Source organism: Rhodospirillales bacterium (assembly GCA_016712595.1).
Taxonomy (GTDB): Bacteria; Pseudomonadota; Alphaproteobacteria; order Rhodospirillales; family Defluviicoccaceae; genus Defluviicoccus.
The window spans coordinates 342,804-400,474 of the sequence record JADJQT010000001.1 but is presented as its reverse complement, the minus strand read 5'-3'; the positions used below and the strand labels follow the sequence as shown (position 1 = coordinate 400,474).

The 57,671-nt window shown below is 63.0% G+C and carries 50 protein-coding genes and 1 tRNA gene (2 of these 51 cut by a window edge); 26 read left to right on the top strand and 25 right to left on the bottom strand.

What is annotated here, in order from left to right:
- From flhB to IPK66_01760, 6 genes are all read right to left on the bottom strand, one after another.
- A protein-coding gene (gene flhB, locus IPK66_01785) for a flagellar biosynthesis protein FlhB (protein MBK8174063.1) crosses the window boundary here: on the bottom strand, window positions 1-172 show its 5' end (the start). Its footprint begins 905 nt before the window's first position; only the first 172 of its 1,077 coding nucleotides appear in the window; its start codon is at window positions 170-172; its stop codon lies beyond the left edge, outside the window.
- Window positions 173-193: 21 nt separating this feature from the next.
- Window positions 194-955, bottom strand: coding sequence for a flagellar biosynthetic protein FliR (locus IPK66_01780; protein ID MBK8174062.1), 762 nt, complete (start codon window positions 953-955; stop codon window positions 194-196).
- A 5-nt stretch (window positions 956-960) separates the two neighbouring features.
- On the bottom strand, window positions 961-1,227 hold the full coding sequence (gene fliQ, locus IPK66_01775; GenBank protein ID MBK8174061.1) for a flagellar biosynthesis protein FliQ: 267 nt from the start codon (window positions 1,225-1,227) through the stop codon (window positions 961-963).
- Window positions 1,228-1,255: 28 nt separating this feature from the next.
- On the bottom strand, window positions 1,256-1,570 hold the full coding sequence (locus tag IPK66_01770) for a flagellar hook-basal body complex protein FliE (GenBank protein ID MBK8174060.1): 315 nt from the start codon (window positions 1,568-1,570) through the stop codon (window positions 1,256-1,258).
- A 188-nt stretch (window positions 1,571-1,758) separates the two neighbouring features.
- Window positions 1,759-2,169: a flagellar basal body rod protein FlgC gene (flgC, locus tag IPK66_01765; GenBank protein ID MBK8174059.1), complete on the bottom strand. Its 411-nt coding sequence runs from the start codon at window positions 2,167-2,169 to the stop codon at window positions 1,759-1,761.
- Window positions 2,170-2,207: 38 nt separating this feature from the next.
- A complete protein-coding gene (locus IPK66_01760; GenBank protein MBK8174058.1) occupies window positions 2,208-2,615 on the bottom strand; it encodes a flagellar basal body rod protein FlgB in 408 nt (135 codons plus the stop codon).
- A 188-nt stretch (window positions 2,616-2,803) separates the two neighbouring features.
- Here IPK66_01760 and scpB point away from each other — a divergent pair, with 188 nt between their 5' ends.
- A complete protein-coding gene (gene scpB / locus IPK66_01755) occupies window positions 2,804-3,583 on the top strand; it encodes a methylmalonyl-CoA decarboxylase (GenBank protein MBK8174057.1) in 780 nt (259 codons plus the stop codon).
- 185 nt (window positions 3,584-3,768) lie between these two features.
- Here the strand turns inward: scpB and IPK66_01750 are convergent, their stop codons facing one another.
- Window positions 3,769-3,975 (bottom strand): hypothetical protein, encoded by a 207-nt coding sequence (locus IPK66_01750; GenBank protein MBK8174056.1) that lies wholly within the window; start codon window positions 3,973-3,975, stop codon window positions 3,769-3,771.
- Between the two features lie 291 nt (window positions 3,976-4,266).
- On the opposite strand from IPK66_01750, the gene mtgA reads away from it, so the two are divergent.
- From mtgA to IPK66_01715, 7 genes are all read left to right on the top strand, one after another.
- Window positions 4,267-4,941, top strand: a complete 675-nt coding sequence (gene mtgA / locus IPK66_01745) for a monofunctional biosynthetic peptidoglycan transglycosylase (GenBank protein MBK8174055.1) — start codon at window positions 4,267-4,269, stop codon at window positions 4,939-4,941.
- A gap of 107 nt (window positions 4,942-5,048) precedes the next feature.
- Complete coding sequence (locus tag IPK66_01740; protein MBK8174054.1) at window positions 5,049-6,095, top strand: LysM peptidoglycan-binding domain-containing protein; 1,047 nt, start codon at window positions 5,049-5,051, stop codon at window positions 6,093-6,095.
- 85 nt (window positions 6,096-6,180) lie between these two features.
- Window positions 6,181-6,885 carry a phosphatidylserine decarboxylase gene (locus IPK66_01735; protein ID MBK8174053.1) on the top strand — a complete coding sequence of 235 codons (705 nt, stop codon included), beginning with the start codon at window positions 6,181-6,183 and terminating at the stop codon, window positions 6,883-6,885.
- A 2-nt stretch (window positions 6,886-6,887) separates the two neighbouring features.
- Entirely contained in the window at window positions 6,888-7,679 is a 792-nt protein-coding gene (locus IPK66_01730) for a phosphatidylcholine/phosphatidylserine synthase (protein MBK8174052.1), read from the top strand.
- Complete coding sequence (locus IPK66_01725; protein ID MBK8174051.1) at window positions 7,676-8,716, top strand: TAXI family TRAP transporter solute-binding subunit; 1,041 nt, start codon at window positions 7,676-7,678, stop codon at window positions 8,714-8,716. Before IPK66_01730 ends, IPK66_01725 begins: the two co-directional genes overlap by 4 nt.
- Before the next feature lies 1 nt (window position 8,717).
- The gene (locus tag IPK66_01720) at window positions 8,718-10,100 is read left to right on the top strand and encodes a leucyl aminopeptidase family protein (GenBank protein MBK8174050.1); all 1,383 of its coding nucleotides are present in this window, start codon (window positions 8,718-8,720) and stop codon (window positions 10,098-10,100) included.
- Between the two features lie 235 nt (window positions 10,101-10,335).
- Entirely contained in the window at window positions 10,336-10,740 is a 405-nt protein-coding gene (locus tag IPK66_01715; protein ID MBK8174049.1) for a hypothetical protein, read from the top strand.
- A gap of 188 nt (window positions 10,741-10,928) precedes the next feature.
- Here the strand turns inward: IPK66_01715 and IPK66_01710 are convergent, their stop codons facing one another.
- From IPK66_01710 to IPK66_01700, 3 genes are all read right to left on the bottom strand, one after another.
- Window positions 10,929-11,591 (bottom strand): carbonic anhydrase, encoded by a 663-nt coding sequence (locus IPK66_01710; protein MBK8174048.1) that lies wholly within the window; start codon window positions 11,589-11,591, stop codon window positions 10,929-10,931.
- Between the two features lie 175 nt (window positions 11,592-11,766).
- Window positions 11,767-11,843: transfer RNA gene (locus IPK66_01705), tRNA-Pro, on the bottom strand.
- A 69-nt stretch (window positions 11,844-11,912) separates the two neighbouring features.
- Entirely contained in the window at window positions 11,913-12,266 is a 354-nt protein-coding gene (locus IPK66_01700; protein MBK8174047.1) for a DUF192 domain-containing protein, read from the bottom strand.
- Between the two features lie 550 nt (window positions 12,267-12,816).
- Here IPK66_01700 and IPK66_01695 point away from each other — a divergent pair.
- The 3 genes from IPK66_01695 (at window position 12,817) to IPK66_01685 (ending at window position 17,959) form a co-directional block, all read left to right on the top strand.
- A complete protein-coding gene (locus IPK66_01695; protein MBK8174046.1) occupies window positions 12,817-14,349 on the top strand; it encodes an acyl-CoA carboxylase subunit beta in 1,533 nt (510 codons plus the stop codon).
- Window positions 14,350-14,409: 60 nt separating this feature from the next.
- Complete coding sequence (locus IPK66_01690) at window positions 14,410-16,410, top strand: acetyl/propionyl/methylcrotonyl-CoA carboxylase subunit alpha (protein ID MBK8174045.1); 2,001 nt, start codon at window positions 14,410-14,412, stop codon at window positions 16,408-16,410.
- 280 nt (window positions 16,411-16,690) lie between these two features.
- Window positions 16,691-17,959, top strand: coding sequence for a calcium-binding protein (locus tag IPK66_01685; GenBank protein ID MBK8174044.1), 1,269 nt, complete (start codon window positions 16,691-16,693; stop codon window positions 17,957-17,959).
- A gap of 68 nt (window positions 17,960-18,027) precedes the next feature.
- Here IPK66_01685 and IPK66_01680 read toward each other — a convergent pair whose 3' ends face one another.
- The 7 genes from IPK66_01680 to IPK66_01650 all read right to left on the bottom strand — a co-directional run bounded on the left by IPK66_01680 (window position 18,028) and on the right by IPK66_01650 (window position 29,030).
- On the bottom strand, window positions 18,028-19,656 hold the full coding sequence (locus tag IPK66_01680) for an electron transfer flavoprotein-ubiquinone oxidoreductase (GenBank protein ID MBK8174043.1): 1,629 nt from the start codon (window positions 19,654-19,656) through the stop codon (window positions 18,028-18,030).
- 113 nt (window positions 19,657-19,769) lie between these two features.
- Window positions 19,770-21,563 (bottom strand): acyl-CoA dehydrogenase, encoded by a 1,794-nt coding sequence (locus IPK66_01675; protein ID MBK8174042.1) that lies wholly within the window; start codon window positions 21,561-21,563, stop codon window positions 19,770-19,772.
- A gap of 139 nt (window positions 21,564-21,702) precedes the next feature.
- On the bottom strand, window positions 21,703-22,218 hold the full coding sequence (locus tag IPK66_01670; protein ID MBK8174041.1) for a YeeE/YedE family protein: 516 nt from the start codon (window positions 22,216-22,218) through the stop codon (window positions 21,703-21,705).
- On the bottom strand, window positions 22,215-22,652 hold the full coding sequence (locus IPK66_01665; GenBank protein MBK8174040.1) for a YeeE/YedE family protein: 438 nt from the start codon (window positions 22,650-22,652) through the stop codon (window positions 22,215-22,217). The genes IPK66_01670 and IPK66_01665 overlap by 4 nt, the downstream gene beginning before the upstream one ends.
- Before the next feature lie 261 nt (window positions 22,653-22,913).
- Window positions 22,914-24,227, bottom strand: a complete 1,314-nt coding sequence (hslU, locus tag IPK66_01660) for an ATP-dependent protease ATPase subunit HslU (GenBank protein ID MBK8174039.1) — start codon at window positions 24,225-24,227, stop codon at window positions 22,914-22,916.
- On the bottom strand, window positions 24,224-24,772 hold the full coding sequence (hslV, locus tag IPK66_01655) for an ATP-dependent protease subunit HslV (GenBank protein MBK8174038.1): 549 nt from the start codon (window positions 24,770-24,772) through the stop codon (window positions 24,224-24,226). The genes hslU and hslV overlap by 4 nt, the downstream gene beginning before the upstream one ends.
- Window positions 24,773-24,995: 223 nt before the next feature.
- Window positions 24,996-29,030, bottom strand: coding sequence for a TIR domain-containing protein (locus tag IPK66_01650; GenBank protein ID MBK8174037.1), 4,035 nt, complete (start codon window positions 29,028-29,030; stop codon window positions 24,996-24,998).
- 463 nt (window positions 29,031-29,493) lie between these two features.
- Between IPK66_01650 and IPK66_01645 the strand changes: the two genes are divergently transcribed.
- From IPK66_01645 to IPK66_01600, 10 genes are all read left to right on the top strand, one after another.
- Window positions 29,494-30,858: a cytochrome B6 gene (locus IPK66_01645; protein ID MBK8174036.1), complete on the top strand. Its 1,365-nt coding sequence runs from the start codon at window positions 29,494-29,496 to the stop codon at window positions 30,856-30,858.
- Window positions 30,859-31,100: 242 nt separating this feature from the next.
- The gene (locus IPK66_01640) at window positions 31,101-32,624 is read left to right on the top strand and encodes a replicative DNA helicase (GenBank protein MBK8174035.1); all 1,524 of its coding nucleotides are present in this window, start codon (window positions 31,101-31,103) and stop codon (window positions 32,622-32,624) included.
- 9 nt (window positions 32,625-32,633) lie between these two features.
- A complete protein-coding gene (gene alr, locus IPK66_01635; protein ID MBK8174034.1) occupies window positions 32,634-33,776 on the top strand; it encodes an alanine racemase in 1,143 nt (380 codons plus the stop codon).
- A 34-nt stretch (window positions 33,777-33,810) separates the two neighbouring features.
- Window positions 33,811-34,584, top strand: a complete 774-nt coding sequence (locus tag IPK66_01630) for an ABC transporter permease (protein MBK8174033.1) — start codon at window positions 33,811-33,813, stop codon at window positions 34,582-34,584.
- Window positions 34,581-35,360, top strand: coding sequence for an ATP-binding cassette domain-containing protein (locus IPK66_01625; GenBank protein MBK8174032.1), 780 nt, complete (start codon window positions 34,581-34,583; stop codon window positions 35,358-35,360). The genes IPK66_01630 and IPK66_01625 overlap by 4 nt, the downstream gene beginning before the upstream one ends.
- A gap of 40 nt (window positions 35,361-35,400) precedes the next feature.
- Window positions 35,401-36,798, top strand: a complete 1,398-nt coding sequence (gene radA, locus IPK66_01620; protein MBK8174031.1) for a DNA repair protein RadA — start codon at window positions 35,401-35,403, stop codon at window positions 36,796-36,798.
- Window positions 36,791-37,468, top strand: a complete 678-nt coding sequence (locus IPK66_01615) for a CvpA family protein (protein MBK8174030.1) — start codon at window positions 36,791-36,793, stop codon at window positions 37,466-37,468. The genes radA and IPK66_01615 overlap by 8 nt, the downstream gene beginning before the upstream one ends.
- Window positions 37,458-38,960 carry an amidophosphoribosyltransferase gene (locus IPK66_01610; GenBank protein MBK8174029.1) on the top strand — a complete coding sequence of 501 codons (1,503 nt, stop codon included), beginning with the start codon at window positions 37,458-37,460 and terminating at the stop codon, window positions 38,958-38,960. The genes IPK66_01615 and IPK66_01610 overlap by 11 nt, the downstream gene beginning before the upstream one ends.
- Before the next feature lie 563 nt (window positions 38,961-39,523).
- Complete coding sequence (locus IPK66_01605) at window positions 39,524-40,246, top strand: SDR family NAD(P)-dependent oxidoreductase (GenBank protein ID MBK8174028.1); 723 nt, start codon at window positions 39,524-39,526, stop codon at window positions 40,244-40,246.
- Between the two features lie 144 nt (window positions 40,247-40,390).
- Window positions 40,391-42,778: an EAL domain-containing protein gene (locus IPK66_01600; GenBank protein ID MBK8174027.1), complete on the top strand. Its 2,388-nt coding sequence runs from the start codon at window positions 40,391-40,393 to the stop codon at window positions 42,776-42,778.
- A 25-nt stretch (window positions 42,779-42,803) separates the two neighbouring features.
- Here IPK66_01600 and IPK66_01595 read toward each other — a convergent pair whose 3' ends face one another.
- From IPK66_01595 to IPK66_01580, 4 genes are all read right to left on the bottom strand, one after another.
- Entirely contained in the window at window positions 42,804-43,532 is a 729-nt protein-coding gene (locus tag IPK66_01595) for an N-acetylmuramoyl-L-alanine amidase (GenBank protein ID MBK8174026.1), read from the bottom strand.
- A 72-nt stretch (window positions 43,533-43,604) separates the two neighbouring features.
- Entirely contained in the window at window positions 43,605-43,790 is a 186-nt protein-coding gene (locus tag IPK66_01590; protein ID MBK8174025.1) for a hypothetical protein, read from the bottom strand.
- 187 nt (window positions 43,791-43,977) lie between these two features.
- Window positions 43,978-44,859 carry a lipid kinase gene (locus IPK66_01585; GenBank protein ID MBK8174024.1) on the bottom strand — a complete coding sequence of 294 codons (882 nt, stop codon included), beginning with the start codon at window positions 44,857-44,859 and terminating at the stop codon, window positions 43,978-43,980.
- A gap of 17 nt (window positions 44,860-44,876) precedes the next feature.
- Entirely contained in the window at window positions 44,877-45,920 is a 1,044-nt protein-coding gene (locus IPK66_01580) for a DegT/DnrJ/EryC1/StrS family aminotransferase (GenBank protein MBK8174023.1), read from the bottom strand.
- A gap of 474 nt (window positions 45,921-46,394) precedes the next feature.
- On the opposite strand from IPK66_01580, the gene IPK66_01575 reads away from it, so the two are divergent.
- From IPK66_01575 to IPK66_01565, 3 genes are all read left to right on the top strand, one after another.
- Window positions 46,395-48,182 carry an SLC13 family permease gene (locus IPK66_01575; protein ID MBK8174022.1) on the top strand — a complete coding sequence of 596 codons (1,788 nt, stop codon included), beginning with the start codon at window positions 46,395-46,397 and terminating at the stop codon, window positions 48,180-48,182.
- A gap of 297 nt (window positions 48,183-48,479) precedes the next feature.
- Entirely contained in the window at window positions 48,480-48,971 is a 492-nt protein-coding gene (locus IPK66_01570; GenBank protein ID MBK8174021.1) for a hypothetical protein, read from the top strand.
- Between the two features lie 162 nt (window positions 48,972-49,133).
- Window positions 49,134-49,364, top strand: coding sequence for a hypothetical protein (locus tag IPK66_01565; GenBank protein ID MBK8174020.1), 231 nt, complete (start codon window positions 49,134-49,136; stop codon window positions 49,362-49,364).
- Between the two features lie 89 nt (window positions 49,365-49,453).
- On the opposite strand, the gene IPK66_01560 is transcribed toward IPK66_01565, so the two are convergent.
- From IPK66_01560 to pdxY, 3 genes are all read right to left on the bottom strand, one after another.
- A complete protein-coding gene (locus IPK66_01560; GenBank protein ID MBK8174019.1) occupies window positions 49,454-51,769 on the bottom strand; it encodes a HAMP domain-containing protein in 2,316 nt (771 codons plus the stop codon).
- Window positions 51,770-52,154: 385 nt separating this feature from the next.
- Window positions 52,155-53,837 carry a cache domain-containing protein gene (locus IPK66_01555; protein ID MBK8174018.1) on the bottom strand — a complete coding sequence of 561 codons (1,683 nt, stop codon included), beginning with the start codon at window positions 53,835-53,837 and terminating at the stop codon, window positions 52,155-52,157.
- Between the two features lie 170 nt (window positions 53,838-54,007).
- Complete coding sequence (gene pdxY, locus IPK66_01550; GenBank protein MBK8174017.1) at window positions 54,008-54,883, bottom strand: pyridoxal kinase PdxY; 876 nt, start codon at window positions 54,881-54,883, stop codon at window positions 54,008-54,010.
- 95 nt (window positions 54,884-54,978) lie between these two features.
- On the opposite strand from pdxY, the gene IPK66_01545 reads away from it, so the two are divergent.
- On the top strand, window positions 54,979-55,848 hold the full coding sequence (locus tag IPK66_01545; GenBank protein ID MBK8174016.1) for a CoA ester lyase: 870 nt from the start codon (window positions 54,979-54,981) through the stop codon (window positions 55,846-55,848).
- Between the two features lie 620 nt (window positions 55,849-56,468).
- Here IPK66_01545 and IPK66_01540 read toward each other — a convergent pair.
- Complete coding sequence (locus IPK66_01540; protein ID MBK8174015.1) at window positions 56,469-57,500, bottom strand: aspartate-semialdehyde dehydrogenase; 1,032 nt, start codon at window positions 57,498-57,500, stop codon at window positions 56,469-56,471.
- Between the two features lie 144 nt (window positions 57,501-57,644).
- On the opposite strand from IPK66_01540, the gene IPK66_01535 reads away from it, so the two are divergent.
- Window positions 57,645-57,671, top strand: partial view of a CidA/LrgA family protein gene (locus IPK66_01535; protein MBK8174014.1) — the 5' portion only. 336 nt of this gene lie beyond the right edge of the window; 27 of the gene's 363 nt are visible here — the first part of the coding sequence; the start codon lies at window positions 57,645-57,647; the stop codon falls past the right edge of the window.

The following is a 57,671-nucleotide window of genomic DNA, read 5'->3' as shown; positions in this document are numbered from 1 at the left end:
AGCGTTCTGCGGCGCCGGGCGCGAGGAAGGCGAGCGCCATGGTCCCTGACATCAGCGCCGCCCAGGTCTGTATATCCTGCGAATGAACAACCTGGCCACGCTCGCGCGCCTGCTGCAGTTTTCGTTCGGTCGCTTCTTCCGTTTTGGAGGATTCGTCTTCGCCTTCGGCCATCCTCTCAAGTCTCCGCCGTTCTCAGCCGACCGGCCCGCCGCCGACGACCTTGGCAAAATAATCCATGAATACCAGCATAATGCCGGAGATTGTCAGCATCATAACCCAAATCTGTAACATGATCTGCATCGGCAGTCCGAAAAAGAATACCTGCAGTTGCGGCATCATGCGTCCGAGTAGTCCGAGGCCAACATTGTAAACGAGATTGATGATGATGAAGGGGGCAGAAAGCTGCACGCCAAGCGAAAAGCTGTCGGCGACATTGCGGCTGATTGCGGCACAGAAGTCGCCCATATCGAGGGGCGCCCCTGGAGAGAAAAGCCCATAGCTTGTCGCCGCCGCCTGTAGCATCAGGTGATGCAGATCGGTGACGAACACCAGGGTAATCCCTATCATGCTGAAAAATCCGGCGATTGTTGCGCTCTGCTGGTCTGCGACCGGATCTTGGACCAATGCATTGGCGAACGAGCCGAGAAAAGCGACCACCGTCCCTGCGGTCTGGAGCGCTGCCATCGCAATGCGCGCGAGGACGGCGAAAAAGAGACCAACGGCGGCCTCGCGCACCAGAAGAAGCCCAAGGACCGCGGTACTTTGCGGAATGGCCGGTATCGCCGCGCCCAGGCTCGGAGCGACCAGAGCGCTGATCGCCAGACCAAACACAAGGCGCATCCGGGGTGATACATAGCCGGCACTGAACCCGGGCAGAAAGGCGAGCGCGGTTCCGAGGCGCGCGAAGACGACGACGACGGCGAACAGGTCGGCAAGCGGAACCCGCGCGAGCATCGTCGTCAGCCGCCTGCGGCGATGTGGTCAAACAAGCGCTGGGTGAATTCGATCAGCGTCGTCATCATGAACGGGAGCAGCACGACGAGCCCAAGCATCATGGCGACGATCTTGGGCACAAACGTCAACGTCGATTCCTGCAGGCTGGTCAGCGCCTGCACGAGTGCGATCGCAACACCGACGACCATGCCGATCGCCATCACCGGCCCTGAGACCAACAGGATGACCCATGTCGTCTCACGGCCGAGTTCGAGAATGTCGACTTCGTTCATCTGGTTTTCCCCCATACCGCAGCAGGGACTACATCGGCATGCGCAGGATTTCCTTGTAAGCGTCGATAATCCGATCCCGCACGGCGACGACCGTCTGCAGGGTCGTCTCCGCCTCGGCGACCGCGGTCACCACCTGGGTGAGATCGGTCCCGGACCCGACAGCCGCGACGGAGGCGGCTTCGGCGCTCTTGCCGGACTCGGCCGCGGTTTCGAGTACGTCCTTGACCATGTTGGCAAAGCTCTGCTTGCCGTCGGCATCGTTCGCCGCCACCGGCTGATCACCACGCGCCAGCTTGGCGTATGCGCTCGCCGCCTTGCTGTAACTGTCAACCGGCATCACCATATTGTCTGTCCTTTGTGGCATCGCGCCGCCCGGGCACCGCTAAGCGACCGTGCGCGCCGACAATCGCCTTGGACCTGCTCGATGGCGAGCAGGTCCATGCGACCAGAGCGTTCAATCAATCGTCGGCGGGCCCGCGGATCTCCGCTCGGTGCCCGCGCTGTTCCTGGGTGCGATTTCCCGGCGAGAGCTCAGCGCAGGACATCGATGATCTCCTGCAGCATGCCCTTCGATGCCTGGATCACGCGCAGATTGGCATCGTAGGATCGCTCCGCCTCGCGCATATCGGCGATTTCGATCAAGGCGTTGACATTGGGCTCTTCGACATACCCGCGCGTATCAGCCGCCGGGTGATTCGGATCGAAGCGGCGCGGAAACGGCGTCTGATCCGCGGTAATGTCGCGCACACGAACCATATCGACGCCGGTTGCCCGATCGAGTTCGTTGCGAAAGGAGACCACCTGCCGACGGTAGGGAATATCGCCCGCCTGCGCCGGAAGCGAGTCGGCATTGGCAATGTTTTCCGCGATCACTTTCAGCCGCACGCCCTGCGCCCGCATGCCGGCGGCAGATATTTTCAGCGTCGATGCGATATCGTCCATGCTCGTTTCCTCGCGATCGTTCGGTTTGCAGCGCTCGTTCAGTTCTTGCTGGTTGCTGCCAGGTGAATCATGTCGAGGTACTTGCGATAGAGTTGCGTCGTTAGCCGGTGCGTGGCAGCGCTCTCATTGACCTTTGCCATCTGCTGCTCGAGATCGACAGCGTTACCCGACGGAGAGACGTCGTCAGCATCCCGCTGCACCTCGTCGCGGAAGGTCGCTTTTTGGTGGACGAGACCCGGCAGATGCGCCGGATTGGTCGCCGAGAGCGAGACCGGCGCCACTTGGTCGCGCAGCGTCTCGCGAAAGTTCAATGGCTTGAGGTCATGAGGCACGTAACCTGGCGTATCGGCGTTGGCGATGTTCCGCGCTAAAATGGTCTGACGCTGGTCCAGCCATGCGAGCCGTTCTTTGATTGCCCCAAATGGCGCGCTTTTGCTCCAATCCATCCTGCAGCTCCGAGCGATCACACCGACCTTGCGTAGCGAGGAGTATCGCAGCGGGCGTTAACATCGGGTAAACGGGGTTGCGACGCTGGCGCGCTTAGCGCGAGCGCACTACAGTGCCGCGGCTGCATTGGCCAAATCGCTTGGCGCTCGACCTAGTCTGTCGGCGTCCGCGCGCACTGGAGCTTTCCATGTCGTTGATTTTGGTCGAGTTTGAGAACGAAATCGGCACGATTGTGCTGAATAATCCCGCGCGCCGGAATGCCCTCAGCCATGCTTTGATTCTCGAAGTCATCGCGGCCCTGAACGACCTTGCGGCACGCAAGGCGCGCGCGGTCATTCTCCGCGCTCCGTCTGGCTGCAAGGTCTGGTCGGCCGGTCACGACATCGAGGAATTGCCCAATGCCGGCCGTGATCCGCTCGGCTGGGGGGATTCCCTTCGCCAGCTCGCTCGCGGAATACAGATGTTTCCTGCGCCGGTGCTGGCGTTGCTGGAAGGCGGAGTCTGGGGGGGCGCCTGTGAAGTGGTGATGTCCTGCGACCTGCTGGTCGCCACCCCGGACGCGACGTTCGCCATCACCCCGGCAAAGCTCGGGATTCCCTACAATCTCAGCGGATTATTGACCTTGATCAATGCCGTACCGCTGCCTGTTGCTCGGGAAATGCTGTTCACGGCTCAGCCGATCCCGATGTCGCAGGCGCTCAATCTCGGGATTGTCAACTACGTCATACCGGCCGACGAAATCGACGCGTTCGTTTTATCGCTGGCACAACGCATCTGTGCCAACGCGCCGCTCAGCATTTCGGTCATGAAAGAGGAAATCCGCCTGCTCGCCAGCGCGCATTCGATCACCCCGGAATTGTTCGAGCAAATCCAGGGGCTGCGCCGTATTGTTTACGATAGTGACGACTATCAGGAGGGCCTGAACGCCTTTCGCGAAAAGCGCAAGGCCAATTTCCAAGGGCGCTGAGCATGCGTAGCCGCGCGCTGCAACCGCGCCTTTTTTGACGAACAAAAGCCCCCGTTCTCGGGTCGTCACCGCAACCGGGCGCCGCGCCGCCGCCGAATACAAGCGGTGCCGCAGCGCTTTCGTCATTCAGGCAATAAGGCGGCCGTCCCGGCGCGGGCCTCGCCCAACGGCGTCCTCATCGCCAATCAGAGACGCACAGCAACCAACATCGCCGAGACTACGGTCAGCATCGCCGAGGCAACGCACAACGCGATCCCGACCCGCCGCCGGTTCTGCTCCGTATTCGCCATCGTCCAATGATCGGACGAATGGTGCCCGACGGCGCTACGCCCGCCGCGGGTTGAAATTCCCAGTTCGTGGGTGATGTCTGCTTTCTTGGACGTTATGCTCATTTTCCCACCTTCGCTGAGCTTGCCGGCTGGCGGATCAGCACGCCGCCAAACCACTCGCGGTTGATTTCGGCCACCCCCGAACGCGCCAATTAATGGCACTTTATTGCCCTCAAGCGCCGAAACCTCCATTTTCATGTAATCTAGACCGTGCTCCAAGGCATTGACAAGCGCAGTCTTGCCATTCAAGGACTGGGGCCCGGCCTCAATGGGAGCGGCGAATAAGGTGCAAACTGTCGGTTTGCCGGATAACCGGCGCAGCGCGCCCGCTCGATCGCCGGGCGCAGCGGTACCGTGAAGCTGCCACGAGGGGCGTTGCGCATCGCGCTGGTGCTGCTGGTCGTTCCCACCGCAATCATCGCCGTCTACCGCTTCGTCGATCCGCCGTTGACGCCGCTTATGGTGATTCGCGCCGCCGAGGGAGAGACGCTGCAACATCGATCTGTGCCGCTGGCAGCGATCTCACCGCATCTGCGTGCCGCGGTAATTGCCAGTGAAGACAATCTTTTCTGCCGCCACCACGGGTTCGATACGCGCGCGCTTCGCGGCCAGTTTGAGACTTGGCTTGCCGGTGAACGACCGCGCGGTGCCAGTACGATCACCATGCAGACGGCGAAGAATATCCTGTTGTGGCCCGGCCGCGATCCTGCGCGCAAGCTCATCGAGGCGGCGCTGACACCACAGATTGAAGCACTTTGGAGCAAGCAACGGATTCTCGAGGTCTATCTGAACGTCATTGAGATGGGGCCGGGGATTTATGGCGCGGAGGCAGCGGCGCAGCATTATTTCAACAAACCCGCGTCGGCGCTGAATCGGCAGGAGGCAACCCTGATCGCCGCCGTCCTGCCGAACCCACGCGCATTTTCGCCCACGCGCCCCAGCCCATTCGTCACCCGGCAAGCATCGAGGATCGTGCGGCGGATTGGTCAGCTCGGCCCTCTTCTCGACTGTATCGGCGGCACGCGGTGAGCGTGTCCGATGAGAACGGCGACGCTCGCTCTGACAGGGCCGCTGCACGCGCGGACATCGGCGCCAGCGACATTGCGCCGCCCCCAACAGCGTATTAGCTTCGTGAGATGGATCCGCGCGTCGCCGATACGGACTCCCACCGCTGGTTTGTTAGGCCTGCTCTGGTCGCCGGGGCCGGTCTCCTTGCCGTGCTGATCGCCATTGGACTTAATTTCTTGCCCCAGCGGGAGCTGGATAAGGCCGAAGCGCCCGCACCGCCAGCGTCCGTCTCGACACCCGCCACGCCCGCCGCTCCCGTTGGCGCAGACAACACTGCGCCGGTCTTCGACGTCGTGCGCATTAACCCGCAGGGCGATACCGTGATTGCCGGCCGCGCCGAACCCGGAGCATTGGTCGTCCTCAACGACGGCGGCACGTCGCTGGGAGAGGTATCCGCTGACGGGCGCGGCGAGTGGGTTTTCGTGCCGGAAACTCCACTTCCCCCGGGGGATCACCGCCTGCATCTGGAAATGCGACGACCCGATGGTCAAACGATCGGATCGCAGGACGACGTTCTCGTTCTCGTTCCGGCGCCCGGAGAAGACATTGCCGGCCGGCCGGCATCGGCGGCGCAGCCGCTTGCCCTGCGACTACCACGTGGAGACGGCCCCACCACCGTCTTGCAAAAGCCGAGCACCAACCTCGCCCGCCAGGCGCTGTCGATCGATTCGATCGATTACGACGAGCAAGGTCACATCGCGCTGAGCGGCCAGGCGCCGCCGGCGGCTCGGGTTCGGCTGAACATCGACGGCAAGACGGCCGGAGAGGCCACCGCCGACACCACGGGCGTTTGGCGCATCGTTCCGCAGCGGAGCATCGGGTCAGACTTGCACACACTGGCGATCGAACAGTTGAACGACCGCGGCGAGTCCCTCGCCAGGGTCGCCGTGCCGCTGATGCTCGCCTCGTCCGCGGAGGCGGGTCGCCCCGGCCCGCAGCAGGTTATCGTGCAGCCTGGTCAGAACCTCTGGCGCATCGCGCGCGCCCGGTACGGCAAAGGGACGTCCTATACGATTATCTTCGAGGCCAACCGCACCCAAATCGCCGATCCGGACCTTATATATCCTGGGCAGGTCTTTCACATGCCATCCAGCCGATCGCCACGAAAGAATTGACGGCGGCAAGCGCGACATTTGCCGCCGCTCCTAGCCATCCGGCCGCGGCGAGAACGGTGCCTTTATTCGGAGTAAATCGAGCGCTGTGATCGACACCGTGAGCAAGACCCTGTGCGTTTCCATCCACCGAGCCGGCTGGCCGTTTATCGGCGTGTTCGCCGCGCTGAGCCTGCTTTTGCTGACTCAGTCGACCGCGCTCGGCGCGCTCGGCCTCGTCGCCACCGCGTGGTGCACCTACTTTTTCCGCGATCCCGAGCGCGTGACGCCGAACCGCCCTGGCCTCATCGTCAGCCCGGCCGACGGCCTCGTTTCGTCGGTCTCTGCCGCAAGGCCGCCCCAAGACCTCGGGCTTGCCGACGCAGACCGGCCACGAACGCGCGTTTCGGTGTTCCTGAATGTTTTTGATGTCCACATCAACCGCCTGCCGGTCGACGGCACGATCGCCGCGATCCGCTACCGGCCGGGCAAGTTCCTCAATGCGGCGCTCGATAAGGCGAGTGACGACAACGAGCGAAATGCCGTTCGCATCGACGTCGGCGCAGCCGGTTCGATCGTCGTGGTTCAGATCGCCGGGCTTGTCGCCCGGCGGATCAGCAGTTGGATCAGTGAGGGCGAAGCGGTCCGTGCCGGGCAGCGGTTTGGCCTCATCCGGTTTGGCAGCCGCGTCGACGTCTATCTACCGGATGGTGTGGCGCCACTTGTCTGCCTCGGGCAGCGATGCATCGCGGGTGAGACCGTCATCGCCGATCTTTTTGCCGGCGAACCGGCGCGACAGGGCGAGCGTCGCTGACCATGCCAATCTCGGAACCCCGCAAGCCACGCCTGCAGGGCCTGCACATCAATCGGATGATTCCGAATGTGCTTACGCTATTCGCGCTGGCCGCGGGACTGAGCGCGTTGCGCTTCTCGTTACAGGAGCGTTGGGAGCTTTCGGTCCTTGCGATTCTCGCTGCCGCCATCCTCGATGGCCTCGACGGACGAATCGCGCGGATTCTCAAAGGCGCCACCCGTTTTGGCGCCGAGCTCGATTCGCTGTCGGATTTTCTGTGTTTCGGCGTCGCTCCAGCCTTCACCCTTTACCTGTGGGCGTTGGTCGACGCCGGCAGAATTGGCTGGTCGCTCGTCTTGCTGCTGTGCATCTGTTGCGCCCTTCGCCTCGCCCGCTTCAACACCGATTCCGACGACGAGCAGCAACCGGCGTGGAGTCGGTCGTTCTTCGTCGGCGTCCCTTCGCCGGCCGGGGCAGGAATCGCCCTGTCGCCGATGGTGCTGTGGTTCCAGACCGACGCCGAGTTTCTGCGCCACCCGCTGATCGTCGGCGGTGTGATGCTGATCACCGCGCTACTCCTGGTCAGCCGGGTGCGGACGTTCACCTTCAAGAAGGTCCGCATTCCGCAACGGCTCGTGCTGCCGGCGATGCTGGGGGTTGGTCTTTACCTCGCGCTTCTGGTCAGCACCCCGTGGATGACGCTGACCTTATCGCTGTTCGCCTACCTGTCATCGATTCCGCTCAGTCAGCGACTTTACATGCGCCATCTGCGTCGTTCGTCAGCGGAAACAGCCCCTGGATCTCCACCCGGATGAACCGCAGGCCGGGCATCCTTCTCCGCCTCGTTCTGCTCGCCGCGTGCGCCGCCCTCGGCTGGGCTGCCGCCTCGCTGCCGTCGGCCGCCGAGGAGGTGCGATTCGTGCGGATCGGTACCGGGCCGATCGGTGGCACATACTTCCCGGTCGGCGGACTGATCGCCAACGTCATTTCCGGACCGCCGGGCTCAATGGCCTGCGCGCAGGGGGGCAGTTGCGGTGTTCCTGGACTGATTGCCGCGGCGGTATCGACGCAGGGCTCGGTCGAGAACATCAACGATCTCAGCAAAGGCAAGGTCGACCTCGCGCTCTGCCAAGCCAACATCGCCCATGACGCGATAACCGGCAACGGCGCTTATGCCGGTGCACCGAAGAACGGCCTCAGGGCGATCGCCAACCTGTTTACCGAAGCAGTGCACATTGTCGTCCGTCCGGACGCCGGCATCGGTTCCATCGAACAACTGAAGCATCACCGCATCTCGCTCGGCGAACGGAATTCAGGAACGCTGGCGACGGCGCTGGTGGTGCTGAAAGCCGTCAAGGTGTCCATGAAATCGATCGATCCCGTCTACGAGAACCTCGCCCGTTCGGTCGACATGCTGATGGCGGGTGACATCGACGCGCTATTCATGGTCGGAGGCCAGCCGGTGGCCGCGATCGCGAATGGCGCTGAGCGCGGCGCGATCGCACTCCTGCCGATCACCGACGGCGACGCCGAGCAACTCATCAAACTTCAGCCGTTCTTCACCAAGATGCTCATTCCCGCCGGTGCATATCAAAACGTGCCCGAAACACCCACCATCGGCGTCGGCGCGCAGCTTCTGGTCGAAGACTCAATGAGCGACGATCTGGCCTACGACATCGCTAAAGCGCTGTGGACCCCGCAGAACCGCAAGGTACTTGATGGCGGTGCGCCGATCGCCAGGCGCATCCAGCGGACCACCGCGCTTGATGGCCTCTCGGTACCGCTGCACCCGGGCGCCAAGCGCTTCTATCAGGAAACCGAGACCCGACCGAAAGTGGAAGGACAACCATAGCATGGGGAGTTGTGACTACCTGATCGCAGAGCCGGGCGTGGCCTGCCTGCCGATCACACCCCTGCACAAGAACGAACTCGATCCGTATTTCGCCTCCGCCCCCGCCGATGCCGGATGGGCGCGCGCGGTTGGGTTTATCGCCGATCCCGGCAGCTATTGCCTCGTTCCAGCTTCGGAGGGAACTGTGGGGCGCGCCCTTTTTGGCATTGGCGATACGCCGATGTGGGACTGGGCCTGCCTGCCGGACAAACTGCCGCGAGGATTATGGCGGATCGATCCGCCGCTGGAGCCCGAGCGCGCAACCGAGGCCGCCTTCGCGTGGGCGCTGGCCACCTATCGGTTCGAGCGCTACCGCCGCAACCTCTCAAACTTCGCCTCACTCGTCTGGCCCGCGGGCGCCGATCGTCGCAGCGTCGAACGGGCGATAGAGGCTACCTTTCTTGTTCGCGACCTGATCAATACGCCCGCCGCCGACATGGGCCCGGAAGAACTCGCCGCCGTCGCCGCCGACACCGCTACCCGGTTCGCCGCCCATTGCACGATCATTGCCGGAGACGCGCTGATCGCCCGTGGCTATCCGGCGATTCATGCCGTGGGCCGGGCGAGCGACCGCGCCCCACGACTGATCGACCTGGTCTGGGGCGATGAAGCGGCGCCGAAAGTGACCCTTGTTGGCAAAGGCGTGTGTTTCGACAGCGGCGGTCTCGATCTCAAGCCGGCTTCGGCGATGAAACTGATGAAAAAGGACATGGGAGGCGCAGCGATCGTTCTTGGTCTTGCTCGTATGATCATGGCGGCTGGTCTTCGTGTCCGGCTGCGCGTGCTCATTCCAGCGGTCGAAAACAGCGTTTCCGGCAACGCCCTGCGCCCGCTCGACGTGGTGCGGACACGGCATGGCACAAGCGTCGAGATCGGCAACACCGACGCGGAAGGACGGATGATCCTCGCCGATGCGCTGAGCGAGGCAGCCTCGGAGCATCCGGCCCTGCTGATCGATTGCGCGACGTTGACCGGCGCAGCGCGCGTCGCGCTCGGCGCCGAGCTGCCGGCACTGTTCTCCAACGACGACGCGCTCGCCGCGTCCCTGCTCGCGCACGGGCAGGCGTGCGATGATCCGCTGTGGCGCCTGCCGCTGTGGCATCCTTATCGCCGCCACATCAAGGGCAAGACCGCGGACCTGACGAACGCACCCGACTTGGCGTTCGCGGGCGCGATCACCGCCGCTTTGTTCCTTGAGGAGTTCGTTGATCCACCCTGCCCGTGGGCGCATATCGATGTCATGGCGTGGAATCCCGACAACCGACCCGGCCGGCCGGAGGGCGGCGAGGCGACAGGCATGCGGGCCTTATTCGCGATGATCGCCAGCCGATACGCGAGCACGTGAACGGACCACCGGCGCGCTCTTCGCACCGCAAATTTATCCCGTGGCAGAGCGGATCCGCGTTACGACGCGGAATGCCGTTGTTTTGCCATGCGTGCGGCCTTAATGAGGTAGGGAAACCCTGGACTCATACTCGGCATGCGAGTTCGGTTCGGCTCCAATCCCCGCAGGGCGGCGAGTCGGGAAGGCGTTGCCGGGATATCCAGGTATCCGTGGGGAACAGCTCAGGAACGATATCATGTTGAAACGACGCAGGGCTTTGCTGACCTTGATGCTGGGTGCGCTCATCACCGCAGGCTGCGCCGAGTCGCACGACGAGAGCTGGACCGCCGCCAATCCGGCCAACCAAGGCTATCATTGGATCGGCGCCGGACCCGCCGGTAACTTCGCTTCGGCCTACAATTTCTGCGGCAGCACCCTCGGGCAGGAAGACGAAAGCCAGTCGCTGCTCGGCGGCGCCGGAGGCGTGGCCGGAATTCCGGGAGGCCCGTCAACGATTCCTGGGTACGACCGCAGCACGCAGACCACGCACAGCGGGCCCAGTGCCCAGCGCCAGTTTTCCGGCTGTATGGCAAGTCAAGGCTGGGCGCGTATTGAAGGAGCGATGCCGGTTGCCGCCGAGCCTCCGGTACCGCCCAAGTAGTCTTCGCGCTACCTGACGCCTCGCCCCGCCCCGTCGCGGCTGGGCGGGTAGACCGGCAGCATTGCGTGCGGTCAGATGGAACGGCGCGCGACCCGCTGTCGTTTGTCTCGTCGCGCTCAAGGTCGAGCGCTGTCAGCTCGTCAGGGGTTTGGCGTCGGTGATCGGCTGGGGAAGCGCGATGGGCGCGGTTACGACTTTTGCAACTCCTCCGCCAAGGCCATGTCCAGCGGCTCGAAGCGGTCGCGCGCCGGCACGTAGGCATGCATGTTGCCGTCGAGCAGATCGAAGTACCATCCGTGCACGCGTAGCCGACCGTCCGCCACCCGCTCGTTGATCGAAGGGAACGACAGAAGATTGGCGAGCGAGGTCTTGATCGCTTCCCGCTCAAGAATGCGAAGCTGATCCTCCATCGGCGCGTTGCGGGCAACGATCAGCATGCGCCGTCGGGCCTCGTCGACGATTTGCATCCAGGTATAGATGAACGGATGGTCCGACGTGATCGCCGGATCGGCGGACAGCAGCGCCTCGATCCCGCCACACCCCGAATGCCCCAGGACGATGATATGCTCGACCTCGAGCGAGATCACCGCGAACTCGAGCGCGGCGCTGGTGCCGTGGGCACCGACGTCGTGCGCGCAGGGCGGAACGAGATTGGCAACGTTGCGCACGGTAAAGAGCTCGCCGGCCTCGGCGTTGGTCAAGATCGCCGGATCGACGCGGGAATCCGAACACGCCACCATCATTATGCGCGGGCGCTGCTTGACAGCCAGCTTCTCGAAGTGCTCGCGTTTGGCGTGGAACGTCTTTTCCTGAAATCCGAGAAAGCCGCTCGTCAGTTTGAGCAGTGGCATGCTGTGTCCCGCCCTTGAAGGCCATTTCGCTGCGCCGTTACCACGTCGCTGCCTGTGCTGTTACCACGATGGCCGGCCGCTATCAATCGGCGGACCATCAGGCTGGAGACATTGGTGGATACAGCGCGGGCGGAACCTGCCGAGAGACGCCGGTTCCGCTCACCGGCTGGTTAGATGGTCGGGGAGACTGGATTCGAACCAGCGACCCTCTGCTCCCAAAGCAGATGCGCTACCAGACTGCGCCACTCCCCGCAGCGGACATCCTATGAATATCCGGGCCTCGAGTGCAACGACGCGTATCGGCAATCGCATGAGCCGTGGTTACGGTGTCGGTGCACCGGCACCGGCCGCAGCGAAGATCGCATGATACACATGATCGCCGGGGCGAATGCCAAGTTGCGCCACCGTGCCAGCGTTGACCTCAAGCACCGCGAGGACCGGAGCCTCGGCGCTGATAATGTCGAGCGAGAGCGGCTTGGTATTCTCTGCAACGTTGACCACCACGCCATGGTCATCGATGAACAGCATGTCGAGTGCGATGAGCGTGTCCTTCATCCACATAGTTGCCATGCGACTCTGATGGAAATTGAAAAGCATGCCGGCATTGACCGCGAGGTGGGGTCGCTTTTGCAGCCCCTGCTGCCACGTTGATGGCGTTTCCGCCATCTCGACCATGAACTGAAAGCGACCACGCGCTGTTTCTATGGTCAACGGCGCGACTGGAAAAGCCGGTTCTTCCGCACCGGCCGCCGGTCTCTCCCGGTACCCCCAGATGACCGATCCAAGCCCAACCGCCAGAAACCGAAGGACATCCCGTCGCGTTGACCTCATGTTCTTTGTCCACCGCTTCGTCCCGATCCGCGCCGCCAGCTCGTGGCGCATCCGTCGTCACCACCGACCTTTCCCCCACGCCAGCCGACGCGGCACCTTGAGGGATGACGACGGATGAATCAAGCCGCCCCTGGGGACACTGTGTAGCCCCCTCTTTCCGCCGATGACATCTCAGTAGCAATCCACGGTAGAATACCGCGGCGCAGAGGGGTAACCTTGCCCCGTTGGCGCGAACTTGGTGATTTCCGCTTCGGACTTGTTGCACGAGGCCGGCGTCATTCCGCGAACGCTGAGCGGATCTGCGGAAATATGATGCGAGTCGCCATACCGGCCGTTGATCTTTCCAGCACACTCTCTAAAATGTTGCACTTGCGAAATAAAGGGATAACGGGTTATGCGTGAGATCGTCGAAGCACTTGAAGAAAAACGTGCGCTCGCCCGGCTCGGTGGCGGCCAACACCGGATCGATGCGCAACATAAGCGAGGCAAACTCACCGCGCGCGAGCGCATCGAGGTGCTCTTCGATCCCAACTCGTTCGAAGAGTGGGACATGTTCGTCGAGCATCGGTGCATTGACTTCGGCATGGAGAAGACGCAGACGCCTGGCGACGGCGTGGTCACCGGATACGGCACGGTCAATGGCCGGCCAGTATTCGTCTTCAGCCAGGACTTTACCGTCTTCGGCGGTAGTCTTTCCGAGGCCCATGCCGAGAAAATATGCAAGATCATGGACGCGGCGATGAAGGTCGGGGCACCGGTCGTCGGTCTGAACGATTCCGGCGGAGCGCGCATCCAGGAGGGCGTCGCGTCGCTGGCTGGTTATGCCGAGGTCTTCGCCCGGAATGTCGATGCCTCGGGTGTCATTCCGCAGATCTCGGTGATCATGGGGCCGTGCGCCGGTGGTGCCGTGTATTCGCCGGCGCTCACCGACTTCATCGTCATGGTGAAGGAAGAAAGCCACATGTTCGTCACCGGACCCGACGTGGTCAAGACGGTGACTCATGAAGAGATCGATCACGAGGGTCTCGGCGGCGCCAGCGTGCACACCGCGAAGTCCGGGGTCGCCGACCTCTCATTCGACAACGATGTCGAGGCGCTGCTCTACGTCCGCCGGCTGCTCAATTTCCTGCCGTCGTCGAACCGGGTGGCGCCGCCTGTGCGCGCGAGCTTCGATTCCATCGACCGTGTCGAACCGTCGCTGGATACGCTGATCCCCGAGAACCCCAACGCGCCGTACGACATGAAGGAACTGATCCTCAAGGTCGTCGACGAGGGCCTGTTCTTCGAGATCAAGCCGGACTTCGCCGGCAACATCCTCACTGGTTTCGGGCGCATCAACGGGCAGACGATCGGCGTCGTCGCCAATCAGCCGATGGTGCTCGCCGGATGCCTCGATATTGACGCGTCGATCAAAGCCGCCCGTTTCGTGCGCTTCTGCGACTGTTTTAATATTCCGATCATCACCTTCGTCGACGTTCCCGGATTCCTGCCCGGCGTCAACCAGGAGCACAGCGGCATCATCCGCCACGGCGCCAAGCTGCTGTTCGCCTACACCGAAGCCAGCGTGCCGAAAATCACCCTGATCACCCGCAAATCGTACGGCGGCGCCTACGACGTCATGGGCTCCAAGCATATGCGCGCCGATGTCAACTTCGCCTGGCCGACCGCCGAGATCGCGGTCATGGGTCCGAAAGGCGCGGTCGAGATCATCTTCCGCAACGAACTGGGCGACACCAAGCGGATCGCCGAGCGCACCGACGACTACAAGGCCAAGTTCGCCAACCCGTTCGCCGCCGGTCGTCGCGGTTTCATCGACGACGTCATTCACCCGCATTCAACGCGGCGCCGCATCTGCAAGGCGCTAGCCATGCTGCGTAACAAACAGGTCGAACTGCCCAAGCGCAAACACCCCAACCTGCCGCTGTGATTTCGAAGATTTCGCCCGGCGCCCAAAAAGGTGCAACCCTCTGAGCGGGAAAAGAATTAGATGTTCAAGAAGATTCTAATCGCCAATCGTGGCGAAATCGCCTGCCGAATCGCGCGAACCGCGCGCAAGATGGGCATCAAGACCGTTGCCGTGTATTCGGACGCGGATAAGTACAGCCGGCACGTGCGGGCATGCGACGAGGCGGTCTATATCGGTCCCTCGGCCGCGGCTGAAAGTTACCTTGTCATTGAAAAGATTGTCTCCGCCTGCCGACGGATGGGCGCCGATGCCGTGCATCCCGGCTACGGCTTCCTGTCGGAGCGGACGGCCTTCTGCAAGGCGCTGAACGACGAGGGCATTGCCTTCATCGGCCCGAATGCCGAGGTCATCCGGCTGATGGGCGATAAGATCACCGCCAATCGGGCGGCGAAGGAAGCGGGCGTCCCTACCGTGCCGGGCCATTGGGACCAGATCGCTACGCCGGAAGAGGCGGTCGGCATTGCCGAGGGGATCGGCTTTCCCGTCATGCTCAAGGCAGCGGCCGGCGGCGGCGGCAAGGGTATCCGCACCGCACGCGACGAGGCCGAGTTGAAGGAAGCCTTCCGTCTGGCCACCTCCGAGGCGCGCTCGGCTTTCGGCGATGACCGGGTGTTCATCGAGAAATTCATCGAGCAGCCGCGCCATATCGAAATCCAGATACTCGGCGACCGCCACGGTAACGTCATCCATCTCGACGAGCGCGAATGCTCGATCCAGCGCCGCCACCAGAAAGTCATCGAGGAGGCGCCCTCGCCGTTCCTTGACGGCGCAACCCGGCGCGAGATGGGGATGCGCGCCGTAGCCCTGGCCAAGGCCTGTGGCTACGATTCCGCCGGCACCTGCGAATTCATCGTCGACCAACGGCGCAACTTCTTCTTCCTGGAGATGAACACCCGCCTGCAGGTCGAACACTCGGTAACCGAATTCACCCATTCGATCGACCTCGTCGAATGGATGATCCGCATCGCCGCCGGCGAAGAGCTGACCATCCGCCAGCAGGACGTGCAACCGCACGGCTGGTCGATCGAGTCCCGCGTCTACGCCGAGGATCCGAACCGCAAGTTCATGCCCTCGACCGGCCGGTTGGTCCGCTACCGCGAGCCGGTGGAAAGCGATGAAGTCCGGGTTGATTCCGGCGTCTATGAAGGCGGCGAGATCAGCATGTTCTACGATCCGATGATCTCCAAGGTGACCACCTGGGGACGGGATCGTGACAGTGCCATCGCGCTGATGCGGCGCGCGCTCGACGAGTTTTATATCAAGGGCGTCCATCACAACATCGCCTTCCTGACCGCGCTGATGGCCAATCCGCGCTTCCTGCAGGGACGGCTGAGCACCGCCTTCATCGCCGAGGAGTATCCCGAAGGCTTCTCGCCAGCGCCGCTCGAGCCGGGCGATATCGACAGCATCATCGCCGTCTCGATGCTCATGCACCTGCGCTACATGTACCGGGCCAAGGATGTTAGCGGGCAGATGCCCGGCTACGGCCGCAAACTGCATTCGGACTGGGTGGCGTGCATTGCCAAGACCTACTTCCCGGTTTCGGTCGAAGAACACGCCGGGCGCGGCTCGGAGGAAGGCTTCGATATTCTTCGTGACGGCCACACGCTGTCGATCCGCAGCGACTGGGTGGTCGGCGATCCGGTGCTCCGCTGCACCATCAACGCCGTGCCGCACTCGTTCAAGGTCGAGCGGGTGGGTATCGGCTATCGCCTCTACCACCTCGGCGCCGAGGTCGACGTTCTCGTCTACACCAAGGCGGTTGCCGAGCTGGCGAAAATGATGCCGGAACGCCTGCCGCCGGATATGTCGAAGTACCTTGTCTCGCCGATGCCGGGACTGTTGCATTCGCTGGCCGTCGAAGCGGGCGAACGGGTCGATTCCGGCGACGAACTCGCCGTCGTCCAGGCGATGAAGATGGAAAACATCCTTCGCGCCGCCCAGGCCGGAAAGGTCAGTAAGCTGCACGCCAAGGCGGGCGATACGCTGTCCGTCGGCCAGATCATCATCGAGTTCGAATAGGCCTCGATTAAAGCGTGATCCAACCGTTCCCTCTTCCTCCCCGGAAGAGGGAACGGTGCTTCGGCACCATCGCGAACGAACCCGTTCGTCCCCAAGCGCGATCCTTCGTCACAGACTACCCTCCTTTCGCAGGCCATCCGCGCCTGCGCGCCATGGTCGCGAGTTGCGGTCAAATTGACGCAGCCGCTTTCATAGGGCTGTCGTTTGTGTCCTCTGCTCAAACGTGCTAGCTTGACCCATTGGCATTGGGGGATGCCGCATCGACATTTGGGGGGATGTGATGACCACCATCATCGGTCACGTTTATATCGGAACACCGGTCGGCGATGTGCTCGACGGCTCGGCAGCGGCTGATGTCATCGTCGGCAATGGCGGCAACGATTCGATCTCTGGCGATCCCGTCGATAGTATCGCCGGCGGCGATGACATCATCACCGGTGACGGTGGCGACGATCAGATCGACGGCGGGATCGGCAACGACTTCATTAACGGCGGTTCGGGAAACGACTGGATCGCAGGCGGACCCTGCTCGTCGGCGGGTTACGGCGTTGCCGACGCCGACACACTGATCGGCGGCGGCGGCGATGATGTCATTTACGGGTACAGCGGCGACGATAGCCTCGCCGGCAACTCGGGCAACGACGTCCTCGATGGCGGGGACGGCAACGACAGCCTCGCCGGCGGCAGCGAATCCGACACCTTATCGGGCGGATGCGGCAATGACTGGCTGCTCGGTGGCCGCGATGCCGATCAGCTCTCCGGCGATTGGGGCAATGACACCATTGTCGGCGGAGCGGACAGCGATTCGATCAGCGGCGGCGATGGCAACGACGTTGTCTACGCCGGCACCGGCGATGATACGGTGTTGGGCGATAACGGCGACGACCGTATCTGGGGCGATAGCGGCAATGATCGGATTGACGGCGGTTTAGGGGGCGACCGGCTCACGGGGGGCGCCGGCAACGATACCCTCGACGGCAGCAGCGGCGACGACACGCTCGACGGCGGCAGCGGCGACGACGCGGTCAGTGACTCGGATGGCGACAGCAGCAGCCAGAATCTGCTGAGGGGTGGCGCCGGCAACGATACGCTCTCTGCGCTGAACGGGCACGATACGCTCTATGGCGGCGCTGGCGATGACTGGCTGATCAAGCAACTGTTCGGATCGGCCATTTTGAACGGTGGTGGCGGCAACGATACGATCGTCAGCGGCGGTTTCGAGCCCGCGACGCTCGTCGGCGGGGCCGGTGACGACGTGCTGCGCAGTGTGCAAAGCAGTGATGTGCTCATCGGCGGCGCCGGCGCCGATACCTTCGCTTTCTCCTCTGCGCGCGTTTACGGCAGCGGCGCCGATCGTATCAACGACTTCCACGCCGCGGAAGGCGACGTCATCGACCTTTCCCTTTTCGACTTTGCCGACTTGGACGCGGTGTTCGCGACGTTCTCGGCACAAGGGACCGGCACGCTGATCTCGTTGCCGTCGGGGAGCGTCTTCGTCGCCGGCATCAGCCCTGACGACCTCGCTCACGCCGACAATTTCCTCATCTAAGACCGGAGCGCGATCCGAGGTCGGGCCGACCGTAGCGGCTCGACCTCGGCACTTTACGTCAACCGGGTCTACATGTTCGGGTAGTTCGGACCACCGCCGCCCTCGGGGACCACCCAGTTGATGTTCTGGGTCGGGTCCTTAATGTCGCAGGTCTTGCAGTGCACGCAGTTGGCGGCGTTGATCTGCAGGCGGCTGGCGCCGTCCTCCTCGACAAACTCGTAGACGCCGGCCGGGCAAAAGCGCTGCTCCGGGCCGTCGTAGCGGGCGAGGTTGATCGCCACTGGCACGCTCGGATCCTTGAGCGTCAGGTGGCAGGGCTGGTTTTCCTCGTGATTGGTATTGGAGATGTAGACCGACGACAGCTTATCGAACGCGATCACCCCGTCCGGCTTGGGATACTCGATGCGCTGGCATTCGGCGGCCGGCTTGAGCATCGCGTGGTCTTCGTGGTGGGACAGCGTCCATGGCGCCTTGCCGCGCAACAGGTAAGTCTCGAGCGCCGAATATGCGATGCCGCCCCACATCCCCCAGCGAAACGACGGACGGATGTTGCGCACCCGCTTGAGTTCGTCCCACAACCAGGTGGTCTTCAGCGCTTCGGGGTAGGCATCGAGTACCGCCGGCGGCGCATCGGAGGCAAGCGCGGCGAATACCGCATCGGCGCAGGTCATCGCCGATTTCATCGCCGTGTGAATGCCCTTGATCTTGGGCACGTTGAGGAAGCCGGCGGTATCGCCGATCAAGGCGCCGCCCGGGAACACCAGCTTGGGGATCGACTGGAAGCCGCCTTCGGCGAGCGCGCGGGCGCCATAGGCGATGCGTCGCCCGCCCTCGAAGGTGGTGCGGATCACTGGGTGGGTCTTGAACCGCTGCATTTCGTCGAACGGCGAGAGGAACGGGTTCTGATAGTCGAGGCCGATGACGAAGCCGACCGCCACCTGATTATCCTCGAAGTGGTAGAGGAACGAGCCGCCGTAGGTATGGGTATCGACCGGCCAGCCGACGGTGTGCACCACCTTGCCGGGATGGTGATTTGCGGGGTCGACCTCCCACAGTTCCTTGATGCCAATGCCGAAGGTCTGGGGCTGCACGCCGTCGCGCAGGTTGTAGCGGGAGGTGAGCGTCTTGGTCAGCGAGCCGCGGCAGCCCTCGGCGAAAATCGTATAAGTGCCGCGCAGCTCGACCCCCGGCTGGTAGTTCTCGGTCTGCTCGCCGTCCTTGCCGACCCCCATATCGCCCGTGGCGACGCCGACGACGCGCCCGTTTTCATCATAGAGAATCTCGGCAGCGGCGAAGCCGGGATATACCTCGACGCCGAGTTCCTCGGCCTGCTGCGCCAGCCAGCGGCAGAGATTGCCGAGGCTGATGATGTAATTGCCATGATTATGCATCTGCGGCGGGGTCGGCAGCCGGATGGCTTTCTTCTCGGTCAGGAACAGAAAGGAATCATCGCCGGCGGGTGTGTTCAGCGGCGCCCCCTTGTCTCGCCAGTCCGGGATCAACTCATCCAGCGCGCGCGGCTCGATCACCGCCCCCGAGAGGATGTGCGCGCCGACCTCCGATCCCTTCTCGATGACGCAGACACTGATTTCGCGGTCTTGCTGCGCGCTGAGCTGCTTCAGACGGATCGCCGTGGTCAGCCCCGAAGGGCCGCCGCCGACGATCACGACGTCGAATTCCATTGCTTCCCGGCTCATCGTTTCCGTTCCCTACCCCGTGTTGCCGGGGAGTTCGGCGCCCGTGACGGAACGGATGCCCCTCCCCGGAAAGGGCAGCGCCCGCGGGCCGCAAGCGGCCCGGGAAAACGTCGTCAGAACTGATCATCCTGGAGTGCCATGATCGACGACGTACCATCGACGATGATCGGCAGTAGTGCCCCGGCCTGCGGCAGAATCTGCTCGGCGTAAAACGTCGCTGTCGCGATCTTGGCTTCAAGAAAGCGCGGATCACCGTCACCGGCATCGAGCCGACCGCGCGCCGAGACCGCCGCCCGTGCCATCTGATAGCCGCCGATGACGATCCCGGCCATCTTCAGCACGTTGCACGCGGCACCGGCCGGCAGACGCGGATCGCGGGACGCGTCACCAAGCAGCCAGTCGACCACCTTTGCCAAGGCATCGATGCTGCTCGCAAGCGGCCCACGCATCGCCGCACAAGCGGCGTTCGCATTGGTGGCCAGTTCGCTATCGAGCTGGCGCATCTCGTCAAGAAGCACGCCGACTGCTTTGCCCTTATCGCGGATAATTTTGCGGCCGACGAGATCGTTTGCCTGGATGGCCGTCGTGCCCTCATAGATCGTCGTGATCCGTGCGTCGCGGAAGTGCTGCGCCACGCCGGTTTCCTCGACGTAGCCCATTCCGCCATGGACCTGCACCGCCAGCGAGGTGAGTTCGACCGACATCTCCGTCAGCCAGCCCTTGACGATCGGCGTCAACAGGTCCGCGCGCCCCTGGTGATACGCCTTGCGGGCCGCGTCGGTATCCCGGTGGGCGAAGTCGATCGAACGCGCGGCGGTCAGCGCCACCGCGCGCATTGCCTCGGTATACGCCTTCATCGTCATCAGCATCCGGCGGACGTCCGGATGATCAAAAATCGGCAGGCGCTGTTTCGGATCGGTTCCCGCCGGCGGTCCCTGGATGCGCTCGCGCGCGTATTGCAGCGCCTGCTGGTAGGCCCGTTCGGAAACGCCCAGCCCCTGAATGCCGACGACCAGGCGGGCCATGTTCATCATCACGAACATGTATTCGAGGCCGCGGTTTTCTTCGCCAACGAGGTAGCCGACGGCGCCACCGTGATCGCCGAAGGCGAGTACCGCCGTCGGGCTCGCGTGGATGCCGAGCTTGTGTTCGAGCGAAACGCAAGCCACGTCGTTGGGTTTGCCCGGCGTGCCGTTTTCGCCCGCCATCATCTTCGGAACGGCGAACAGGGAGATGCCCTTGACTCCCGGAGGGGCATCCGGCGTGCGCGCCAAGACAAGGTGAATGATGTTCTCGGTGAGATCGTGATCACCGTAGGTGATGAAGATCTTCTGGCCAGAGATCAGATAGTGATCGCCGCTGCGTTCCGCGCGGGTCCGTACCGCGCCAAGATCCGAGCCGGCCCCGGCTTCGGTCAGGTTCATCGTCCCGGTCCATTCGCCGGAAACCATCTTCGGCAGATAGCGCGCCTTGAGATCGTCCGAGGCATTGAAGACCAGGGCCTCGATCGCCCCTTGCGTGAGCATCGGGCACAAGGCGAACGCCATATTGGCGGCGTGCATCATTTCCTGAATGGCGGCGTTGACCAGCCAGGGCAACCCCATGCCGCCGTACTCGACATCGAAGACCGCGCCATTCCAGCCGCCCTCGGCAAACGACGCGTAGGCGTCGCGCCAGCCTTCAGGCGTCCGCACGGCGCCATCGACGAGACGAGAGCCTTGATGATCGCCTTGCTGATTGAGCGGCGCGAGGACTCCGGAGGCGAACTTGTCCGCCTCGTCGAGAACGGCGAACACCAAGTCCGGCGCTGCTTCCTCGAGGCCGGGCAGAGCCGATACGTCCTCCAAGGCACACAGGTTCTCGAGCACAAACCGGATGTCACGAATCGGTGCTGCGTACGTCGTCATGGCTTTGTTGCCTTTTCCGCTTGAGAACAGCGGCGCCCGGATGACAGCGCCCGCCCTCCCACGATCCCGAGCAAAATTATCTGCGACGCTTTTTAGCGGGTTTATCGCGTCCGTGCACGGAGAACGCTGCGATAGGTGCCTATCGCCCCGCTTTTCGCCCCGCGGATCGCGTGGTCGACGCGTCGGAAGCCGGCAAACAGGATCGCGGATGATGGCTCGGTCGCGTGATCCAGTGCGCGGCCAGCTCGAACAACCCCATGCCCGCCAGCATCGCCGCGACAAACAACCAGGTCCGGGTGGATGCGAGGCCAAGGCCGGCGATCGCCGGGCCGGGGCAGTAGCCAGCGAGCCCCCAGCCGAGCCCGAAGAGGGCAGCTCCGGTGATTAGTCGCGATTCAACGGTCCGGGTGGCGGAGAGTTGAAACGACGACGCGAACAACGGCGTCCGGCGGCAGCGAAAGATCAGGTGATAGCCGAGCCCGGCAACGATGACCGCGCCCGCCATAACAAACGCCAGCGACGGATTCCACCTTCCGTCGCCGATCCCGCCGAGATCGAGAAAAGCCAGAACGACCGCTGGATCGATCATGCCCGAAAGCGCCAACCCCGCCCCGAACAACAGACCGGCGAGCACAGCCGTCGCGATCCGGATCATCCGCTCACCCCACCGCTGAACACATGCTGCGTCAGGAAGACGATCGCCGCGGCAACCGCCATGAATGTCGCGGTTGCAACGAACGAACGCCGCGATCCGCGGGCGAGGCCACAGACACCATGCCCGCTGGTGCATCCACTGCCGAGACGGCTGCCGAAGCCGACCAGCGCACCGGCCACAATAACGAGAGCCGGAGGCGCCGCGAGATGAACTGCCGGCTGCGATCCGCCAAAAACCGGCACGAGTATTGGGCCTGCGATGAGCCCGGCGAGAAAGGCGATGCGCCAGGCGATATCCCCCGCTGGGGCACGGGCCAGACCGCCGACGATTCCGGAAACCCCGAGAACGCGGCCTGACGACAGCATGAGCACCACGGCGGCGAGGCCGATGAGGCTTCCGCCCGCTAAAGCCGACAAAATCGCCGATCCAACCATATGACCGCTCTACTCGCCGAAGGACAAGACCGCCTTCAGACTATTGCGCTATCCGTCCTTTAGCAATCATGCATATAATGGGCACTGCAAGCGGTTATGGCGGTGCCGGCGGCTCGTACCATCGCGGGGCCCTCCCGCGATCGCGCAACACAATCGTTCGCCGGTTCCCGGTCCCTCGCCTCGGATCACGCGGCTTTGGCGATCAGACAATCCCGCCGCCCGCGGCAGCCCCCCGCGCCAGAAGCTGAATGCCGTTAAAGCCTAGAGGATAAATTTTGTAAGATCTGCGTTCTTCGCCAGTTCGCCGACGCGGTTGCGAACGTCCTCGCTGGTGATGGTGATCTCTTCACCCGAGCGTTCAGAGGCGGTGAAGCTGATCTCTTCGACGAGTTTTTCCATGACCGTTTGCAATCTCCGTGCGCCGATATTTTCGACGCCGGAATTGATTTCCGCGGCGAGTGTGGCGATTTCCTCGATCGCGTCGGGCTCGAAGTCGAGTTTGACGTCCTCGGTTGCCAACAAGGCCTTATACTGCTTGATCAGGCTCGCCTGCGGCTCGGTGAGAATGCGCACGAAGTCGTCGCGGGTCAAAGCCTGCAGTTCGACGCGAATGGGCAGGCGTCCCTGCAGCTCGGGCAACATGTCCGATGGCTTGGCGACATGAAAAGCGCCAGAGGCGATGAATAAAATGTGGTCTGTTTTCACATTGCCGCGCTTCGTCGGCACGATGGTTCCTTCGATCAGCGGCAGCAGATCGCGCTGAACGCCCTCACGACTGACGTCGGCGCCGACGCGCTCCGAGCGCGCGGTGATCTTGTCGATCTCGTCGAGAAAAACGATGCCTTGGTTTTCGACCGCGTCGATCGCTTCCTTGACCACCCGCTCCTCGTCGAGAAGTTTGTCACCCTCCTCGGCGATCAGAACGTCATGCGATTGCGCCACGGTCATTTTCTTGGCTTTTCGCTGTGCGCCACCGAACGCCTTGGAGAACATCTCCGAAAGATTGAGCATTCCCATCTGCGCCCCGGGAACACCCGGGATGTCGAACGTCGGCAGTTGCATGCCGGAAGAATCGGCGACCTGGATCTCGATCTCCTTGTCGTCCAGTTCTCCTGAACGCAGCATGCGCCGGAATTTCTCGCGCGTTTCCGCTCCGGCGTTCTCTCCGACGAGCGCGGTGATCACCCGATCCTCCGCCGCGAGTTCGGCCTTCGCGGCCACCTGCTCGCGAAGCTTCTCGCGCGTCATGTGGATAGCGATCTCGACGAGATCGCGGACAATCTGCTCGACATCGCGCCCGACATAGCCGACTTCGGTGAACTTGGTTGCCTCGACTTTAAGAAACGGCGCCTGCGCCAGATTGGCGAGACGCCTGGCAATCTCCGTCTTGCCGACCCCCGTCGGTCCGATCATCAAGATGTTTTTCGGCAGGACCTCCTGGCGCATGCCGTCGTCGAGCTGCTGCCGGCGCCAACGGTTGCGCAGAGCGATCGCCACCGCACGCTTGGCATCGTTCTGTCCGACAATGTGGCGATCAAGCTCTGAGACGATCTCGCGCGGAGTAAAACTGGTCATAAGCTCTCGACAATTATATTGCGATTGGTGAACACGCAGATATCGGCGGCAATTTCCAAGGCGCGCCTCGCCACCTGTTCGGCATCAAGGTCGTCTCGATCCATCATCGCGCGCGCGGCGGCAAAAGCGAAGGAGCCGCCCGAGCCGATCCCGATCAGGCCATGCTCCGGTTCGAGAACGTCGCCTGAGCCGGTCAGCACCAAGGACACCGACGCATCCGCAACCGCCATCATCGCCTCCAGCCGGCGAAGAAAGCGGTCCGTCCGCCAATCCTTGGCGAGTTCGACGCAAGCGCGGGTGAGTTGCTTCGGATATTGCTCGAGCTTGGCCTCGAGCCGCTCGAACAACGTGAACGCATCCGCGGTCGCTCCGGCAAAGCCGGCGATGACCCCGCCATCGCCCAAGCGACGCACTTTGCGTGCATTTGACTTTATGACGGTGTTCCCGAGGCTGACCTGACCGTCGCCAGCGATGACCACGCGATCGCCTTTCCGTACGCAAAGGATCGTCGTTCCATGCCAGACGCTCGCGCTATCCGCTGCCATTACCCTCGCCCGCAAGAACCGCTGCCTTCGCCCGCAGTCGTGCGAGCCACGCGACGATGTAGGTCGATGTTCTGCGGGGGTCAAGCGGACGTGCCGAGCGATGGTCTGCGCGATTGCTCTCGGCTGGGATCGCCCGTTCGATTACAGGGCCAAGCAGTGTGTCGATCACCCCGGTGGTGCGAAATGGAGTGGACCCACGTCGGACGCGCGCTATCGATGCAAGTCACTTGGGTTGGACAGAGAGGACGGCGATGCGGCCGGGGGGGCTTTCCGGGGCCGTCGGCGGATCGCCAACGCCGAGGCTACCGCGCAGAGCGGCGGAAATTTCGGGCGTGCACCATTCGTGCTCAATACCGAAGCGTTGCTTGGCATGGGCACTGAGCGGCAGGTTCTCCACGCGAGCGCAGGCAAGGTCGATCAACCCCTGACCGACCGGCCACAAGCGCGCCGTCTTGTCGCCGGAACCGCTCGCCAGCATCCGGCCGTCGGGGCTAATGGCGACGGACAGCACCGAAAACTGATGGCCGCGCAACGTGGCGATCTCCTTGCCACTCATCACGTCCCACAGACGCGCCGTCTTGTCCCACGAGCCACTCGCCAGGGTTCGCCCGTCCGGCGCCAGTGCGACGGAAGTGACAGATTCGTCATGCTCGCGGTAGGCGACGATCTCTTTGCCTGTCTTGATTTCCCACAGGCGTGCCGAGCTGTCGGATGAACCGGTGGCGATCGTCCGCCCGTCGGGGCTGAAGGCAACGGACAGAACGTTATAGTCGTGACCGCGCAGGGCAATGACCTCCTTGCCGGTCGCGACCTCCCAAAGCCGCGCGGTATTGTCCGCCGACCCCGTGGCAAGCATCTGTCCGTCCGGACTGAAGGCGACGGACAGCACGGGTGCCGCGTGACCGCGCAAAACGAGAATCTGCTTGCCGGTCGCGACCTCCCAAAGCCGCGCCGTCGTATCCGTGGAACCCGTGGCGAGCAGTCGTCCGTCGGGGCTGAACGCGACGGAAAGGACGAAGTCATCGTGGCCGCGGAACGTCGCAACAGGCCGGCCCGTCACCTCCCAGAGTCGCGCCGTCTTGTCCCAGGAGCCCGTGGCCAAAAACCGCCCATCCGGGCTGAAGGCAACGGATGGAACGCAATCCTCGTGATCACGAAAGACCACAAGCGTCTTGCCCGTCGCAACGTCCCACAGTCGGGCCGTCTTGTCTTCCGATCCAGTGGCGATCGTCCGCCCGTCGGGGCTGAAGGCAACGGACAGCACGGGCGCTGTATGGCCGCGGAAATCAACGATTTCGGCGCTCGCCGCAACGTCCCACAGGCGCGCGGTATAATCCGATGAGCCGGTCGCAACCGACTGCCCGTCGGGGCTGAACGCGACCGCAAGCACCGAATTCTCGTGTCCGCGCAGAACGGCGATTTCCTTGCCGCTGGCGATATCCCAGAGCCGCGCCGTGCGGTCCTCGGAACTTGTGACCAGGGTTCGTCCATCCGGGCTGAAGGCGACGGACGGCACGGACTTTTCATGCTCGCCGAAGACGGCAATCTGCTTGCCCGTAGCGATCTCGTAGACCCGCGCGGTGGTATCGGACGAGCCCGTCGCCAGCATTTCACCATCCGGACTGAAGGCGACGGATAAAATCGGCGCCTTGTTTTCGCCGATCGTGGTGAGTTGCTTGCCGGTTGCGACATCCCAAAGGCGCGTTGTCGCATCAAAGGAAGCGGTGGCGACGGTCGTTCCGTCCGGACTGAAGGCAACGGACGCGACCGACGCGGTATGGCCGGTGAGCGTCTTGATGGTCTCACCCGTCGCCAGATCCCATAGGCGGGCGGTACCGTCCGACGAGGCCGACGCCAGCGTGCGCCCGTCGGGGCTGAACGCCACCGAGAGCACCGAGTTCGTGTGTCCATTGAGAACCAGCGTCTCTTTACCCGTCGCGACGTCCCATAACCGCGCCGAATTGTCCCAGGAGCCGGTGGCAAGGGTGCGCCCGTCCGGACTGAACGCCACCGAGAGCACAAAGCTCTCGTGGCCACTCAGCGCGGCGATCTCCTTGCCGGTCGTCGTATCCCACAGTCGCGCCTTGTCCCAAGACCCGGTGGCGAGGGTGCGCCCGTCCGGACTGAACGCAACGGAGCTGACGAATTTTTCGTGCTGAAAACGTCGTCGCTCACGCAGTTCTCCGAGCCCATGCACGATCGTTCCTTCCGCCTCGCGCACGTAGGCTCGCTCGGGATGGGCGAGGTTCTCGGGGACCGCCGCCAATGCCACGCGCAGCGCCGTCGCCGGCGATCCGATTTCCAGCTCGGACTGGGCCAATGCCGCGAACGCGCGCGACTGCGCCCGTTGCGCCACCTCCAAATTGCGCTCGGCCTCCGTCCGTTGCCGGTGGGCGGCTTGGCCGGCGGCGATGGCGATGATCGTGATGACCGCCATCGCCGCGACAACACCGCGCACCACCCACCGGCGCCGGCGTTGGTTGGTGCGCGCTGCCTTGCCGGAGACCTCGATAAAGGTGACGAGCAGCGGCTCCAGATCAGCGCGTCGGTTGGCAAGCAGGTCCTCTCCCTCCACCAACCAGCGGCCGCGTGGCAGGAGCCGGTCAACGCTTCGTCCTTCCGCCTCCCACAAACGTGCCTGAGCGGCCAGCCGCTCGCGCGTGCGCAGGAATTCGCGGTCCTGATCGACCCAGCCGCGCAGGCGGAGCCAGCCGCGGATCAGGGCTTCATGCGCCAGTTCGACCGTGACCTCGCCGGTTCCCGAATTCCTTTCGGTGACGACCAGGCGCTCTCCCGCCAGTTTGCGGATCGTTGCATTCACGACCGCGTCGGATTCGGGCAAAGCCGCCCGGCGGCGCGTATCTTCCATGCCATCGCCGGGGCGTACCATACGGATCAACAAGCGTTGGGCGGCCTCGCGCTCGGCTTCGGTTAACGTGCGCGCGAACACGTCTTCGGCGCGGTAAGCGATGGCGCCGGCGACACGCCCGTGCCGCTGATAAGCGTCATAACAGAGGACGTTCCCTCGCCGTTCCGCCCACAACCCTTCGAGCAGGAACTCGAGCAGCGGCAAGTTGCCAGGCTCGTCGCCAACATCGTCGAGGATACTTTCGACGAGCCCTGTTTCGAAGACCAGCCCCACACGCTCCGCCGGCCGGGTAATCGTTTCCGTCAGCTCTTCGCGGGTCATCGGACCGACGGTGACCACCGCGTCCTGCAACCGGTCAGAGAGCTCCCGGCTGGCGAGCGCGTGACCGACGAAGTCTCCGCGCAGGGTCAGGACGACGTGGACCGCATCCGTCGCCGTTGCACCCAGGAGATGCTCGATAAACGCACGCCGGACGACGTCGTCGGAACACAGCGTGTAAAGCTCCTCCCACTGATCGACGAATAAGAGCAGGCGATCCGTGCCCGGCTGTTTCGCCAGCACCCGGGCGAGGACGTCCCGCAGGCCCACCGTGCCGTCGGCAAGGTGGGCTGCGAGGCGACCGATCTCGGCGAGTCGGTCGACCTCACTGAGGTCGCCCTGAAGAGCCGGCAGCAGGGCGGCGGCAAGGTTGATCAGCGGCCGATCGCCGGGCACGAAGGTCAGGGCGTCCCATACCTGTGCTCCCTCGCCTTTGCGCAGGCGAGGAATCAGACCCGCCCGCACCACCGAGGATTTTCCGCTGCCCGAAGCGCCGATCACGGCGACAAACGGCTGGCGGACGGCCGCCGTGGTCAACGCATCGGTGAAGGCGCTACGGCCGAAAAAGAACGGTTCGTCTTCCTCGCGAAACGGCCTGAGGCCGCGGTAGGGGCAGATCGCGGCACGGATCGCCTCGCTGCGTTGACGCGCTTGCGGGCCCGGCGGCTCGCAGAGAATGGCCGAGGCGAGAATACCGATTGCGTCCTCATCGGCGACGCCCGACGTCAGGTCGATCCATGTGTTCAGCTTAAGGAACCCCAACGCGGGGTCCGTGTGGGTGAGCAGAACCGGAATGACGGGAAAGCCGGGCTCGCGTCCCTGGCGGTCGAGAGCGAGATCCCGCTCGCGTTGCTGCCAGGGTCCGAGACCATCATCGCCGATAAACACCGCAACGGCGCTGCAGGCTCCGAGAGTCTGTTCCAGCGCCCGCGGCCATGGCTGACCGGGGACGAGATACCACCGGTCGAGAAACACAGAAAATCCGCGGTCGGTCAGCGCGCGTGCGGCCGCCTCCACGGCCAGATGGTCGCGCGTCGCATAGCTGAAGAAGACATCGAACTTGACCGCCAAGCGGCATTCCCTGAGTGGGTTATTTCTGTAGGATGATATCAAGGCTCTTCCGCTCTCGCGACATCTTTGTGTCTGTTGAGCAAAGTCGCGTGCACGGATTAACAGGATAAGACCAAGCTAAAGCCTGCTCTCCATGAAAAGATTGTCCGCTTTTCTCATATCTGCTGCTGAAAATCGCGTTCTGGCGAGCCATGACGTGCCGCGACGGAAGCGGTCTTATTCGCTATCCGGCGTTTTTCTCAGCCTTGCGTCCGATCGCTGGTCGGTGCGGTTGCCGAACGTGTCCATCGGCAAAATAGGTCGCGTTAAAAGATTTTACCGATTGGATTTTACGCCCCACACGCGTTATTTTAGAATAATTCTAATATGCTGTGCGCGCGACCAAGGAGCACATTGCGCCACAGCGCCATCAACCACGGAGGGAGAGAGTCAAATGATCCGCTTAAACCTTTTTGTACGATGTATGGGCGCGGCGGTTATCGTCGCGGGAGGCCTCGCCGCCTCGGTCGTCGAGGCGCAGCAGCCGACGAGCTACGCGCCGGTCGCCATCACCGAAGATTTCGCGACAACGATGAGCCGCATGAAGAACGCCAAGCCGGAGGTCGAACGACGGCAGGCGGACCTTTTGAACCAGCGATACGACCTGGGCGATCACCCCGCCGCTGACGCCAAGATGTTTCGCGGCAAGCCGGTACAGGAAGGAGTCCGGGCGAAACTGCCGAGCGGTGCGACCTGGGACTCACTGACGAAGATGAGCCCCGATGAGATCAAGGACAAGGGCCTGTTCCCGAAAGGTTTCCTGCCGCTGCCGCACCCGAACCATCCCGAAGGCGGAATGGTCTTCCCGAAATTCCACATCAACGAAATCAACAAGCAGGAAGGCCGCGACCTTACTCGCTTCGATCTCGACTACGATCTGCCTGATCACTTTCTTCCCGAGTTTCCCCCGGCGATCTTCCTGACGACACGGCCCGATCTCGGTGACGTCTCGAGGGGGCAGCTCGTCACCATCATGAATTACTATGCGCTGTTCAACGGTATCCTCAATCCGAAGCAGATTGAGGGCGTAAGGCTCCTCGTCACGCCGTTTCCGCAGCAACAGTTCAACCAGACTGAAGATCGCCGGTCGGCTTTGCCCAGCCGGGGGGTGACCTGCTTTGATTGTCACGCCAACGGCCATACGAATGCGGCGACGCACCTCGTCGGCGACATTCGTCCCCAGGAATTCCGCCACCGGCTCGACACCCCCTCGCTGCGCGGCGTCAACATCCAGCGACTGTTCGGCTCCCAGCGGGCATTGAAGACCGTCGAGGACTTCACCGAGTTCGAGCAGCGCGCCGCTTATTTCGACGGCGATCCGGTGATCGCCACCAAGAAGGGCGTGAACATCCTGGAACGCGGAAGCCAGGTCCATTTCATGGCCGAATTCCAGGAGATTCTTGATTTTCCACCCGCGCCGAAACTGGACCTCTTCGGACGCCTCGATGCAACCAAAGCCAGTGACGCCGAACGGCGCGGCGAAGCGGTGTTCTTCGGCAAGGGGCAGTGCGCGGCCTGTCATCAGGCACCGTATTTCACCGATAATCTGATGCACAATCTGCAGACCGAGCGGTTCTTCAAGCCGCAGATGATCAACGGACGCATGGCCTCCGCGGATGGTCCGATCAAGACCTTCCCGCTGCGCGGTATCAAGGATTCTCCGCCGTACTTGCACGACGGCCGGCTCTTGACCCTCGAAGACACCGTCGAGTTCTTCAACCTCGTCCTCGGCACCAAGCTCAGCGAGGACGAGAAGAAAGATCTCGTCGCCTATATGCGCGTCCTCTAAACCGCGATCCGGCTTCAGCGAAAGCCCACCCTCGCCCCGGCTCTTTCCGGGGCGATCTCTTGTCCGATGCCTATCGCAAGAGCTGCTGTTCGCCGCTCCCCGCGCCCCCCAGCGTCGTTGACCTTGCGCCGCCGCCGGCCGGAAGCATGCCCGGTGCCAGTTATGCCCGGCTTTAATGTTCTCCACAGGCGGGCCAGAGCGTACGCTATGCGCTCCTTACGCCACCACCGAAACGGCGATTGATGACGCCTCTCGAAATAAACCTCGCACCGGCGCGAACCTCGGCAAGCCCAACGCCGCTGCTTCGCCGCCTGCCGCACAACATCGACGCCGAAATGGCCTTGCTCGGCGCCATTCTCGTCAACAATCGCGCGTTCGAGCGCGTGTCCGATTTCCTGCGTTCCGAGCACTTCATTCTCGCCGAGCACACGCGCGTCTACGAGTCCTGCTGCCGTCTAATCGAACGCGGACAGATCGCCGATCCTGTCACGCTGAAGGGTTGGTTCGAGCAGGACGAACTGCTGGCGCAGGCGGGTGGCCTCGCCTATCTCATCCGCCTCACCGAATGCGCCGCCAGCCCGATCAATGCCGGCGAGTACGGCCGGCTGGTTCACGACCTCTACCTGCGCCGCGAACTGATCGCCCTCGGCGAGGACGTGGTCAACCGCGCCTATGCGAGCGACGTCGCCGAAGCGGCGGACACGCAGATCGAGATGGCTGAGCAGGGGCTTTATGATCTCGCCACCAAGGGCACCTATGACGGTGGTTTCGAGGCTTTCAAGCAGACGATGATCAGCGCGCTAAAGATGGCGGAGGCCGCGCACAAGCGCCAGGGCTTGCTATCCGGCGTGCCGACGGGCTTTCGCGATCTTGACGGCAAGCTGGGCGGCCTGCATCCGTCCGACCTGATCATCCTCGCGGGCCGGCCGAGCATGGGCAAGACAGCGCTCGCGACCAATTTTGCCTTTAATGCCGCCCGCGCCTTTCGCCGCGAAACGCCAGCCGACGGCGGACCCGCCAAGGTCGTCGATGGTGCGATTGTCGGCTTTTTCTCGCTCGAGATGTCGCGCGAACAGCTCGCCACCCGCATCCTCGCCGAGCAGACGCGCATCCCCTCCGATCGCATCCGCCGGGGCATGGTACCATCCGACAAGTTTCCGGATCTGGTGATGGCGAGCCAGGAGCTGCAGCGGCTACCGATCTTCATCGACGATACGCCCGCCCTTTCCATCAGCGCGATGCGCACCCGGGCGCGCCGGCTCAAGCGGCAGTTCGGACTCGGGATGCTGGTTATCGACTACCTGCAGCTCATCGCGCCCTCGCCAGGCTCGCGCCACGACAGCCGGGTGCAGGAACTCTCCGAGATCACCCGCGGGCTGAAAACACTGGCGAAAGAGCTGGAGGTGCCAGTTGTGGCGCTCTCGCAGCTTTCCCGCGCTGTCGAGCAACGTGAGGACAAGCGTCCACAACTCGCCGACCTGCGCGAATCCGGCACGATCGAGCAGGACGCGGACGTGGTGATGTTCGTCTTTCGCGAGCAGTATTATCTCGAACGCACCGAGCCCACGCAGCGGCCGGATGAGACTGACGATAAATTTCAAAAACGCCACCAGGACTGGATGGAGCGCTGCGAACGGGCGCACAACCTCGCGGACGTGATGATCGCCAAACAACGGCATGGGCCAATCGGAAACATCAAGCTGTTTTTCGAGGGCGAGTTCACCCGCTTCGGGGATCTGGACCCGCGCGATACGCCTGACTTGTAAGGACGCAACATGACGCGAGAGGACACCGCCGGGGCGGTGCTGAGCATTGACGCGGGCGCTATTGTCACCAATTGGCGGGCGCTGCGCGATCGGGCCGCGCCCGCCGAGTGCGCCGCTGTCGTCAAGGCCGATGCTTACGGGCTCGGCGTCGAGCAGGTGGCCCCGGCTCTTTGGGCCGCGGGTTGCCGAGTGTTTTTCGTCGCCACCCTCGATGAAGCGATTACCCTGCGCTGGTGCCTGCAACGTGCCGCGGCGGAGAGCGAAGCGGAAGAGACATCGCCACCCGCCATTTTTGTGCTGAACGGTGCGCCGCCGACTGGCCAAATGGAGTTTGTCCAGTACGGCCTCATTCCGGTGCTGAATACCCTCGATGAGATCGGCGCCTGGGCGTCGCTGTCCGAAGCCCTCGACTGCCGCTTGCCGGCGGCGATTCACGTCGATACCGGCATGGCGCGCCTGGGCCTGCCGCCGGACGAGTTCGCCCGGCTCTGCGCAGAACCCGATCGCCTTTCCGGCATCGCCCTCGGCCTCGTCCTCAGCCACCTCGCCTGCGCTGATGCGCCCGGGCATCCGCTCAACCACAAGCAGCGTGCCGCCTTTGCCACCGCACGCAGCAGGCTGCCAGCGGCACCCGCATCCCTCGCCGCTTCGTCGGGTGTATTTCTCGGCGATGGCTTCTTGTTCGACCTCGTCCGGCCGGGGTACGCTCTTTACGGTGGATCTTCTGTCGCCGGTGAAACCAGCCCGATGCAAGGGGTCGTCCGGCTTGAAGCCCCGGTGCTGCAAGTGCGTCAAATTGACACAGGCGAGAGCGTTGGCTACGGTGCGTCTTATGCGGCATCGGGACCGCGGCGCATCGCCACTGTCGGTGTCGGCTACGCCGACGGCATCCTGCGGTCGCTGGGAAACTGCGGCGCGGGATATATCGGGGGCTGGCGTGTGCCGATCGTCGGGCGGATCTCCATGGATCTGACCACGTTCGATGTGACGGGAGTCGACGATCAGGCGGTCCAGCCCGGCACGCTTATCGAGCTGATTGGGCCACACCATCCGATCGACGAGGTCGCGCGCGAAGCAGGAACGATCGGATACGAGATCCTGACATCGCTGGGCAACAGATATGCCCGCCGGTGGCTCTCTGCCGCCACCTGAACACGAGCCGACGGAACACGGGAACGCGAAGAGAATGGGCGCACTTCAGGTCGTCGGCGGTTTTGTGCTCATGGTGCTGGCGACAACCGGCCGGCTGGTGATGTTCGCCGGTTCTGCGATCGGCCATTGCTTCCGCCCGCCGATCTATGGACGCAGCCTGCTGCGCCAGTTGATCGACATCGGCTACTACTCCCTGCCCGTGGTCGGGTTGACGGCGATCTTCACCGGCATGGTGCTGGCGCTGCAGAGCTACACAGGGTTCGCCCGCTTTTCCGCCGAATCGGCGATTGCCAACGTCGTCGTTGTCTCGCTGACCCGCGAGTTGGGCCCCGTTCTCGCCGGTCTGATGGTCGCTGGACGCATCGGCGCGGCGATGGCCGCGGAAATCGGAACAATGCGGGTGACCGAACAGCTCGACGCGCTGAGCACCCTTTCGACCAACCCGATGAAGTACATGGTTGCACCACGCCTGATCGCCGGCGTTACCATGCTGCCGTTGCTGGTGCTCATTGCCGACGTCATCGGCGTTTTCGGCGGCTATCTCGTCGCCGTCTACAAGCTTGGCTTCAACGAGGCAACATACATACAGAACACCTGGGAAGCCCTGAAGGCGGAGGACCTGGTGTCCGGCCTCGTCAAGGCTTCCGCCTTCGGCTTCATCGTCACGTTGATGGGATGCTATCATGGGTATTCGTCGAAGGGCGGGGCGCAAGGGGTTGGAACGGCAACCACCAACGCCGTCGTCTCGTCGTCGATCCTCATCTTGTGCTTCGATTACGTCCTGACGGAACTGTTCTTCGCCCGATGAGCGAGCTTGCTGCGAAGAAGATCCGCATCCGCGGCCTGCGCAAGGCCTTCGGCGCGAAACGCGTGCTGGACGGCGTTGACCTTGATGTCGGCGTGGGCGAATCCGTGGTCGTCATCGGCGGCTCCGGCACCGGCAAGTCGGTACTGCTCAAGTGCATCCTCGGCCTTCTCGCCGCCGACGAGGGCTCGATCGAGATCGACGGCGAGGAGGTGCTGGGACTGGCGCCGTCGCGCCGCGAACAGGTGAGCCGAAAATTCGGAATGCTCTTTCAGGGCGGTGCGCTGTTCGACAGCCTGCCGGTCTGGGAGAATGTCAGTTTCGGATTGCTGGCGCGTAAACGAATCAACCGTGGCGAGGCGCGCGCCGTTGCCATCGAAAAGCTGGCCCTGGTCGGGCTCGGCGCCGACGTCGCCGACCTGCAGCCGGCGGAACTCTCCGGAGGTATGCAGAAACGCGTCGCCCTCGCCCGCGCCATCGCCGCCGATCCTGAGATCACCTTTTTCGACGAGCCGACCACCGGTCTCGATCCGATCATGGCCGACGTGATCAATAATCTGATCATCAAGACCACTCGTGAGGTCGGCGCGACCGCGTTGTCCATCACCCACGATATGCACAGTGCCCGGAAGATCGCCCATCGCATTGCGATGCTCTACCGGGGCCGGATCGTGTGGGCCGGATCGGTCGCCGAGATCGATAATTCAGGTGATCCTTTGGTCGAGCAGTTCATCAACGGCCGCGCCGAAGGTCCCATTCAGATGGCGGTGAGAGCGTAAGTGCGCCACGCGGTCGCACGCCGCGACGGACGCTGAGACGATGGCCCGCGCGACCAATGTCTTCGTGTGCCAGGATTGTGGTACAGCGCATCCGAAATGGAGCGGGCGTTGCGACGCCTGCGGCGCGTGGAACACGCTGATCGAAGAAATCGGCGGCGATTCGCCGCTTGCCCCCATCGGGCGCGGGCCAAAGCGCCGGCTGGCGCTGGTGCCGCTGGCTGGCGCGGTCGAGGGGCCGGCCCGGCGAAGCACGGGCATCGGCGAGTTCGACCGGGTGACCGGCGGCGGTCTCGTCGCCGGATCAGCCGTGCTGATCGGCGGTGATCCCGGCATCGGCAAGTCGACACTGTTGCTGCAGGTTGCGGCAGCCCTGGCGCAGACGGCGACAGTCGTCTACATCTCCGGCGAGGAGGCGATCGACCAGCTTCGTCTACGCGCGGACCGTCTGGGCGTGCGCAACGCGCCTGTACAGCTTGCTGCGGCAACGATGGTTGACGATATCGCGGCGACAATCGGCAACCCCGGCGCGCCGGACGTGGTGATCATCGATTCGATCCAGACCCTCGGCCTGGGCGATCTCGATTCTGCACCTGGAACCGTGGCGCAGGTAAGGGCATCGGCGCAGGTACTGATCCGTCTGGCACGGCGCCACGGCTTCGTCTTGCTGCTTGTCGGCCACGTCACCAAGGAAGGCATGATCGCGGGGCCAAAGGTGCTCGAACACATGGTCGATACGGTGCTTTATTTTGAAGGTGAGCGCGGGCACCCATTCCGCATCCTGCGCGGCGTCAAAAACCGCTTCGGTCCAACGGACGAAATCGGCGTATTCACCATGACCGATGCCGGTCTGGACGAGGTGACCAATCCATCGGCGCTCTTTCTCGCCGAGCGTGATCACGACGTCTCCGGCTCGGCGGTGTTCGCCGGCATCGAGGGGAGCCGTCCGGTTCTGGTCGAAATCCAGGCCTTGATCGCCCCGTCCGCCTTTGCCGCGCCCCGCCGCGCCGTGGTCGGTTGGGACAGCGCGCGACTTGCGATGATTCTCGCCGTGCTGGAAGCGCGTTGCGGAATGGCTTTTGCGACCAGCGACGTCTTTCTCAACGTCGCCGGCGGACTGCGCATCGTGGAGCCGGCCGCCGATCTGGCCGTCGCGGCGGCCCTGTCGTCCGCCGCCCTTGCCCGCCCGCTCCCGCCTCAGACGGTTGTTTTTGGCGAGATCGGCCTTGCCGGCGAGGTCCGCGCGGTCGCACGTGCCGACGCGCGCCTGAAAGAAGCGGCGAAGCTCGGCTTTGAGGCGGCGATCGTACCGCTGCGTCGCGGAGCCGCGCCCGACAAGAGTATGTTGCATCGCGTTGAAACAGGTCACGTTGGCGACCTTCTCACACTGCTGCGCCAACCGCCCGAAGCGCTCGGGACCCGGAGGTCCGGTCGTGGATAACCTGCCATTCACGCTCGCCGATCTTGCGATCATCGGCATCCTGCTCGTCTCCGCCGTCCTCGCCTTCGCGCGCGGCTTCGTCCACGAGGTGCTGTCGATGGCGGCATGGGTCGGGGCCGCGCTCGCCGTCGTCTTCGGCCTGCCCTACGCCCGGCCGATCGCCCGTGAGTTCATCACCCTGCCGTTGCTGGCCGATGTCGCCGCCGGCGGCGTGCTGTTCATTGTTGCCCTGCTGCTCCTGTCGCTGCTAACGCGAGCGGCCGCGCGCACGGTGCAGGACAGCGCGCTGAACGCCGTTGACCGCTCGCTCGGCTTTCTTTTCGGTCTGCTGCGGGGAGCCCTGCTCGTCTGCCTTGCCTACATCCCGATCGCCTGGCTCATCGCGCCCGCCGAGCAGCCTGACTGGATGCGCAATGCCCGGGCCCGACCCCTGGTGGAACGGGGCGCAAACACACTGCAATCGCTGATCAAGTCCGATCCACTGCCAATGACCCAGGCGTCCGATCCACAGCGCACGCGTGCAATAAAAGCGCTTGAAACGGAACGGATGGTGCGCGACATCATCACCCCGGATCCGAAGAGTCCGCAAAATAGCGGCAAGCAAAAGCCGGGGGGCTATAGCGAGGGCGAGCGTCGGGAACTCGAACGGTTGATTGACAGTGACCGCTGACAATACTTCTACGACCGAGGCGAACGGCGCCGCCCGTACCGACGTTGGCGACACATCCGGTCTCGACGACGACCATTTCCACGACGAATGCGGCGTCTTCGGCGTCTTTGGCCACACCGACGCGGCGGCGACGACCGCCCTCGGGCTGCACGCCCTGCAGCATAGGGGTCAGGAGGCCGCCGGCATCGTCAGTTTCGACGGCGAACACTTCCACGCGCACAAGGCGATGGGACTCGTCGGCGACAACTTCGGCACCTCGGCGATCATCCGCCGCCTGAAGGGCTCGGTCGCCGTCGGCCATGTCCGCTACGCTACGACCGGCGAGACGATTCTGCGCAACGTGCAGCCGCTCTTCGCCGATTTCGAGTTCGGCGGCCTGACCATCGCCCACAACGGTAACCTGACGAACGCGCTGGTTGTTCGCCGGGCGCTGGTCCGCCGCGGATCGATCTTCCATTCGACCTCGGATACCGAGGCGATCATCCACCTCGTCGCGACCAGCCCCTATTCGACAGTGATCGACCGGCTGATTGACGCGATGCGCCAGCTCGAGGGAACCTATTCGCTCGTCGCCATTACGCGGCGAAAGCTGATCGGCATGCGCGATCCTCACGGGGTCCGCCCACTCGTACTCGGGCGTCTCGATGGCGCCTACATCCTCTGCTCGGAGACCTGCGCGCTCGATATCATCGGCGCGCAGTTTATCCGCGATGTCGAGCCCGGTGAAATGATCGTCGTCGATGAGCAGGGTTTGCGCTCGATCAAACCATTCACCAAACTGCCCCGCCGTTTTTGCATCTTTGAGTACATTTACTTCGCCCGTCCCGATTCGACGATCGAAGGGCGGAATGTCTACGCGGTCCGCAAGCGCATCGGTGAGGAACTGGCAAGGGAAAGTCCCGTCGATGCCGATCTGGTGGTTCCGGTGCCCGATTCGGGCGTGCCCGCTGCAATCGGCTATGCCGAGCAATCGGGCACGCCCTTCGAACTCGGGATTATCCGCAACCACTACGTCGGCCGCACCTTCATCGAGCCGGCGCAGCACATCCGCCTGCTCGGTGTGCGCTTGAAACACAACGCCAACGTCGCCCGTCTGAAGGGCAAAAGGGTCGTGCTCGTCGACGATTCGATCGTACGCGGCACCACGTCGGTGAAAATCGTCGAAATGGTGCGCAATGCCGGCGCTGCCGAGGTGCACCTGCGGATATCGAGCCCGCCGACAACGCATTCGTGCTTCTACGGCATTGATACGCCGGAGCGGAGGGAACTGCTGGCAGCGACGCGAAACCTTGAAGAGATGGTGCGTTATATCGGCGTCGATTCACTCGCCTACCTCAGTATCGACGGCCTCTACCGAGCGGTGGATGAACCTGGCCGGAACGCCAGCCGGCCGCAATACTGCGACGCCTGTTTCACCGGCGATTATCCGATCCGCCTCATCGACCACGAGGAGGACCCGGAGAACAACCAGCTCAGCCTGCTGGAGGAATAGCCTCGTCCCGCTGACGCTCAAAGAAAAATGGGCGATTCGCTGCCACAGAATTCGGCGGGTAGCGCTGAGATTAATTTTCGTCAATATTTATCTTCGAAGAACATAAGCTTGAAGGTAGGCGTGATATGCCCTTGCCGGACGGATATTCGATCCGGCTGCGCCTTTGCGTTGCCTGGCAGGACTGTACCGCGTCTCAGTCCGCGCAAGACACGGCGCGGCGCCCATGAAACATCGCTTTCTCATAATGACATCCGGTCTTCTCCCTGCCTCGATTTTCATTGCCGTGGCGAGAGCAGACGATCTGTGCATCGAGCCGATCCGCCCGAATTGCATTTATTCATCTACGCTCGCCGACGACGACTCAGCCCGTGAGCGATGCCGCCGGCACGTCGATCAATACCTCTTCGAAATCTCAACCTTTGTCGATTGCCTGGACAGACTCAAAGCAGAGACGTTAGAAACCAGCACCGACGTGGCCAGGACACTCAGATGTCGTTACCAACGTCGCGTGTCCTGCCCTTGAGCCGCGCGCGCTGCGCGCGGGCACCACGATGGATCATGGCATGTCGATAACAGGCGATTGCAGGCGGTTGTCAGGCCGAGTCGCGCTCATTACCGGAGCAACGCGCGGTATCGGCCGCGCCGTCGCCGTCCGTTTTGCCCGCGAGGGCGCAGATCTCATCCTCGTCGGCCGAACCCAGGGCGCGCTGGAAGAAGTCGACGACGAGGTCCGCGGCCTCGGCGCGCACGCATCTCTGGTCCCGGCCGACCTGCGCGATCCAACCGTCATCGATCGTCTGGGCGCGGCGATCTTCGAACGCTGGGCGCGTCTCGACATTCTCATCGGCAACGCGGGTGTCCTGGGCACACTGACGCCGGTGGCCCACATTGATCCGAAAATCTGGGACGAGGTCCTCGCTATCAACCTGACGGCCAATTGGCGGCTGATTCGCAGTGTTGATCCGCTGCTGCGGGCCTCGGCGGCGGGACGGGCGGTTTTCGTCACCTCTGGTGTCGCGTCTGGCCGGGCCTACTGGGGCGGCTACGCCGTCGCGAAGGCCGGACTTGAAGCGCTCGCGCGGACTTACGCCCAAGAAGTCGCCAAAACCGCCGTTCGGGTCAATCTGCTCAATCCCGGCGGCACGCGCACGCGCATGCGGGCGGCGGCCTATCCGCTTGAGAATCCGGCATCGCTCAAGCCGGCGGACGACCAGCGGCTGCTTGACGCTTTTGTCAACTTGAGCGATCCCGGCTGCCAGTCCAACGGCGAGACCATCAATATCTAAATCGGGCGCGCTCAAGCCGCTTGAGCGCCTGTCACGGTTTCGGATTATCCAAGTCTTAACCTGTTTGGCTCCACACTGCCCGCCACAAGAACGATCCGCACTCGCCCCTAGGAGCGAATGCACCGTGTGGAGGCAACAGTTCGCATGCATATCGCGCCAGACGACGCGCCCGTGCGCCCTGCCGCCGCTCACGCGAACCCGAGGGCACAATCCGCCGTGCGAACGGCCGAACGGGCCATCCGCTTCCCCCGCTTCGAGCTGATATCGACCCTTTTAGGCACGCTCGGCATGCTGGTCTGGGTGGTTTGGAGTTCGACGTTAGGCGAGCGGGCAAACGTTGATCTCCTGTCCAACGCCATTCGTTTAACCCAGCTCGTGCACGTGATTACCTATACCGATGAGGTATTGACGATGTCAGCGCGCATGGCGGCGGCGACGGGCGACATGCGCTGGCAACAGCGATACGACCATCACATTCCCATTCTTGACGACGCTATTGCCCAGGCGATTGCGATTTCACCGCCGGAAATCGGCGCCGCTTTCGGCGAGACGACGCGCCGGTCGAACGACGCCCTCGTCGAGCTCGAGACAAAGGCGCTCAACGACGCCCGCATTGGCGCGCTCAATGACGCTCGCGCCGTGCTCGATAGCAACGCGTACGCCGAGCACAAGGCGATCTACGCGCAGGGCATCACGGTTCTTTCGAACGCGCTCGCGCAAACTATCGACGACCGCCGCAGCCAGCTCGACCGTGCTGTTGACGTGAGGCTCATCTGCCTGATCGCCGTCGGCGTCGGCGTCGCCTGCGCGTGGTTAAGTGTCGTCCGTACGCTGCGCCGATGGCGCAACCGCATTGGCGAAAGCGAAACGCGGGCGAAACGCCTTGCCGACGCGGCGCTGGAATCGATCGTCTTGCATGATGAGACCACCGTGCTCGACGCCAACCGGGCGTTCACGGAGCTGGTCGGGCTCGACCTTCGTGATGTGCTTGGTCGCGATCTGCTGAGTCACATCGCGCCGGAGCACCGTGAGTTTGTCGCAACGCGGATTCGCGCCGAGGGCGTCGATTTCTTCGAAGCAGCGATTGTTCACGCCGATGGCGAGTTGGTGCAAACGGAGATGCGCAGCCGCCCCTTCTTGCTTGGCGACCGCTATGTGCAGATGACTTCACTGCGCGATATCTCCGAGCGCAAGCTCGCGGAAGCGCGCATTCTGCACCTTGCTCACTACGATACGCTGACCGGCCTCGCCAATCGCGTCCTGTTCCGCGACCGCCTGGATCAGGCGCTTGCAATCGCCCGGCGCGAAAAACGCTCGATCGCCGTCCTCTGCCTCGATCTCGATCGCTTCAAGGACGTCAACGACACGCTCGGACACAGCGCCGGAGATCGGCTGCTTCAGGAGGCGGCGTCCCGCCTGCTCGGTTGCCTGCGTGAAAGCGATACCCTCGCCCGCCTCGGCGGCGACGAGTTTTCCGTGATCATGACCCAGCCTTCCGGCGAAGGCGGCACGTCGGGATGTGCGCAACGGATCATTGACGCGTTGTCGACGCCATTCGATCTCGATGGTTGCGAGGCACACGTCGGCGCCAGTGTGGGTATCGCATTCGGCGGCGCGACCGTGGCCGATGACCCGGATACACTCCTGCGCAACGCCGATCTCGCGCTCTATCGGGCGAAGACGGAAGGACGCGGTACGTTCCGCTTCTTCGCCGAGGAGCTGAATGTCCGTTTGCAGACTCGCAAGGCGATGGAAAGCGACCTGCGCCGTGGTCTTGTCGAGAACCACTTCGACCTTGTCTATCAACCGCAAGTGGAGCTTCTCAGCGGCCACCTCGTAGGCGTCGAGGCGCTCCTGCGATGGCGGTGTCCGACGCGCGGCCTGATGATGCCCTCCGACTTCATCCCCCTCGCTGAAGAATCCGGTCTGATCCTGCCGATCGGAGAGTGGGTTCTACGCACGGCCTGCCGTCAGGCGACAGCATGGCCCAGCCTGCGCGTCGCCATCAATCTGTCACCGGCGCAGTTCCGCCGCAGCGGCTTCGAGCACATCGTCGCCGAAGCACTCGCGGAAAGTGGCCTTGATCCCAGCCGCCTCGAGCTCGAGATCACCGAAAGTATCTTGCTGCAGGACACCGACGCTAACCTTGAAACCTTGAAACGCATAAAGCAATTGGGTGTACGAATAGTGATGGATGATTTCGGCACCGGATATTCCAGCCTCAGTTACCTTCGGCGTTTCAATTTCGATAAGATCAAGATTGACCGTTCGTTTGTTCGCGATCTCGACCTGTGCGAAGACGCTTCGGCGATCGTCCGCGCGGTGCTTCGTCTTGGTCGAACGCTGGGAGTAAAGACGAACGCCGAGGGCGTCGAAACCGCCGAGCAGGTCGATTTTCTACTGAGCGAGCGGTGCGACGAAGTCCAGGGATTTCATTTCAGCGGGCCGATTACCGCTGTCGAAATCGACGCAATCCTGCGCTCCCCCTCCGCCATCGCGTCCGCACGGGCACAGCTTTCCCCGCTCGCTTGAGCGCATGCAACCGCGTGGGCCGTCCTCACTCGGAAAGACGCAGACAGTCGGTCAAGCCGTCGGCGACGGCATCGGCGATGCGCGTGCGCGTGTGCTCTTCTGATAGCTGGACCTCGTCATCGCGATTGACGATGATTCCGGCTTCAAGGAGCATCGCCGGCATGCGGGCAGTTTTCAAGACGACAAGGTCATCGAAAGCGTAGACGCCGCGCTCGGCATCGACGAGCGGCCGGTCCTCCCCCTTGATTGGCTCCGCATGATGAAGCGACGGCCTAAACCCCGCCTGCAGCATTGCCGCGCCGATCGCTTCCGCGCACCCAACGCTTTGCGTGTAGCGCGGATTGGCGTGAGAGACGAACAGCGAATACCCGGAGAAGCGATCGGAGTACTGCCGCTCGACGCCGTCCGGGCGCCACGGCTCCAGGTACTTCGGCTGCACCGAATCGTGGTGCACCGACAAGAAAAACGTCGCGCCCGCGGCGGCGGCGGCGGCCGTCCGATCGGTGAGCCGGTCCAAATCGCCGTCGTCGCCGATTAAAACGGTGCGCAGGCCTTGGTGGCGCAGTCGCTGGGCAATCACGCGCGCCAACGCCTGGTTGAAGGCGAACTCGACCGCGCCGCGCGCGCTAATTGCGCCCGGCCGCCGCAGGGAATGACCGACATCGACCGCGATCAGCGGTCGAACGGCGCCGGCCGCCGTAGCGGGACCGGCAGGCAGCACACCCCAACCCCCCGCAGCAAGGATCGTCGCCAACGCCGCAACCGCTGTTGCCGCTAATCGCCGCCCCGAACGCCGCGTTTCCCGGCGCACCGCCACGAGCCGCGGCTAGAGTTCCCCGGCGAAATCGAGTTCTCCCGTGGGGTCCGCCTCGACGAGACTGGCAACCTGCTCATAGACGCCGGCAAATTCGTCAAGCCGACCACCGAGTTCGGGATCAGGCGCTCCCAGTGAGCGAAACATTGTTGCTGCCTCGCGCAGAAGTTTCGCGGCAAGTTCTGCGTGCGTCGTCATTCTACTCTCCTTTTCCTGCAATCGTCTTCCCTTGCCGGCCGTTTCTTGAGCCGGTCGGAAGGCCTGCTCGCGGCCGAGGGAACGTACCGACATCGGCGTAGCTTTCGACTCACGTCTTTCACTCGTACGGCAACAGGGCGTGAATTGCCAGCATCGAGCCGCCGAAGAGCAGACCTGTGCGTCTGGATCACCTCATCCGGGGGGAAAACACCTCTAGCGCGCGCGGCACCACACGAAACCAGGCGGGTGTTGAACTGCGGAGTTCGCCGTCGACGTTAATGTCCAGGCGCCTGCTCGTCTCGATGCGGATCTCCCGGCCGTGTAATGACAGGATGTCCGTCACCTGGCGGTGGCGCCCCCAGCGCAGAACCGGAAGCAGAATGAGCAACCGCCATCCCCGCACGCGCGGCAGCCCATATAAATCGAGACGCCCGTCGTCAATCGCCGCGTCCTCGACGATCGTCAGGCCACCTCCGTAAAAGCGGCCATTGCCGACGGCGATCTGCACCGACCGCCACTCGTACGTCTCGCCGTCACACGTAATCCGGGCGTAAAATGAGCGCCGTTCCCGCATCGCCTCCCAGGCACAACCGAGGTACGCGAGCACGCCCCAGCGCAGTTTGCGCTCGCGGGTCAGACGGCGCGCGATACGGACGCTGAGCCCCATGCTGGCGACATTGAAGAAATGCCCGCCGTTCAGCCATCCCACGTCGATGCGCCGCGTGAACCCCTCGGCAATGATGCGGCAGGCGGTGGTGCAGTCGGCCCGTATGCCGAGGGTGCGGGCGAGATCGTTGGCGTTACCCATCGGCAGAATGCCAAGAGGACGCCCGCTTTCAAGAACGGCGTCGAGCGCGTGACTGAGCGTGCCGTCGCCGCCACCGATGATCACGGCATCGAATTGCGATGCCCGCTGTTGAATAGCCGAAATAATGCGCTCCGGCTCGTGTGTTGCCTCCGTTTCGGTTTCGATACCGGCCTCGCCCAGAACGCGCAGACCATCGTCGAGGCACTGCTCCCCTCTTCGCCCCCTGCGATTGACCAGCAGGAGCGCCCGCCGCGGTCGGATGGAGGTCTCACCGTCGCTCAAGCCGCCGCGCGCTTCAAGACAAGGGAAATGACATCCGCCGCCCGTTCGATTTCCTCATCGCCAACATCAAGATGAACCACCGCCCGTACGCCGGCTGGTCCCGCCGGCAGCAGGTGCACGCCGGCCGCAAAACAATAATCGACGAACGCGGCCGCGGGTATTGTCTCGAGACGAAACCGCACAATGTTCGTCTGCACCGCGGCAACATCGATCGCGATCCCGGGCATGGCCGCGAGCCGCCGCGCGAGTTGCGCGGCGCGGGCATGGTCATCACGCAGCCGGGCGCGGTGATAATCGAGAGCATAGAGCGCGCCGGCGGCAACAATGCCGCCCTGACGGAAACCACCGCCGAAGAGCGCCTTGAACCGCCGGGCGCGGGCAATCATCGCGTGGGAACCTGCGAGTGCCGAGCCCATCGGCGCCCCGAGCCCTTTGGAGAAGCAGACGCTGACCGTATCAAACGCCGCCGCGTAATCCGCCTCGGAAACGCCGGAAGCGACAGAGGCGTTCCACAGCCGGGCTCCGTCGAGATGCAGCTTCAATCCGTGGGTGCGGGCCACCGCGGCAACCTCGAGAACGCGCCCGATCGGCCACACGGTGCCGCCGCCAAGATTATGTGTATTTTCTAGGCAAACGAGCCTGAGTGGCGGCTGCGTCGCCGGCAAGAACGGGTGTGGCAGGCGAACCGCCGCCCGGACGTCGTCGGCGGAGAAAATTCCGTTGAGGCCGCGCAGTGGGCGGATTGTAATACCGGACAATGCCGCGGGGGCGCCGCGCTCGAGGACGGCGATATGCGCCGCCGCGTCCGCAATCACTTCATCGCCGGATTCGGTGTGGGCACGCAGCGCCACCTGATTGGTCATTGTGCCGGAGACCATGTATACGGCATCGTCCTTGCCGAGCAGCTGGGCGGTGCGCTGTTCGAGGGCCCGTACGCTCGGGTCATCGCCATAGACATCGTCCCCCACCGGGGCATCGGCCATCGCCCGGCGCATTTCCATCGATGGCCGGCTCACAGTATCGCTACGCAGATCAATCATCCGCCGGCCGCCGAACGGCCGCTAGCGCCGGTGTCCGATGGCGGCGGCGCGGCTCCTTGCGTCGAAACAGGAGCCGGAGGCACTTCCGGCTCGTACGAGTGATACATGAAAAACAAGAAGGCAATGACGACAACCGCGGCGGCGACAAGGCGCCAGAGCGGCGGCGTCGGTAATGTCGGTACGTCGTGCGCGTTTGCTTTGCGGTCGTCCGATGGCATCATTCCTGCCTCTTAGTGCGCGCCAGTCGGTCGTATTCAGCAAAGTATGCCCCATCGGTGCGGCACAGCGAAGCCGCCAAATGCGGGTGCCTTTTGAATCCCCGCTGAACGATCGCGCGCTGGTCGTGCGCAGGTGTCAGCGGTTTCACCTTGGCCGATGCCTGGCGCGCCGTTACCTTCCGCCCGCTTGCCCGCCCGCGATCTTGCTGGCTGGTCGTCACCGCACCGTCATGACCGCGCTTCAAGGAGAAGCTACGTGAGCTGGGATACGCTGCAGATCGTCATCGTTCTGATGCTCATTACGGTCGTCTTCTTCGGCATGGTCAAGGAACTGATCGCCCCCGAGGTCCTGGCGATGGCCGGCGTGGCAACACTGCTCGTTTTCGGCATCCTGAAGACCACCGACGTGCTGAAGGTATTCAGCAACAACGCGCCCTTCACCATCGGCTGCCTATTCATCCTCTCGGCGGCCCTCGAGCGGACCGGGGTAATCGACGCCATGGGCCAGGCGATGGCACGCGTCGCCTGGCGATCACCATGGCACGCGGTGATGGTGCTGATGCTCGGCAGCCTCGTCACCTCGGCTTTCATCAACAACACGCCCATCGTCGTTATCATGACACCAGTGGCGATCGCGCTCGCCCATTCACTGAAGTCGTCGGCCTCAAAATTCCTTATCCCGCTCTCGTATGCGACGATTCTGGGTGGAACCTGCTCGCTGATCGGCACCTCGACCAATATCATTGTCGACGGTGTCGCCGAAGCCAAAGGGCTCGCGCCGTTCAGCTTGTTCGAGATCTCACCTGCGGGAGCGGTGTACGGCGTTGTCGGACTCCTTTACATGGGACTGATTGGCTGGCGGCTGCTTCCCGAACGGCAGACGTTGTCCGATGCGCTGATCGATTTGTCGCAGCGCAAGTTCCTGACCGAGGTCGTCGTCCCACACAACTCGCCGCTTGTCGGCAAAACGATGATCGAAGCCGGATTGACCAGCAAGCGCGGCTACAAGGTCATCGACCTTATCCGCGACAAGACCTCGTTCGATCCCGAGCACGGCGAGCCGACGCTCCAGGCCGGTGACCGCATCATCTTGCGCATGAGCGTCGCCGAATTCATGGGGATTCGCGACAGCGGTGATTTGATCATCGAAAAGGGTGGCCCGCATGCGCTCGAGCCGATCGCCAGCCGCGACGTACGGATGATGGAGGGAATCGTTGGGCCTCGTTCCACCTTCGCCGGTCAGCGCGTCGCCGATCTTAACCTGCGCCGCCTCTACGACATCTATATCCTCGCCATTCATCGTCAGAACGAGAACCTGCATGCCAAGTTTGACCAGGTCCGCCTGCAGTTCGGCGATACGATCCTGCTCGAAGGACCGCAAGAAGGCCTGAAGCGGCTGTTCGACCGTCAGGAACTGATTAATCTTACCGAAATCACCGAGCGTCCGTTCCGCCGCAACAAGGCGTGGATCGCGATTATCGCCGTCCTTGCCGTTATCGTTCTGTCCGCGTTTGAAGCGTTGCCGATCGCCGCAGTGTCGTTCATTGCCGCGATCAGCGTCGTGGCCCTCGGCTGTCTTGACGCCGAAGAGGCCTACAAGGCTATTCACTGGCCGATCCTGATGCTGATCTTCGGCATGCTGGCGCTTGGCACGGCGATGGAGACCACCGGTGCCGGCGCACTCATCGTCACCTATGCGGTTCAGCTTATCGGCGGCCTGGGTCCGGTTGCCGTTTTGTCGATCGTCTATGTTCTCACATCGATACTCACCGAATTCATGAGCAACAACGCGACGGCGATCCTGATCACGCCCATCGCAATCGGCCTCGCTCAGCAATTGGGCGTCGATCCGCGGCCGTTCGTTGTCGCGGTGATGTTTGCCGCGTCCGCAAGTTTCTCCACGCCGATCGGGTATCAGACCAACACCTTTGTCTATGGTGCCGGCGGTTACAAATTCACCGATTTCGTTCGCGTCGGCTTACCGCTGAACATGATCTTGTGGGTGGTCGCGAGCTTCGTATTGCCATTTTTCTGGCCGCTGTGAAGTCAGTTACACCTTCCATGCGTGGCGTCGCCAGACTTGAGAAACTGGGCGATAGCCGTCGAGTTTATCGTTACACACAATCTGTACGCTACTGATGATGGAATTTGAGGAATAGGTGACAACGTTTCACGATCTTGTTACGATGTTTGTCCAATAGGGGGGCGGTACGGCCGGGACAAGCGAACAGAAATCGCATCGGAGCCGCGATGATCAACGCGAGCGGAGAGCGCCTGATGCGGGTGATTCTGTCGGTAAATCGCGTTAGATGCCGCCCGGCACGAAGCTGGAGACGGATTTATGGCGCGCTTCCAAACGTTCATCTCTCTCGATCTCGATAGGGACAGCGTACACGCGATCTGCATCGGGGCAATTTCCGCGCTCAATTGGCGGATGACCGGCGAATCTGACACGCGCATCACCTGCCAGGAACTGGCAGAACCCGATTGCCTCATGGGCAGACAATGCTATCACGCCAGCAGCGAGAGCTTGGCCGCATCGTTGAAAAACGACGTCGCGCTGACGATTAATCCCACGCGACTTGTGATCTGTTTCGAGACGAGAGGCGGGCGGTCCACCGCACTCGTGCTGAATGGAGCCAGCATCGGCTCATCGTCGCTGCAATTCGAGCACGTGCGCCGTTGTGTCATGCTCCTCGCCGAGGCGATCGAGTGCGGCGCGCAGCTCGTCAACGAGCACGGTCGTGACCAGCCAATTCCGATCGATCGCGGTACCGCCATCAATCGACAGCGGACGATCGACGCTGTGGCCCCGTGGACGAGGCAGGGTTAGAGCCCTTCTGCCAAGCTTCGGTGTTTGCTCGTCGCTCCGACAATCACCTGCTCAGCCAACCGGCGTAGCGGCGGCCGTGGGGAGGTCTGTGATTGTGGGAGGGAACCGCTCCACTCGGCTGAACGTTTCCTGTTGCGTAGATTGACCGACGTGGAGGAGACCATGCAGGCCGAAACCGACTTAAATCCGACCGCAAATCAGAACGAGGGCGAAGGCAATCGATCGGCTGCCCGTGTTTACGACGAAAAGACCCGAGAGTTCATCGATACCCACGACGTCCAGGCCCTCTCGAAGGATGCGGCCGCTGCGCTCGACAGCGACGAAGCAGCAGCCTTGAAAAAGGCGGAACAAGACGGCCTCGCCCGCAGTCGGGATGAGCAGCCTGGCTCCTGAGCATGCTTTTTCCCGCCTTGCCGTTAGCGCCCGCCCCGAATGTATAATCGGGGCGGGCACCAAATGTCGTCCTGAGGCCCAGGCCGGGTTCAGGCGGCCGAACGCATCGGTTGGATGAATGCGTCGAGACGCTGGAGGTGGGCCTTATCCAAGGGAAATTGCAGGTGGGTGCCCGCATCGCTGATGCCGGCCACCTTGGCGGCGATCGTGCCTGCGAATCCAGGAATTTCGACTTGGATGGTGGTGCCGATGGCAACCGTCATGCGGCGGGCGAGGCGCGCTCCGCCGGCGGAAATATCGATAATCCGTTCTTCGCTCGGTGTTCCATTGTTACGAACCGTCGCCTTGATGTCTGTTGCGATGCGTTCAAACCGGCGGCGCTCCTCGGCATTGCGGACGGCAGCAAGAAAGTTTTCGATTTCTTGCTTCAGGTTGGCGGCTTCTCCGGAAAGGGACGTTGCCGCCGTCTGGACCTGACCTGCCGCCTCACCCGAGATTTCCGCCGCGTCATTGACAACGTTGATAATCGAATGCAGGCGCGCCGTATTGGCGGACACCTCTTGGGTCCGCTCAGCAATTTCCCGCGTGGCCGCTCCTTGCTGCTCGACGGCGGCGGCCACTGTGGTTGCAATGCCACTGATCGTTTCGATCCGGCTCGCCACCGTCTCGATGACCTGAGCCGTGTCCGTGGTCGCATGCTGGATCGACTGAACCTGCAAAGCGATCTCATCGGTCGCTTTCGCCGTCTGATTCGCAAGGGACTTGACCTCGCCCGCGACGATGGCAAAGCCCTTGCCCGCTTCGCCTGCCCGCGCTGCTTCGATCGTCGCGTTTAACGCAAGAAGGTTGGTCTGCGCGGCAATATTTGTGATCAGATCGACGATCTGGCCAATTTTTCGAGAGGTTTCGACCAGCGCGTTGACCTTTCCGCGCGACGCGGCGGCCTCGTCGGCCGCTCCCTTCGCCTCGTTCGCGGTACGCACAACCTGGCTGCCAATCTCGTCAATCGACGCCGACAGCTCCTCGGCCGCCGCCGCAACGGCATCGACCGCGGCGGCCGTGACGGTCGCCGCTTCATTGGCTTCCGTCACCTCGCGCTTGGTGCCGTCCGCAGCGGATGAGACCCGCGCAGACGTCGTGACCATCTGATGTGAGGCGTTGCCGACACTGCCGAGACTTCCAGCCATGGCGCCGCTAAAGTCCTGCATCAGCATGTCAACCGCCTTTTCGCGCCGTTCTTTGAGTTTCCGCTCGATCTCCTGCTGCCCTTCGAGATAGGCGCGCTCGATGGCGTTCTGTTTGAATACCTCGACCGATCGCGCCATCGCGCCGATTTCGTCCTTGCTGTTGAGGGCGGGAATGGCGACTTCGTTGTCACCGGCCGCGAGCTTGCTCATGGTGGCGGTCATCTCATCAATCGGCCGGACGATGCTGCGGGCAATAATCACGGCGAAAATGGAGCCGGCGACAAACGCCCCAAACGCGAGCAGAAGCATGATCCAGGTCGCCCGCTTCGCTGCTGCTGAGTTAGCCTGATCCATTTCATGCACCGAAGCGGTGATGCTGTCGGCCAAAGATTGAGATAAATCGGCGAAGGACTGTGCTTGCTTCGGCATGACCTGATTGGTGAGCGTCTCGTATTGATCAACGGCGGAGACGAGCTCTTCGAATGCCTTGAGGTAATCTCGCGACAGGGCGAGGGCGTGCGCGGCGAGTTCTTTCGTCTGATCGTCGGTAATCTGCTTTTGGAGTTGAACGACGGCCTGAACGAAACCTGTGAGTTTTTGCTTCGCCTGGTCGGCGACCTTAGGCTCCGGATGCTCGATGAACTTCAGCGCATTGATACGCCCCAGGAGAAGGGCCTCCTGAGCGAGACCGGCGTATGCTGCAACCTCGAATACCCGTTGCTTAACCGCGTCGGCCATGATCGTCGAGAGATTCTCTTGCGCATTTAGGCCGAGCGGAGCCAATGTTTTTTCTAAAATGTCGTCCCGGCGGTTGCGCAGAACGACGACCTTGTCGAAATTCGGCAGCCAGTTGGCCATCACCGGCCGCATTTCCGCCAGCATCTGGGCCTGGGGTTGCCCAGCCAACGCGTCCGTGATTCCTTTGAGTTGTTCGTCGACAACCGGCCTGAGCTTGGCGACGGCTTCGGCGCTTTTGTCCTCGCCGGTCATCGCAAAGGCGCGGACATTGCGGCGAATGTCGGCGACGTTCGCCTTCATCTGCAGGACGTTTTCCGCCTGATCACTCAGCACCATCAACGTCTGCTGCAGATCATGGATCTGATTGAGGGTAACGTACCCGCAGGCGGCAGTTGCCCCCAGTAGGATGAGAACCACGGCAAAGCCGGTATAAATTCGAGTCCCGATCTTAAAGCGCGACATAACGGCGGAAATGCTCATCGTCCCCATGTCCTCAAACGACCGCACCCCCCTCTGTGCGCGCCTCGGCCAATCCTCGGCGGCGCACGCGAGAAGTCTTTGGTTGTGGGTCCTACCCGCAAGCGCAACCACCGCGGATACTTATGGATACACCACAACCGATTAAAGACAACTTAAACAGGCAAGAAACCTTGGGTCATCGCACCAATCATCAACGCGCGGCCACACGATGCCTGACCGCGCGCCTCATTCTTCCGCGCGATGAGACACAGGCCGAGGCCCGGTCACTTGAGGCAATGCCGGTCGAGACGGCTGTGCGAAGGGTATAGCCGGGGCTGTGAGCAACGGGCGCTATGCCGATGGGCAATCGTCCGGCCCATCGGCATCCTGTTGGATTTACGTTCGTTCAGGCGGCGCGGACGTCGCTGAGGAAGCGATTGACGAACGTGCGCATATCCTCGGCTTGACCGGCGAGCAGCGATGCGGCCTTGAGCACGCGCTCGGATGCGCTGCCGGTGTGTTCCGCCGCCTCGGTGACGCCAGAGATGTTCGAATTCACCTGCTGCGTTCCCTGCGCCGCTTCATCGACACTTCGGGCAATGTCCTTCGTCGCCGCGCCTTGCTCTTCCACGGCGGCGGCGATGGATGCCGAGATCTCGCCGATCCGCCCGATGGTACCGACGATGCCTTCGATCGCATCGACGGTATTATCAATTTCGCCGCGCACCGTGCTGATCTGCTGGGTGATCTCATCCGTCGCCTTTGCCGTCTGATTGGCCAGGGTCTTCACCTCGCTGGCAACAACGGCAAACCCCTTGCCGGCTTCGCCAGCGCGCGCGGCCTCGATCGTCGCATTCAGTGCCAAAAGATTGGTCTGGGACGCAATATCGTTGATCATGTCGACGATCTTGCCAATCTGTTCCGCGGACGCGGCAAGGCCGTGGACCGTGGTTCGGGTCTGCTCGGCCTGATGGGTCGCCGCTCGGGCGATGTCGTTCGACTGCCCCGCCTGGCGGCTGATCTCGGCGATCGAGGCCGACAACTCTTCCGATGCCGATGCGACGGTCTGCACGTTGCTCGAGGCCTGCATGGACGCGTCAGCGACGGCGGCGGCCTGACGGGTGGTCTCTTCCGCGGTGGCGGCCATCGACTGGCTGGTTGCCTGCATGTCGGTTGCCGAGTTGCTCAGAGCGGAAACCACGCCGCCGACGTCAGCTTCAAATTTGTCGGCGACGGCCGCCATCGCCCGCTTGCGCTCGGCAGCCGCCTGGCAGGCCTGCTCTTTCTGTGCCTCTGCAAAGCGGTGATTTTCAATTGCCGTCTCGCGGAAGGTCACCATGGCGCGGGCAAGCGATCCAACCTCGTCGCGCTGCTGCGCGAATGGCACCTCGACGTCAGTGTTGCCGCCGGCGAGCGCGGTCATCGCCCCCGTCAGGCGCGACAGGGGGCGACTGATGCCCCGTCCGATCAGGATATTGCAGCCGGCGACAATCACGAGGATGACTCCGACCGCAGCGCCAAGCGCAGCCGCAGCGGACCAGAACGCGGCATCGATGTCGTCCATGTAAACACCGGTCGCCACCGTCCAGCCCCACGGCGTGAACGGCAGGGCGTAACTGAGCTTCGGCAGCGGCTGGGCGGTCCCGGCTCGCGGCCATTCGTAGGAGACGAAGCCGCCACCGCGCTTTGCCGCGGCAATCAGCTCGGCGACGAGACGGACACCGTTGGGATCGGCAACCTCGATCATGTTGGTGCCTTCGCGTTGCTGAGCGGGACCGAGAACGAGGCACACACCATCGTCTGTGTAAACGAAGAAGTAATCATCTCTCCCGAATTTGATGTCGCGAAGCCCGTTGCGTGCGAGACGTTGAGCTTCTTCGTTAGAAATCTCACCGTTCTTGGACCGACTATATTGATAACTTATGGTATCAACGGCGACCTTCACTAGCTCCTGCACCTTTTCTTGCCGGGCTTCAAGCGCACTCTGGCGCGCGCCGAATAGCGCCATGAGCGTAACCGCCGCGAGGCCGAGCACGGCGACAACCGTGGTCAGCGCGAGGCGGTATGCGATTCGCAAGTTGGTAAACATCGCTCAAGTCTCCGTGAAACGACCGTTGGTCGCGCGGGGCTACGTGCCGCGTTCGCTGCCTGAACACGACCGGAGAATGAGCGAAGAAAGGTAACGCGAGGTTAAAGCCCTTCAATTTATACGGAGATGCGCAGCAAGAGAACGCAACGGTGGTTGTCCCGTCGCTTCTCCTAGCGCAGGCGCTCGATCGCCGCAGCGCGACGTGGTTTGGCCAGAGCGTCCTGCGCTGCGACGAGAAGCAGTTCGCGTGAACCAGCAAGAGCCGTGGTCTCGACCAGGCTGAATACTGAGGAGACAGCCCACTGCAGCGCTTCGGCGGGGTGATCGCCGGCGAGCAGGCGAGCGAGGAGAAGCGCGGTGAAGACATCGCCGGCGCCGCGTGCGGGATGCGCCAGGAGGCGGGTCATCGCCAGCCAGGCCCCCTCGTCGGTAGCGATGAGGGCGCCAATTCTCGCCGGCCGGGCCTGCGCATCGCACGGGGTCATGATCGATGAGACGGCGATGCAGGCGGGGCCGCGCGCGCGAACGTCCTCGGCTGCCCGCATGACGTCCGCGAGCGCGGGCAACGGCCGTTCGACGAGGAGTTCCAGCTCGAAATGGTTGGGAGTAACGATATCGGCGCATGGAACGGCCACGTCGCGAAAAAAAGCGATGAGCGAGTCCTCGACATAAACGCCGGTGTCGCGGTCTCCCATCACCGGATCGCAGCAAAAAAGCGCATCCGCCCGCAGAGCACGCACCCGCTGGACGGCATCGAGAACGACGTTACCGTTCGCCCGCGCTCCAAGATAACCGGAGAGAACCGCTGCGCAGCCGGCGAGCACCCCCACGCCCGCCAGCCCTTCGATCAGATCCGCCAATTCCGTGGCACCGCGCACCGGACCATGGACGGCGCCATAACCCGGATGATGGCTGAACGTCACCGTATCAATTGGCCAGACGTTCCGGCCGACGCGCCGCAAGACGAACTCGGCAGCCGCGTTGCCGACGTGTCCGTAGACGACGCGGGACTGGAACGAGAGGATCGCCACAGCTAAGACCATCACCCACGAAATTCGGCCTCGCGCAGCTTGCCACCGACCATCAGGCGAGGGTACTTATTTCGCAATTGCGAAAATTAGTTTTCCGGAGAGGGACCCCCATGCCGAAGACCGCTCGCCCCCGACGTAGTGTCCTTTATATGCCCGGCTCGAACGCCCGGGCGCTTGAAAAAGCCAAGAATATTGCTGCGGACGGCCTAATCCTCGACCTTGAGGACGCAGTGGCTCCGGACGCCAAGAAGCAAGCGCGTGATCAAGTTTGCGATGCGGTGAAGGGCGGCGGATATGGGATGCGCGAATTGATCATTCGCGTGAACGGCTTGGCGACGCCCTGGGGCTACGCGGACACCGCCGCCGCCTCGCGTTCCGGTGCCCATGCCATCTTGTTGCCGAAAGTGGAAAGCGCAGACGCGATTCGTCACCTCGAATCGATCATGCTGGCGAACGGAGCACCGGAGGAGATGGCGATCTGGGCGATGATGGAAACACCGCGCAGCGTGCTCGCCTGCGAGGCGATCGCCGGCTCGACTCCGCGTATGCAGTGCCTGGTGATGGGCACTTCCGATCTCGCCAAGGAGCTCGATTGCGCGCATACGCGCGAACGTCTGCCGTTCATCACCTCGCTCGGGATGAGCCTGCTTGCCGCCCGCGCCTACGGTCTTGGTATTCTTGACGGCGTGTTCCTCGATCTGAAGGACGATGCCGGGTTTGAATTTGCCTGTCTTCAAGGCGCAGAGATGGGATTCGACGGCAAAACACTGATTCATCCCAACCAGGTGGCGATGTGCAATCAGGTCTTCACGCCGCGAGCGGAGGACGTCGAATGGTCACGCAAGATCATTGAAGCCCATGCCGCCGCCGCCGCGCGTGGCGAAGGCGTTGTTGTTGTCGATGGCAAACTGATCGAGAACCTCCACGTCGAAAGCGCCCGCCGGCTTGTCGCCATGGCAGAAGCGATCGAGACAATGTAATCGTCGCTGCGTGTAACAGGGTTACGGTTGAGTAAGGCGCAATCCTGATGGCCGGGCCGCTCTCCGCGGCCTGGCCCGCTTTTCGCGTTTTTTAAAGGGAGTGCATCGGCCGCCTGCCGAGCGGCCTTTCGCCGAGCGGGATGTCCGTGATTATCGCGCTGCAAATCCGCCGGAAACGCGGCTGTCCCGGGACTTTCGCCTGGGCGACCAAATCCCGATCGACGAAATCAGCGGGATTTCGCGCAAGAGCAAGCGGGCGGAGCCACAGCCCCGCCCGCCGCGCGCTTCGCTGGGACCCCCCCCGGCAAACTCACGTTTACCTCCAGCGACAGCCAGTGACGTCGTATTAGCAGGATCCATTTTCCGATATTGCGCAATTGCTTGCGCTAGTCTCAGGAAACGCACACCGTTTTATTCCCCAGCTGCGGGAACAATAAGGGCTTTCCTGTGAGCGTTCTGTAATTTAGATCACATTCGTTGCCGCATAAATGTGCGGCGCGTTTTGGCCTCATCCTAATTGCGACATTATGCGCCATCGGCGGAGCCAAGCGGCTCGTCGCCCCGGCTGGCAGGCGCCTTGGATCGCGTCCGAGGTAATCGCGATGCCGCCGGGGCGGGTTTTATGCTGCCTTGCGCATATGTTCGCGGACAAGTTCCTCGGCGATCTGCACGGCGTTGAGCGCGGCGCCCTTGCGCAGGTTGTCGGCGACGCACCAGAAGCTCAGACCATGAGCGACGGTCGGATCGTTTCGCAACCGGCTGACGAACACCGCGTCTTCACCAACGCACTCCTGCGGCGTCACGTAACCCTCCTCCGCGCGATGATCGATGACGACAACGCCCGGTGCCGCTTTCAGCGCCGCCAGTGCGGCCGCCTCGCTCACGGGGCGCTCGAACTCGACGCTGACGGCCTCCGCATGGCCGACGAAGACCGGCACGCGAACGCATGTCGCGTTCACCGCGATGTCGGGATCGAGGATCTTCCGCGTCTCGACCGCCATCTTCCATTCCTCCTTGGTCGAGCCGTCGTCGAGGAATACGTCGATATGCGGGATGACGTTAAACGCGATCTGCTTGGAGAATTTTTTCTGGTGCTTGTACGCCGGTTCGTTGACGTAGATGCCCCTCGTCTGATTGAACAGCTCGTCCATCGCATCCTTGCCCGCACCCGAGACTGACTGATAAGTCGAGACGACCACACGGCGGATGCGCCCAAGATCGTGAAGCGGCTTCAAGGCCACAACCATCTGGATCGTCGAGCAGTTCGGATTGGCGATGATGCCACGCTTGCGATAGTCGGCAATCGCCTGCGGATTGACTTCCGGTACGATTAGCGGAACGTCCGGCTCCATCCGGAAATGCGAGGTATTATCGATAACGACGGCCCCCGCCGCCGCCGCCTTCGGGCTAAATACCGCCGAAACCTTGGCTCCTGGCGAAGACAGCACGATGTCGGTTCCGTGAAAATCGAACGTCGCAAGGTCGCGCACCTTCAGCACATCGTCCTCGCCGAAGGAGACCTCTCGACCAACAGATCGTTCGGAGGCAAGCGCCACGACGTCGTCCGCGGGGAATTCTCGGTCGGCCAGCGTCTGCAGCATCTCACGTCCGACGTTGCCGGTGGCTCCGACCACCGCCACCTTGTAACCCATACTTAAACCTCCTGAAACCGATGCGAGAAGATCGCGCGCCGCTTCTCGGCAGAGGTACGCCCGCGTAGTTTCGATTGCAAGGACGCCACCTGACGCCATCGTAAGGCATTATGCCCGTATCGGGATACCAAGGAGAGCCCGTTTATGCAGCTTCGTTTCTTCACCCTCCTG

Coding starts and splice junctions, on each gene's coding strand:
- IPK66_01780 (MBK8174062.1), bottom strand. CDS start 955: ATGCTCGCGCGGGTTCCGCTTGCCGACCTGTTCGCCGTCGTCGTCGTC.
- fliQ (MBK8174061.1), bottom strand. CDS start 1,227: ATGAACGAAGTCGACATTCTCGAACTCGGCCGTGAGACGACATGGGTC.
- IPK66_01770 (MBK8174060.1), bottom strand. CDS start 1,570: ATGGTGATGCCGGTTGACAGTTACAGCAAGGCGGCGAGCGCATACGCC.
- flgC (MBK8174059.1), bottom strand. CDS start 2,169: ATGGACGATATCGCATCGACGCTGAAAATATCTGCCGCCGGCATGCGG.
- IPK66_01760 (MBK8174058.1), bottom strand. CDS start 2,615: ATGGATTGGAGCAAAAGCGCGCCATTTGGGGCAATCAAAGAACGGCTC.
- scpB (MBK8174057.1), top strand. CDS start 2,804: ATGTCGTTGATTTTGGTCGAGTTTGAGAACGAAATCGGCACGATTGTG.
- IPK66_01750 (MBK8174056.1), bottom strand. CDS start 3,975: ATGAGCATAACGTCCAAGAAAGCAGACATCACCCACGAACTGGGAATT.
- IPK66_01740 (MBK8174054.1), top strand. CDS start 5,049: ATGGATCCGCGCGTCGCCGATACGGACTCCCACCGCTGGTTTGTTAGG.
- IPK66_01730 (MBK8174052.1), top strand. CDS start 6,888: ATGCCAATCTCGGAACCCCGCAAGCCACGCCTGCAGGGCCTGCACATC.
- IPK66_01725 (MBK8174051.1), top strand. CDS start 7,676: ATGAACCGCAGGCCGGGCATCCTTCTCCGCCTCGTTCTGCTCGCCGCG.
- IPK66_01720 (MBK8174050.1), top strand. CDS start 8,718: ATGGGGAGTTGTGACTACCTGATCGCAGAGCCGGGCGTGGCCTGCCTG.
- IPK66_01715 (MBK8174049.1), top strand. CDS start 10,336: ATGTTGAAACGACGCAGGGCTTTGCTGACCTTGATGCTGGGTGCGCTC.
- IPK66_01710 (MBK8174048.1), bottom strand. CDS start 11,591: ATGCCACTGCTCAAACTGACGAGCGGCTTTCTCGGATTTCAGGAAAAG.
- IPK66_01700 (MBK8174047.1), bottom strand. CDS start 12,266: ATGGTCGAGATGGCGGAAACGCCATCAACGTGGCAGCAGGGGCTGCAA.
- IPK66_01695 (MBK8174046.1), top strand. CDS start 12,817: ATGCGTGAGATCGTCGAAGCACTTGAAGAAAAACGTGCGCTCGCCCGG.
- IPK66_01690 (MBK8174045.1), top strand. CDS start 14,410: ATGTTCAAGAAGATTCTAATCGCCAATCGTGGCGAAATCGCCTGCCGA.
- IPK66_01685 (MBK8174044.1), top strand. CDS start 16,691: ATGACCACCATCATCGGTCACGTTTATATCGGAACACCGGTCGGCGAT.
- IPK66_01680 (MBK8174043.1), bottom strand. CDS start 19,656: ATGAGCCGGGAAGCAATGGAATTCGACGTCGTGATCGTCGGCGGCGGC.
- IPK66_01675 (MBK8174042.1), bottom strand. CDS start 21,563: ATGACGACGTACGCAGCACCGATTCGTGACATCCGGTTTGTGCTCGAG.
- IPK66_01670 (MBK8174041.1), bottom strand. CDS start 22,218: ATGATCCGGATCGCGACGGCTGTGCTCGCCGGTCTGTTGTTCGGGGCG.
- IPK66_01665 (MBK8174040.1), bottom strand. CDS start 22,652: ATGGTTGGATCGGCGATTTTGTCGGCTTTAGCGGGCGGAAGCCTCATC.
- hslU (MBK8174039.1), bottom strand. CDS start 24,227: ATGACCAGTTTTACTCCGCGCGAGATCGTCTCAGAGCTTGATCGCCAC.
- hslV (MBK8174038.1), bottom strand. CDS start 24,772: ATGGCAGCGGATAGCGCGAGCGTCTGGCATGGAACGACGATCCTTTGC.
- IPK66_01645 (MBK8174036.1), top strand. CDS start 29,494: ATGGGCGCGGCGGTTATCGTCGCGGGAGGCCTCGCCGCCTCGGTCGTC.
- IPK66_01640 (MBK8174035.1), top strand. CDS start 31,101: ATGACGCCTCTCGAAATAAACCTCGCACCGGCGCGAACCTCGGCAAGC.
- alr (MBK8174034.1), top strand. CDS start 32,634: ATGACGCGAGAGGACACCGCCGGGGCGGTGCTGAGCATTGACGCGGGC.
- IPK66_01630 (MBK8174033.1), top strand. CDS start 33,811: ATGGGCGCACTTCAGGTCGTCGGCGGTTTTGTGCTCATGGTGCTGGCG.
- IPK66_01625 (MBK8174032.1), top strand. CDS start 34,581: ATGAGCGAGCTTGCTGCGAAGAAGATCCGCATCCGCGGCCTGCGCAAG.
- radA (MBK8174031.1), top strand. CDS start 35,401: ATGGCCCGCGCGACCAATGTCTTCGTGTGCCAGGATTGTGGTACAGCG.
- IPK66_01605 (MBK8174028.1), top strand. CDS start 39,524: ATGTCGATAACAGGCGATTGCAGGCGGTTGTCAGGCCGAGTCGCGCTC.
- IPK66_01600 (MBK8174027.1), top strand. CDS start 40,391: ATGCATATCGCGCCAGACGACGCGCCCGTGCGCCCTGCCGCCGCTCAC.
- IPK66_01590 (MBK8174025.1), bottom strand. CDS start 43,790: ATGACGACGCACGCAGAACTTGCCGCGAAACTTCTGCGCGAGGCAGCA.
- IPK66_01580 (MBK8174023.1), bottom strand. CDS start 45,920: ATGATTGATCTGCGTAGCGATACTGTGAGCCGGCCATCGATGGAAATG.
- IPK66_01570 (MBK8174021.1), top strand. CDS start 48,480: ATGGCGCGCTTCCAAACGTTCATCTCTCTCGATCTCGATAGGGACAGC.
- IPK66_01565 (MBK8174020.1), top strand. CDS start 49,134: ATGCAGGCCGAAACCGACTTAAATCCGACCGCAAATCAGAACGAGGGC.
- IPK66_01560 (MBK8174019.1), bottom strand. CDS start 51,769: ATGAGCATTTCCGCCGTTATGTCGCGCTTTAAGATCGGGACTCGAATT.
- IPK66_01555 (MBK8174018.1), bottom strand. CDS start 53,837: ATGTTTACCAACTTGCGAATCGCATACCGCCTCGCGCTGACCACGGTT.
- IPK66_01545 (MBK8174016.1), top strand. CDS start 54,979: ATGCCGAAGACCGCTCGCCCCCGACGTAGTGTCCTTTATATGCCCGGC.
- IPK66_01540 (MBK8174015.1), bottom strand. CDS start 57,500: ATGGGTTACAAGGTGGCGGTGGTCGGAGCCACCGGCAACGTCGGACGT.